Source organism: Azohydromonas aeria, assembly GCF_009760915.1.
Classification (GTDB): domain Bacteria; phylum Pseudomonadota; class Gammaproteobacteria; order Burkholderiales; family Burkholderiaceae_C; genus Azohydromonas; species Azohydromonas aeria.
In genome coordinates, this window is sequence record NZ_VIDQ01000006.1 from 1 (window position 1) to 56,564 (window position 56,564).

Below are 56,564 nucleotides of genomic sequence, written 5' to 3' on the forward strand. Positions count from 1 at the left end.
GAGCGGTCCGCGCCGGGCTTCAACCGCCCGCGCGGCGGCGGCGCGGCGCGGCGCGGCGGCGGCGGGCGCATCGCGCCCAGGCAGCGCGAGGACCGCATCGTGCAGCTGCTGCTGGCCCATGCCGAGTGGTGGGACGCCCTGTCGCCGCAGGCGCACGATCTGCTGCACGGCCTGCCCGCGCCGCACGGCGCGCTGGTGGCGTGGCTGGAGCGCGAGCTGCACGAGCACGGACCCCGGCCCTGGGCCGCGCTGCGCGTGGCGCTGGAAGCCGAGCCGCTGGCCGAGGAGGCGCGCGCTGCGCTGCCGGGCGACGAGCCCGGCGAGGACACGATGGCGGACCTGGAGCGGCTGGTGGATGCGCTGCACCTGGAGCAGGTCAAGGCCGAGCTCGACGCCCTGGCCAACGACCTGCCCAGCGATGCCGCGGCGCGCGAGCAGCACATGAACCGCATCCGCGAGCTGTCACAGCTGAGCATGGAGCTGCGCAAGCGCGCCACACCGACGGGTGCCTGAAAAGCGCCGCGTCCTGACACTTTTTCAGGCTTGACAAAGTCTTGACTTGTGACCTTCGCCCCCACATGGGGGATATAATTGAAGGTTCGTTATCAGCGGCAAGAGTGACAGCAGCGTCATTGGATACCGGATCCGGCCACCCGCGACACGGGTCAGACATCGAAGGCCATTATTCCGCCCAGGGCTGCGCTATTCCCGAAGTCCACGCGAGCTTGCCCGTCCGAGCCTTACCCGACCGCGACCACCGGCCGTGCCGTCGCGCGCGCAGCAGCAGCCGCAGTTGCAGCCGTGCGCGCGCACGCCATGTGCTCGCCCCTTGTTGACGACAAGCCGGACGTTTGACGCTTTCACCATCCGAGGAATTGCATGACCGCCAAGAAGACCGCGCCCGTCCAGGACGATCTGGAAGAGGACAAGAAGTCCACCGCCAAGGCCAAGCCCGCCGCCAAGAAGACCAAGGCCGCGGCCAAGACGGCCGCCGCGCCGGCGCCGGCGGCCGCGGCCGCGTCCGACGACAAGGCCAAGCGCGGCCGCAAGCCCAAGGCCGCCGAGAAGGAAGAGGCCGAGGAGGACTTCAGCGACATCGAGGCCGAGCTCGACGGCGAGGTGGTGGAAGCCGAGGCGGCGGACGGGGCCGAGGGCGCCGACACGGTCGAGGCCGTGGCCGACGAGGGCGTGGCCGCCGACAAGCCCAAGGCCAAGCCGCTGCGCATGAAGGTCAGCCGCGCCAAGGAGCGCGCGCTGATGCGCGAGTTCGGGCTGGACGAGACCGCGCTGACCGAAGAGGAAGTCGCCAAGCGCCGCCAGGAGCTCAAGACGCTCATCAAGATGGGCAAGACGCGCGGCTTCCTGACGCACCAGGAGATCAACGACCACCTGCCCGAGAAGCTGGTGGAGGCGGAGATCCTGGAAGCCATCGTGTCGATGCTCAACGACATGGGCATCGCCGTGTACGAGCAGGCGCCCGACGCTGCGACGCTCCTGATCGCCGGCGGCGCCACCACCACCGCCACCGAGGAAGAGGCCGAGGAAGCCGCCGAGGCCGCGCTGTCCACGGTGGACTCCGAGTTCGGCCGCACCACCGACCCGGTGCGCATGTACATGCGCGAGATGGGCACGGTGGAGCTGCTCACGCGCGAGGGCGAGATCGAGATCGCCAAGCGCATCGAGAAGGGCCTGCAGGACATGATGCTGGCCATCTCGGAGTCGCCCACGACGATCGCCGAGATCCTGGCCATGGCCGACAAGATCGCCGCGGGCGACATGGCGATCTCCGAGGCCGTGGACGGCTTCGTGGCCGAGGACGAGGCCGACGACTACGTCGCCGAGGAGGACTTCGACGAGTTCGACGAGGAAGACGACGACGACGGCCAGGGCGGCTCCAAGGCGCTGACCAAGAAGCTCGAAGAGCTCAAGCGCGCTGCGCTGGAGAAGTTCGCCAACCTGCGCACGCACTTCGAGGAGCTGCGCGCGGTGTGCGAGAAGGACGGCGCCAAGGGCTACAAGTCGCCGGCCTACGTCAAGGCGCAGCAGGCCATCAGCGCGGAGCTGATGACGATCCGCTTCACGGTCAAGACCATCGAGAAGCTGTGCGACATGCTGCGCTCGCAGGTGGACGACGTGCGCCGCTACGAGCGCGAGCTGCGCCGCATCGTGGTGGACAAGTGCGGCATGCCGCAGGAGCACTTCATCAAGACCTTCCCGCCGCGCGCGCTCGACCTGAAGTGGGCCGAGGACGAAGTCGCCGCGGGCAAGGGCTACAGCGCCGTGCTGGGCCGCAACCTGCCCGCCGTGCAGGAGCTGCAGCAGAAGCTCATCGACGTGCAGAGCCGCGCCGTGGTGCCGCTGGAAGACCTCAAGGCGATCAACAAGAAGATGAACGAGGGCGAGAAGAGCTCTCGCGACGCCAAGAAGGAGATGATCGAGGCCAACCTGCGCCTGGTGATCTCGATCGCCAAGAAGTACACCAACCGCGGGCTGCAGTTCCTGGACCTGATCCAGGAAGGCAACATCGGCCTGATGAAGGCGGTGGACAAGTTCGAATACCGCCGCGGCTACAAGTTCTCGACCTACGCCACGTGGTGGATCCGCCAGGCCATCACGCGCTCGATCGCCGACCAGGCGCGCACCATCCGCATCCCGGTGCACATGATCGAGACGATCAACAAGATGAACCGCATCTCGCGCCAGCACCTGCAGGAGTTCGGCTTCGAGCCGGACGCGCCGACGCTGGCCGAGAAGATGGAGATTCCCGAGGACAAGATCCGCAAGATCATGAAGATCGCCAAGGAGCCGATCTCCATGGAGACGCCGATCGGCGACGACGACGACTCGCACCTGGGCGACTTCATCGAGGACACCAACAACACCGCGCCGATCGAGGCGGCCATGCAGGCCGGCCTGCGCGACGTGGTCAAGGACATCCTCGACAGCCTCACCCCGCGCGAGGCCAAGGTGCTGCGCATGCGCTTCGGCATCGAGATGCAGTCGGACCACACGCTGGAGGAAGTCGGCAAGCAGTTCGACGTCACCCGCGAGCGCATCCGCCAAATCGAGGCCAAGGCCATCCGCAAGCTCAAGCACCCGACGCGCTCGGACAAGCTGCGCACGTACCTCGATAACTTGTAAACAGGACAAGCGGGTCGCCCACGGGCGACCCTTCAAGGTGGGCGCCTGCGGCGGGTGCCCATGCCAGCCCCCCAGACGGCCCCGGTGCTCCCGGGGCCGTCGCTTTTGTGCGCCGGGCCGCGCAAGGGCCCGGCTAAACTGCCGGGGCCCATGCCTCGCATCCTTGAACGCACCGTCCTGTTTGCCGACCTGCGCGGATCCACCGCGCTGTTCGAGCGCCTGGGCAACGCCGCCGCCAGCACGCTGGTCACCGGCGCCGTGGGGCTGATCGCCGACTGCGTCGAGCAGGGCGGCGGGCACGTGGTCAAGACGCTGGGCGACGGGCTGATGGCGGTGTTCGAGGAGGCCGCGCGCGCCGTGGCCGCGGCCGACGCCATGCACGCCGCGCTGGACCGCCCGCCGCGCGGCAGCGGCGCGGCCACCGCCGTGGGCGTGGCCGCCGGCGCGCTCAAGCTGCAGGTGGCGATGGCGCGCGGCGAGGTGGTGGAGATCGAGAGCGACTGCTTCGGCGACGCCGTCAACGTCGCGGCGCGGCTGCTCGACCATGCCGGCGACAACGAGACGCTGGTGACGGTGGACGTGCTCGCCGGGCTGCAGCCGGCGCAGCAGGTGCGCTTTCGCGCCCTGGACCGGCTGCAGCTGCGCGGCCGCGCCGAGCCGGTGCAGGTGCACCTGCTGCAGGGCCGCCACGCGGTGATCGACGGCGCGGCCACGCAGTTCGGCGACGCCCTGCCCCTGCCCGGCGAGCCCGAGGCGCTGCGCCTGGCCTGGCGCGGACAGGAGCGCATCTTCGCCACCGCGCAGCTGCCGCTGGTGCTGGGCCGCAGCCCGCAGGCCGGCTGCTGCATCGACGACTCGCGCGTCTCGCGCTCGCACGCGCGCATCGACTGGCACGGCGGCGCGTTCCAGTTCACCGACCTGAGCTTCAACGGCAGCTACGTCCGCTTCGCGCACGACCGCGCCGTGCTGGCGCTGCGCCGCGGCAGCTGCACGCTGCACGGCCGCGGCGAGATCGGCCTGGGCGTGCCCCCGGGCGACGCGCGCGCGCCGGTGCTGCGCTTCGAGGTGCTGCGCCTGGGCGAGGACGCCCTGCTGGGCGCCGCCGGCGCACGCTGATTCGCCCACGCGCCGGCGCGGCGCGTGCCCCGGCGCACGGAAGCGGGCCAGGGGCATCGGACACAATCCGGCGGATGACTTCCCCCGTTCCTTTCCGCCACGGCGCGCCCGAGCGCACCGCGGTGCTGCTGCTCAACCTGGGCACGCCCGACGCCCCCACGCCCGCGGCGCTGCGCCGCTACCTGGCCGAGTTCCTGGGCGACCCGCGCGTGGTGGAGATCCCGCGCGCGGCCTGGCTGCCGATCCTGCACGGCGTGATCCTGCGCACCCGCCCGGCCAAGTCCGCCGCCAAGTACGCCAGCATCTGGACGCCCGAAGGCTCGCCGCTGGCGGTGTGGACGCGGCGCCAGGCCGAGGGGCTGCAGCTGCGCCTGGGCAGCGGCGTGCTGGTGCGCCACGCCATGCGCTACGGCAATCCCGCCATCCCCGCCGTGCTCGACGAGCTCACGGCCGCCGGCGCCACGCGCGTGCTGGTGCTGCCGCTGTACCCGCAGTACGCCGCCTCCACCACCGCCACCGCCAACGACGCCGTGGCGCAGTGGCTTGCGCGCCAGCGCCGCCAGCCCGAGGTGCGCTTCGTGAACCACTATCCCGACGACGCCGGCTACGTCGGCGCGCTGGCGGCGCAGGTGCGCGCGCACTGGCAGCAGCACGGGCGCGCCGAGAAGCTGGTCATGAGCTTCCACGGCGTTCCGAAGCGCACGCTGCTGCTGGGCGATCCCTACCACTGCGAGTGCCACAAGACGGCGCGGCTGCTGGCGCAGGCGCTGGAGCTGAAGGCCGAGGAGTGGGTCGTGACCTTCCAGAGCCGCTTCGGCAAGGCCGAGTGGCTGCAGCCCTACACCGAGCCCACCCTCGTCGGGCTGGCGCGCGGGGGCATGAAGAGCGCGGACGTGATCTGCCCCGGTTTCCCGGCCGACTGCCTGGAGACGCTGGAGGAGATCAACATGGAGGTGCGCGCCGCCTTCGTCCAGGCCGGCGGGCGCGACTACCGCTACATCCCCTGCCTCAACGACACCCCGGCCTGGCTCGACGCGCTGGCCGGCCTGGCGCGGCGGCACCTGCAGGGCTGGCCGCTGGAGGCGGCGCCGGCCGCGGAGCGCGAGCTGCAGCGCGAGCGCGCGCTGGCGCTGGGCGCGGAGGCCTGAAGGCGCGAAAAAGGCCACCGCGGGAAGCCTCCCGGGGCGGCCTGGGCCTGCGCGACACGCGCCCGGCAAGGCTGCCGGGCGGCGTGGTGGCTTCGATCAGAAGCGGTGCTGCACGCCGATCATGGTGCCGGTCTGGGTGTCGCTGGAGCCCTGTGGGCTGAGGTCGCGCGACAGGCCCACGAGCTGGTCGTTCTTCGATCGGGCATGGCCGACGGTGGCGTACAGGTCGGTGCGCTTGGACAGCGAGTACTTGGCGCGCAGCACGATCAGCGTCGGATCGGCGTCCTCGACACCGGCGGGCGCGTCCTTGACGTTGAGGCGGTAGACGGCAGCCGTCAGGCCCACGGCCGGCGTGACCTGCCAGTTCACACCCGCCCAGGCGGTGTCGCCGCGCAGTTCCCCGCCCGCGGCGGTGTCGCGCTTGTAGTAGCGGTAGGCGCCCTTGAGCGCGATGGCGTTGTTGATCTGCCACGACGCGCCCAGGTGGGCCACGGTGTCGCGGTTGGCCGGCGCATCGGACGTGCCGAAGTGGTTGCGCTCGTAGGTGGCAGCCACGCCGATGGGGCCGCTGGTGTAGCCGGCGGCCACCGCGTACTTCCGGCCTGTGCTCGTCGAGCCGGCCACCTCGCCGAAGCCGTAGGAGGCCCCCACGGACACGCCGTTGCCGAAGCGCTTGGAGTACTTCAGCAGGTTGTCGGACGCGGTCGTCATGCCGAAGGCCGTGGTGTTGGCGATGGCCGAGGTGGCGTTGCTCGCCGTGGCCCACGAGTAGACCGGCGCGTAGCCCATCGGGTCGAAGGGCAGCACGAAGTCGTACGCCGTGGTGTAGGAGCGGCCGGCGATCAGGCGGCCGAAACCGCCTTCCAGGCCGACGTTGGCCTGGCGGCGGAACAGCGAGCCGGCCGAGCCATCGACGCTGCCGGTGTCGATCTGGATGCCGCTCTCCAGCTGGAAGATGGCCTTGAGCCCGCTGCCCAGGTCCTCGCTGCCGCGGATGCCCCAGCGCGAGGTGTTCATGCCGCCCGAAGTCAGCCGGGTGACGCTGTCGCCCGTGGGGCCGGCGTGGTTGACGTACTCGATGCCGGCATCGACCAAGCCGTAGAGCTGCACGCTGGACTGCGCGTGCACGGCGGCGGCCGCGGGCAGCACGGCCAGCGCGATGGCAAATTTCTTCATGGGGTCATCTCCTCGGATTGATGAACTGCTTGGGGTTTTCTCGACCGCCCCTTCCCCGGGCGGCCGTCTCGGTCGGCGCCTGCCGGCCACCGGCAAGCGCGCGATTCTTGTCAAGCCCAGGGCCCGAAATCGGGCCCTGGGGTTTTCAGTGGACAAAAGACAACGGCGTGGCGTGCCTCAGGCGTGCGGAATTGGCGCCGGCGTCTTCGGGCCCTTGCGCGCGCGGTGGCGCCAGGCCAGCAGGCGCGGCACCACCAGCACCGCCACCACCGCGGCCAGCAGCGTGGCCGAGCCCGGTCGCGTCACCAGCACGCTCCAGTGGCCTTCGCCGATGGACAGCGCGTTGCGCAGCTGCGCCTCGGCCAGCGGGCCCAGGATCATGCCCACCACCACCGGCGCGGTCGGGAAGTCGAAGCGCCGCATCACCACGCCCAGCACGCCGATGGCGTAGAGCAGCACCAGGTCGAAGGCGGACTGGCGCATGCCGTACACGCCCACCGTGGCGAAGATCAGGATGCCGGCGTAGAGCTGCGGCTTGGGCACCTTGAGCAGCTTCACCCAGAAGCCGATCAGCGGCAGGTTCAGGATCAGCAGCATCACGTTGCCGATGTAGAGCGAGGCGATCAGCGCCCACACCAGCGCGGCGTTGCTGTCGAAGAGCTGCGGCCCGGGCTGGATGCCGTAGTTCTGGAACGCGCCCAGCAGGATGGCGGCCGTGTTCGAGGTCGGGATGCCCAGCGTCAGCAGCGGGATCAGCGTGGCGGTGATGGCGGCGTTGTTGGCCGCTTCCGGCCCGGCCACACCCTCGATCGCCCCCTTGGTGCCGAACTCCTCCTTGTGCTTGCTGAACTTCTTCTCGGTGGCGTAGCTCAGGAAGGTCGGGATCTCGCTGCCGCCGGCCGGGATGGTGCCGAAGGGAAAGCCGATGAAGGTCGCGCGCAGCCACGCCGGCCAGGAACGGCGCCACTCGCCGCGCGTCATGTGCACGCGCGTGAGCTTGTTCTGCGTTTCCTGGGTTTTGCCCTCGTAGAGCACGGCGTACAGGCACTCGGCCACGGCGAACAGTCCCACGGCGATGAGCACCACCTCCAGCCCGTCCATGAGCTCGGGCGTGCCCGCGGTGTAGCGCGCCTGGCCCGTGATCTGGTCGATGCCCACCAGGCCCATGGCCAGGCCAATGAACAGCGCCGTGAGGCCGCGCACCGTGCTCTTGCCCAGCACCGCGCTGACGGTGCAGAACGCCAGCAGCATGAGCATGAAGTACTCGGGCGGCCCCAGCAGCACGGCGTACTTGGCCACCAGCGGCGCGCAGAAGGTCACCAGCACCGTGGCGATGGTGCCCGCGACGAAGGAGCCGATGGCGGCCGTGGCCAGCGCCGCGCCGGCGCGGCCGTTGCGCGCCATCTTGTTGCCTTCCATGGCCGTGACCATGGAACCGGCCTCGCCGGGCGTGTTGAGCAGGATCGACGTGGTCGAGCCGCCGTACATCGCGCCGTAGTAGATGCCGGCGAAGAAGATCATCGACGCCGTGGGCTCCACCTGCAGCGTGATGGGCAGCAGCATCGCCACGGCGGTGGCCGGGCCGATGCCCGGCAGCACGCCCACCGCGGTGCCGATGGTGCAACCCACCAGCGCCCACAGCAGGTTCACCGGCGTGGCGGCGGTGGCGAAGCCCTGCATCAGGGCATTGAGGATTTCCATTTACAGCCACCCCGTGGCGGTCAGGCCCGGCAGGTTGATCGCCAGGCCCTTGGTGAACATCCAGTACACCGGCGCGGCGATGGCCAGGCCGACGAGGAAGTCGGTGACGAAGGACCGCACCGAGCGGTCGCGCCGGCCCTGCGACGACTTGAAGCCGCGCACGGCCAGCATGAAGCACAGCGCGCAGCTCACGATGAAGCCCACGCGCTCGATCAGCGCCGCGTTGAGCAGCAGCCCGGCCGAGACCCAGGCGAAGCCGCTCCAGAAGCCGCGCTCGCCCTCCTCGGGCTCGGCCAGCTCGCGAAAGCCGCCGGTGGCGGCCTCGAACATCAGCCAGGCGCCGCACGCCACCAGTGCCAGCGTCACCACCCAGGGCAGGAAGTTGGGGCCCACGCCGGCATAGCCGGCCTCGGACGGAATGCCGCTGGCGCCCCAGGCCATCAGGCCGCCGGCGGCCAGGGCCGCCGCCCCCACGAGCATCTGCGCGGTTCGCTGGCTCATGCTCAGACCATCCCGGCCTTGACCATCACGGCGCGCAGGCTGGCGAACTCGTTGTCCACGAACTGGCCGAAGGCGTCGCCGGTGAGCAGCGCCGGGGTCCAGCCGTTGGTCTGCACCGCCTGGGTCCAGGCCGGGGCCTGCGTGGCCTTGGTGATCATGTCGATCAGCGCCTTGCGCTGCTCGGCCGAGATGCCCGGGGCGCCGTAGACGCCGCGCCAGTTGCTGATGACGACGTTGTAGCCCTGCTCCTTGAGCGTGGGCGCGTTCACGCCCTTGAGGCGCTGCTCGGAGGTGGTGGCGATGGGCGTCATCTTGCCGCCCTTGATGTACTCGCCGAACTCGGTCAGGGCGCTGGCGCCGACCGTGACGTTGCCGCCCAGGATGGCCGCCACGGCCTCGCCGCCCCCGCGGAAGGCGACGTAGTTGATCTTGGTCGGATCGACGCCCACCTCGCGCGCGAGCATGGCCACGGCGATGTGCTCGGTGGAGCCGCGCGAGCCGCCGCCCCACTTGACGCTGCCCGGGTCCTTCTTCATCTGCTCGACCACGTCCTTCATGGTCTTGAGGGGAGAATTGGCGGGCAGCACGAAGAGCTGCGGCTCGCTGAGCAGCCGCGCCAGCGGCGTGGCCTGCGTGACGTTGACCGGCGGCTTGCCGGTGATGATGCCGCCGAGCATGACGGCGCCCATGATCATCAGCGCGTCGCCGTTGCCCTTGTTGCTGTTGACGAACTGCGCCAGGCCGATGGCGCCGGCGGCGCCGCCCTTGTTGTCGTAGCTGACGGAAGACGCGACGCCGGCCTCCTGCAGCGCCTTGCCCAGGGCGCGGCCGGTGGTGTCCCAGCCACCGCCGGGGTTGGCGGGGATCATCATCTTGAGGTTGGCGGCGGCACGGGCCGACAGCGGCAGCGCGCCGGCGGCGGCCAGGGCGGCCAGCGAACGCAGGAAGGTGTCTCGACGCATGGATGTCTCCTGGTGGTCTTGGCGGGGAAGTCGGGGCATTTTTCGAGCCGGCGCTGTCGATCGGCTGTCAAACGGATCAGGGAAATTACGGAGTCATGTCAGGCATGAGACTGCTGCTGGTGGAAGACGACGCGGCCATGCAGGCGGCGCTGCAGCGGGCGCTGGAGCGCCGGGGCATCCAGGTCAGCGTCTGCGGCGACGGCGCGCGCGCGCTGGAGCGCTGGCGCGCCGCGGTGCCCGACGCGGTGGTGCTGGACCTGAGCCTGCCCGGCCAGGACGGGCTGCAGGTGCTGGCCCGGGCGCGCGCCGAGGGACTGGACGCGCCGGTGATCATCCTCACCGCGCGCGGCACGGTGGGTGACCGCATCCTGGGCCTGAACACGGGCGCGGACGATTACCTGCCCAAGCCCTTCGACCTCGACGAGCTGGAGGCGCGGGTGCGCGCGCTGGTGCGCCGCCGCGGCGGCGGCGGCGCCGGCGGCGTGAATGGCGAGGCGCCGAGCTGGTGCGGGCTGCGCGTCGATGCGGCCAGCGGCGCCGTCTACCACCTCGACAAGCCGCTGGAGCTGGCGCCGCGCGAGGCGGCGCTGCTGCGCGGCCTGCTGCTCAAGCCCGGGCACGCAGTGGCCAAGGAGCGGCTGTTCGAGAGCGTCTTCGCCGGCGACACCAGCGTGCAGCTCGAGGCCATCGAGGTGGTCGCGTATCGGCTGCGCAAGAAGCTGACACCCACCGGCGTGCAGCTGGTGACGCTGCGCGGGCTGGGCTACCTGCTGCAGGCGCCGGCGTGAGCGCCGCGCCCACGGCCGCGCGGCTGTCGCTGCGCGCGCGGCTGCTGCTGGGCATCCTGGTGCCGGTGCTGGCGCTGGTGGTGTTCAACAGCTGGGGCCTGTACCGGCAGGCGCTGCGCGCGGCCGACGTGGCCTACGACCGCACGCTGCTGGCCACGGCCAAGTCCATCGGCGAGCTGCTGTACCTGCGGCGCGAGGGCAGCCACGTGCGGCTGCACGCCACCGTGCCCTACGCGGCACTGGAGGCCTTCGAGGCCGACACGCGCAGCCGGCTCTACTACCGCGTCAACGGCTTCGACGGCGAGCTGATCTCGGGCTTCGAGGCCCTGCCGCGCTGGCAGGGCCGCATCCCGGACCGCCCGCCCTACGCGGCGCTGGTGGACTTCTACGATGGCCAGTACCAGGGCGTGCCGGTGCGCATGGCGGTGCTGCTGCAGCCGGTGGCCTCGGAGCTGGGCCGGGGCATGGCGACGATCCAGGTGGCCGAGACGCTGGACCTGCGCCGCGCGCTGGCGCGCGAGGTGCTGCTCGACACGCTGTGGCGCCAGGCGCTGCTGCTGGGCGTGATCGCGCTGGTGGTGGTGGCGGTGGTGCAGCGCGCCACCGCCCCGGTGCGCCGGCTCAGTGAGGAGCTGCAGCAGCGCGACGAGGCGGCGCTGACACCCATCCACGCCCCGGACGCGCCGCGCGAGCTGCAGCCGCTGATCGCCGCGGCCAACGGCTTCATGGCGCGGCTGGCTCATGCCGCGGCGCAGCAGCGGCGCTTCGTGCGCGACGCCTCGCACCAGCTGCGCACGCCGCTGGCGGTGCTCAAGGTGCAGGTGCAGTCGGCGCGGCGCGGCGACGTGGCGCCGCAGCAGGCGCTGCAGGAGATCGACACCACCGTGGAGCGCGCCACGCAGCTGGTGGCGCAGATGCTGGCGCTGGCCAAGGTCGAGCAGCTGCGCCGGCAGAGCGACGCGCCGGTGAGCGACTGGGCCGGGATCGTGCACGCGCTGGCGCTGGAGCTCTCCGCGCTGATCGCGCAGCGCGGCCTGGACTTCGAGCTGGACCTGGGCGGCGGTGCCGCGCCGGTGCGCGCGCACGAGTGGGCGCTGCGCGAGCTCACGCGCAACCTGCTGCACAACGCCATCCGCCACACGCGCTCGCTGCTGCGGGTGCGGCTGGAGCGCGTGGGCGGCCAGGCCGTGCTTACCATCCGCGACGACGGGCCCGGCATACCGGCCGAGCAGCGGCAGCATCTTTTCGAGCCCTTTGCCGCCTCCACCAGTGCCGGCGGCTCGGGCCTTGGGCTTGCGATTTGCCACGACATCGTCATGTCCCTGGGCGGCCGCATCGAGCTGCTGGACCGCGGCGCGGCGCCCCGCGTCGAAGGCCTGGATGCCGTCGTGCGGCTGGCGCTCGTGCCCCAGGCCGAGGCCGACACGGAAGAAAACCGCCGCCGGCAAGACTCCTGACAAGACCTCCGACAATCGCGCCCCATGATCGAACTGCCCCTTCAAGAACGCGTACGGCTGGACAAGTGGCTGTGGGCGGCCCGCTTCTTCAAGACCCGCGGCCTGGCCGCGGAGGAGATCGGCAAGAACCGCATCAGCGTCAACGGCCAGGTGGCCAAGGCCTCGCGCGAGCTCAAGGCCGGCGACCGCGTCTCCTGGCGCCAGCAGGGCGTGGTGCGCGAGGTCGAGGTGCTTGCTTTAAGCGAGATCCGCGGCCCGGCGCCGCTGGCCCAGACCCTGTACGTGGAGACGCCCGAGAGCCTGGAGGCGCGCCGCGTCGCCGCCGAGCAGCGGCGCCAGGGCATCGAGCCGGCGCAGGCGATTGCCGGCGGCCGGCCCACCAAGCGCGACCGGCGCGAGCTCGAGCGCGAGTCCCGGGGCCGCGTCGAGTGGGACCGCTGGAGCGCCAAGCTCGGCGACTAGCGCCATGGCGCTCCGGCCGCGGCGGCCCTCCTCTTCCGATGGCCCCCATGACACGCGCGGCGGCCTGCCCAAGCGGCGGGCCGCTTTTTTTCATTGACCCTCTTGAAGCCCGGGGGATAGCCCCCAGGTGCCGAGTCGATGGAGTCCACGACACCCATGAACCCTAACGACCACACCACCACGCCCGAGGCGGCCGCCGTGCCGCCGGCCGCCGACAACGCCGCCGCAACCCCTGACACCGCCGCGCCCAGCGGCGCCGCCGAGGCCTCGGCCGCGGCGCCCTCGCTGGAGCAGCGCCTGAGCGAGCTCGAAGCGCGCCACGCCGAGGTGTCCGAGGCCTACCTGCGCGCCAAGGCCGAGACCGAGAACGTGCGCCGCCGTTCCGAGGAGGAAGTGGCCAAGGCCCGCAAGTTCGCCGTCGAGGCCTTCGCCGAGAGCCTGCTGCCCGTCAAGGACAGCCTGGAGGCGGCCATCGCCAACCCCGACGCCAATCCGCAGCTGGTGCTCGAAGGCGTGCAGGCCACGCTGCGCCAGCTCAGCCAGGCGCTGGAGCGCAACAAGGTCATCGAAGTCGCCCCGCCCGCGGGCACGCGCTTCGACCCGCACCAGCACCAGGCCATCAGCATGATCCCCGCCGACCAGGACCCCAACACGGTCGTCACCGTGCTGCAGAAGGGTTACCTGATCGCCGAGCGCGTGCTGCGCCCGGCGCTCGTCACGGTGGCCGCGCCGAAGTAAAGACCTGAGCCGCCGCGCGGTCTTGAAAGCGCGCCGCGCGGCCGCAATTCCCGGACAAGCAGACAACATCTCCAACAGGAGCACCCCCATGGGCAAGATCATCGGCATTGACCTCGGCACCACGAACTCGTGCGTGGCCGTGATGGAAGGCAACACCACCCGCGTCATCGAGAACAGCGAAGGCGCGCGCACCACGCCGTCCATCGTCGCGTACCAGGAGGACGGCGAGATCCTCGTCGGCGCCTCCGCCAAGCGCCAGGCCGTCACCAACCCGAAGCACACCTTCTACGCCGTCAAGCGCCTCATCGGCCGCAAGTTCACGGAGAAGGAAGTGCAGAAGGACATCGACCTGATGCCCTTCAAGATCGTGGCCGCCGACAACGGCGACGCCTGGGTTGAAGAGCGCGGCAAGAAGCTCGCGCCGCCGCAGGTCAGCGCCGAGGTGCTGCGCAAGATGAAGAAGACCGCCGAGGACTACCTCGGCGAGGAAGTGACCGAGGCCGTGATCACGGTGCCGGCCTACTTCAACGACAGCCAGCGCCAGGCCACCAAGGACGCCGGCCGCATCGCCGGCCTGGACGTCAAGCGCATCATCAACGAGCCCACCGCCGCGGCCCTGGCCTTCGGCCTGGACAAGCACGGCAAGGGCGACCGCAAGATCGCCGTGTTCGACCTGGGCGGCGGCACCTTCGACATCTCGATCATCGAGATCGCCGACGTGGACGGCGAGAAGCAGTTCGAGGTGCTGTCCACCAACGGCGACACGTTCCTGGGCGGCGAGGACTTCGACCAGCGCATCATCGATTACATCGTCACCGAGTTCCGCAAGGAGCAAGGCGTCGATCTCACGAAGGACGTGCTGGCCCTGCAGCGCCTGAAGGAAGCCGCCGAGAAGGCCAAGATCGAGCTGTCCAACAGCACGCAGACCGACATCAACCTGCCCTACATCACGGCCGATGCCTCGGGTCCGAAGCACCTGAACATCAAGCTCACCCGCGCCAAGCTGGAGTCGCTGGTCGAGGAGCTGATCGAGCGCACCATCGAGCCCTGCCGCATCGCCATCAAGGACGCGGGCGTGAAGGTCGGTGACATCGACGACGTGATCCTGGTCGGCGGCATGACGCGCATGCCCAAGGTGCAGGAGAAGGTCAAGGAGTTCTTCGGCAAGGAGCCGCGCAAGGACGTCAACCCCGACGAGGCCGTGGCCGTCGGTGCCGCCATCCAGGGCCAGGTGCTCGGCGGCGAGCGCAAGGACGTGCTGCTGCTCGACGTCACCCCGCTGTCCCTGGGCATCGAGACCCTGGGCGGCGTGATGACGAAGATGATCAAGAAGAACACGACCATCCCGACCAAGTTCGCGCAGACCTTCTCCACCGCCGACGACAACCAGCCGGCCGTGACCATCAAGGTCTACCAGGGCGAGCGCGAGCTGGCCTCGGGCAACAAGAGCCTGGGCGAGTTCAACCTCGAAGGCATCCCGCCGGCGCCGCGCGGCGTGCCGCAGATCGAGGTCACCTTCGACATCGACGCCAACGGCATCCTGCACGTCTCGGCCAAGGACAAGGGCACCGGCAAGGAGAACAAGATCACCATCAAGGCGAACTCCGGCCTGAGCGAGGCCGAGATCGAGAAGATGGTCAAGGACGCCGAGATGAACGCCGCCGAGGACCAGCGCAAGCTGGAGCTGGTGCAGGCGCGCAACCAGGCCGACGCCATGGTCCACTCGGTGCGCAAGAGCCTGACCGAGCACGGCGACAAGCTCGACGCCGGCGAGAAGGAAAAGATCGAGGCCGCCCTGAAGGACACCGAGGAAGCGCTCAAGGGCGACGACAAGGCCACCATCGAGGCCAAGACGGAAGCCCTGGTCGCCGCCAGTCAGAAGCTCGGCGAGAAGGTCTATGCCGACGCGCAGGCCGCCGCTGGTGCTGCCGGTGCCGCCCCGGGCGGCGAGGCGCCGCAGCAGCAGGCCTCTTCCGCGGGCTCGCGTCCTGCCGACGACAACGTCGTGGACGCCGAGTTCAAGGAAGTCAAGGACAAGAAGTGACGCGCCGCTGAGCCTTCAGCCCGATCTTCCATAAACACCCCCGTGTGGGCTCCAGGCGCACACGGGGGCTTTTTGCATCGACGCAGCAATCGCCATGGCAAAGCGTGATTACTACGAGGTCCTCGGACTGGCCAAGAACGCCAGCGAGGAGGACATCAAGAAGGCCTACCGCAAGCTGGCCATGAAATACCACCCCGACCGCAATCAGGGTGAGGACGCGGACGCCAAGAAGGCCGAGGAGAAGTTCAAGGAGGCCAAGGAGGCCTACGAGATGCTCTCCGACCCGCAAAAGCGCGCCGCCTACGACCAGTACGGCCACGCGGGCGTGGACCCGAACATGGGCGCCGGCCGCGGCCCGGGCCCGGAAGGCTTCGGCGGCTTCGCCGAGGCCTTCGGCGACATCTTCGGCGACCTCTTCGGACAGGGCGGCGCCGGCGGCGGCCGCCGCGGCCCCAGTGGCCAGCAGGTCTATCGCGGCGGTGATCTCAGCTACACGATGGAGATCACGCTGGAGGAAGCGGCCAACGGCAAGGAAACGCCCATCCGCATCCCGAGCTGGGAGGGCTGCGAGACCTGCCACGGCTCCGGCGCCAAGCCCGGCACCAGCCCCAAGCCCTGCCCGTCCTGCGGCGGCTCGGGCACGGTGCACCTGCGCCAGGGCTTCTTCAGCATCCAGCAGACGTGCCCGCACTGCCACGGCAGCGGGCGCATCATTCCCGAGCCCTGCACCACCTGCAACGGCGCGGGCAAGCTGCGCAAGCAGAAGACGCTGGAGGTGAAGATTCCCGCCGGCATCAACGAGGGCATGCGCATCCGCTCCGCCGGCAACGGCGAGCCCGGCACCAACGGCGGCCCGCCGGGGGACCTCTACATCGAGATCCGCATCAAGCCGCACGAGATCTTCGAGCGCGACGGCGACGACCTGCACTGCTCCGTGCCGGTGAGCATGACGCTCGCCGCCCTGGGCGGCGCGGTGGAAGTGCCGACGCTGGGTGGCAAGGCCGAGATCGAGCTGCCCGAAGGCACCCAGCACGGCAAGACCTTCAGGCTGCGCGGCAAGGGCATCAAGGGCCTGCGCTCCAGCTATCCCGGCGACCTCTACTGCCACGTCGCGGTGGAGACGCCGGTCAAGCTCACCGAGCACCAGCGCAAGCTGCTCAAGGAACTCGACGAGTCCTTCAAGAAGTCCGGCGACCGCCACTCGCCCAACGCCAAGAGCTTCACCGACCGCATCAAGGACCTGTTCAAGTAGGCCGCCCGGGCACTGCGGGCCCGGCGCTAGGCAGCGAGCAGGGGCCCGGGGTTGCCGGGCGACGCTCGCCACAACGAAGAAGCCCCGCGGCGCCTTTGGGCGCCACGGGGCTTTTTCTTCGTCCGCCGGCGGCTTCGGGCCGGCCCGGGCGCAGGCCGCCGCAGCGCCCTCGCATGGTCAAATATTCGGATACTTTTGAAACATCCTAGATATTCGTGCGGCGGGTATTGAAAACCAATAGTGAAAAATAAACCTGCCTGTCAGGGCAGTGGTGCCGCGTCGGCGCGCAGCTGGCCCTTCCCGTAGGCGTCGGCGGCAACCTGGTAGTAGGCGATGGCCTCCTCGTGCAGCTGGCGGCTCAAGCCGTCGTCGGGCGCCTCCAGGCCGGTATCGGCATCGACCACGCGCGAGCGCGCGCCGGGCTTGAGCTCAACCACGCGGCCGCTCCCGTAGTAGCCCACCGTCTGGTAGTTGGCCAGCAGCGCGCGCTGGTGCCGCTGGCCCTCGCGCAGGATGTCCTGGCCAAAGAAGCGGCTGTGGTAGCTGAAGTTCAGCAGGCCGAGGATCGTGGGCGCGACGTCGATCTGCGAGGCAATGCTGTCCACGCGCCCCGGCGCAACGTGCTTCGGGGCGTAGATCACCATCGGGATGTGGTAGCTGGCCGGCGGCAGCTCCTGGCGGCCGCGGCCGTTATGGGTGTGGTCGGCCACGATCACGAACACCGTGTCGTCGAACCAGGCTTTCCGCCGTGCGCGCGCGATGAAGTCGCCGATGGCCCAGTCGGTGTACTTCACGCCGCCCTCGCGCCCGCTCTTCGACGGGATGTCGATGCGCCCTTCCGGGTACGTGAAGGGCCGGTGGTTGGAGGTCGTCATCACGTGCGCGAAGAACGGCCGCCCGGCGGCGGCGCGCTGGTCGAGCTCGCGCAGCGCCAGCGTGAACAGGTCCTCGTCGGCCACGCCCCAGATGTTCTCGAAGTGGATGTCCTGGGCTTTCAGCGCCGTGCGGTCCACCACGGTGTAGCCGTTGCCGCCGAAGAAGGCGTTCATGTTGTCGAAGTAGCCGTAGCCGCCGTAGATGTAGAGCGGCTCGTAGCCCTTGCTCCTGAACACCTCGCCCACCGTGAAGAGCTGGGCGTTGTCCGGGCGCTTGACGATGGAGTGGCCCGGCGTGGGCGGCACGCTCAGGGACAGCGCTTCCAGTCCGCGCACGGTGCGCGTGCCCGTGGCGTACAGCCGCGTGAACAGCAGTCCCTCCTGCGCCAGGCGGTCCAGGTTCGGCGTCAGGCCCTTCCCGTTGCCGAAGCTGCCCAGGAAGCTGGCCGAGAGGCTTTCCACCGACACCAGCACCACGTTGAGCCGCTTCTGCGGCCCGGCATGGAACACCTCGCGGTCGAAGGGGCGCGACGCATCGGGGCTCCCCAGCGCCAGCGCCAGTCCGGCCGCGGCCCTGGTGGCGGGCAGCGTGGCGTAGAAGCGGCCGTAGTCGATCTGGTTGTGCCAGAAGGCATGCCAGAAATCGAAGTAGCCGTTGCCCGCGAGCTCGTTGGCCTGCGCGTCGGTGCTGAATTCCTTGTAGCGCGCGTCCAGCCCGACACAGGCCAGCACCGGCGCGGCCGCCAGCAGCAGCGCCGCGGCGGCGCGCCGGCGCCAGCCGGCACGGCACTCGGCCCAGGCCAGCGACCCCTTCCCGAGCCGGCGCGCCAGCAGCGCCCACACCGCCAGCGCCGCCACGCCCACGCCCGAGAGCAGCAGCGGCATGTCGTAGGACTCGCGGAGGTTGCCCAGCACCTCGCTGGTGTAGACCAGGTAGTCCACCGCGATGAAGTTGAAGCGCGAGGCGAACTCGTTCCAGAAGGTGAACTCCGATGCGCCGACGAACACCATCACCACGCACAGCGGCAGCAGCAGCGCCAGCAGCAGCCAGCGCGCGCCGCGCAGCCGCCGCGAGGGCCAGGCCAGCAGCAACCAGCCCAGCGGCGCCAGGAAGAAGGTGGCCACGCCCAGGTCGAACAGCGCGCCGATGCCCAGGATGGGCAGCAGCTTCCAGGGCAGCGCCAGCGACCACTGGCCGTTGAAGGCCAGCAGCCCCAGCCGCACCAGGGCGTTGAAGATCAGGAAAGCCACCAGGAGCGGCAGCAGCAGGTGCAGGCGCCGGGGCAGCCAGCGGGCCAGGCTCGTGAACGGGGAAACGGGCGACATGGAAAGCGATGTCGGTGCAACCGCGCCTTGACTTGAGACAAGCGCGCGAATGTGCCCGGGCAATGAAGCTTCAGGAGCCGCGCACACTGCCGGACCTTGCTGAAGGCGGTATTAAGGCGCAGTTGCACGCTACGGCTTCGGCGTGTGCCCGTTTGCGGACGCAGGGTGCCCGGGACAATCCCGCCCCGATGAAATCGCGCCTGCTCTTTGCTCCTTCCAAAGCCCGGCCGTCGCGCCACGCCTGGAGCCCGCAGGGCCTGGTGCTGCTGTGCGCCCTGTGGTGCGCGGGACCCGGCAACTGGCCGCTGTGGCAGCGGCTGGCATCGCTGCCCGATCTCGATGGCCCGCGGCTGGCGCTGGTGGGCTCGGCCATGGGCCTGGGCATCGCCGGCATGCTGGCCGCGCTGCTGGCGCCGCTGGCGTGGCCGCGGCTGGTCAAGCCGCTGCTGAGCCTCGTGCTGCTGTGCACCGCGGGCGCGGCGCACTTCATCGGCAGCTACGGCGTGGTGCTGGACCCGACCATGATGGTCAACGTGCTGCAGACCGACGCGAGGGAGGTGCGGGACCTGCTGGGCGCTCCGATGGCGCTGAGTTTCGCGGGCCTGGCGCTGCTGCCGATGCTGTGGCTGTGGCGCCGGCCGCTGCGCCGCCCCGGGATGCTGCGCGGGCTGGGACGCAACGCGGCACTGGTGCTGGGCGGACTGGCCCTGGCGGCCGGCCTGGTCTACGCCACCTTCGCCGACTTCTCCTCGCTGATGCGCAACCACTCGACGCTGCGCTACATGATCAGCCCGGTCAACGGCTGGTACTCGCTGGCGCGCGCCACGCTGGGCCCCGGCGCGAAGCAGCGGAAGCTGCCGCCGGCGCCGGTCGGCCGGGACGCCGTGCTCGCCGCGCGGCCCGTCGGCGCGCCGCCGCCGCTGCTGGTGCTGGTGGTGGGCGAGACGGCGCGCGCCGACCACTTTGAGCTCAACGGCTATGGCCGCCCCACCAACCCCGGCCTGTCGGCGCTGGGCGTGGCCAGCTTCACCGACGTCACCTCCTGCGGCACCAGCACCGCGGCCTCGCTGCCGTGCATGTTCTCGCTGCTTGGGCGCGAGGGCTTCCAGGCGCTCAAGGCGCCGCAGGAGAACCTGCTGGACGTGCTGCAGCACGCCGGGCTGGCGGTGCTGTGGGTGGACAACCAGTCCGGCTGCAAGGAGCTGTGCGACCGCGTGCACCAGGCCCACGCCGAAACCCCGGCGCCGGGCGCGCCGCCGCTGCCCCCGGGCCTGTGCCGCGACGGGGGCGCGTGCTTCGACATGGCGATGCTGCACGGGCTGGACGAGCGCCTGGCGCAGTTGCCCGAGGCCGCGCGCGCGCGCGGCGTGGTGATGGTGCTGCACCAGATGGGCAGCCACGGCCCGGCCTATTCGCTGCGCTCGCCGCCCGACATGAAGCCCTTCCAGCCCGAATGCACCAGCACCGCGCTGCAGCGCTGCGATCGGCAGGCGCTGGTGAACGCCTACGACAACTCCATCGCCTACACCGACCGGCTGCTCACCGCGCTGGCCGGCTGGCTGCAGCAGCGCGCCGGTGCCTGGGCGCCGGGGCTGCTGTACGTGTCGGACCACGGCGAGTCGCTGGGCGAGAACAACCTGTACCTGCACGGCCTGCCCTACGCCGTGGCGCCCCGCGCGCAGAAGCACGTGCCCTGGATTGCCTGGTGGCCGCAGGCGACCGAGGCAGCCACGGGCAACGACCTGGGCTGCCTGCGCCGGCAGCGCCAGCAGCCGCTGTCGCACGACCACCTCTCGCACAGCGTGCTGGGCTGGCTGCAGGTGCAGACGGCCGCCTACCGGGCCGAGCTGGACGTCTTCGGCCCCTGCCGGCACCCGCAGGCCGCCCGGCCGGACTGAGCACGGGGCCGCTTTCCCGGACAGGGGCCGGGACCGCGGCGCGCCGCCGCCCGCCGCTTCGGCTCAGAACAGCTCGCCCTGCAGTCCGCGGGGCGGCAGCGCCGGGGCCGCCGTGGCGGCAGCCGCCTTGGCCGCCTGTGCCCCCTTCGATGCCCGCACGGCGCGTGCCGGCGCCTCGGGCCGGCGGAACTGAGACAGGTCCAGCGCCAGCGGCTGGCGGTTCAGGCCCAGCCGCGCGCAGGCCTTGTGCAGCCGCTGCGACAGCAGCTCGCCCCAGACGCCCTGGCCGCGCATGCGGTGGCCGAAGCGCGGGTCGTTGTCACGCCCGCCACGCAGCTCGCGCATGCGCGCCATCACGTGCGCCGCGCGCTGCGGGAAATGCTGTTGCAGCCACTGCTGGAACAGCGGGTTCACCTCCCAGGGCAGGCGCAGCGCCACGCTGAAGGCGCGGCTGGCGCCGGCGTCGCGCGCGGCTTCCAGGATGCGCTCGAGTTCCGGCTCGTTGAGCAGCGGGATCAGCGGCGAGACGCTCACGCCCACCGGCACGCCGGCGCGCGCCAGCGTCTCGATGGTGCGCAGCCGCCGCGCCGGCGCCGCGGCGCGCGGCTCCATCAGGCGCGCGAGCTTCACGTCCAGCGTGGTGATGGAGACGTACACCGCGGCGAGCCTGTCGGCGGCCATGGGCGCGATCAGGTCCAGGTCGCGCTCGATGCCGGCGGACTTGGTGACGATGCTGAAGGCATGGCGGTGCTCGGACAGCACCTCGATGACGCCGCGCGTGATGCGCAGCTGCCGCTCGGCGGGCTGGTAGGCGTCGGTGGCCGAGCCCAGGCTCAGCAGCGCCGGCTCGTAGCCGGGGCTGGCGAAGGCCTCGCGCAGCTTCTCGGCGGCGTTGGTCTTGGCGACGATGCGCGTCTCGAAATCCAGCCCGGGCGAGAAGTCGAGATAGCTGTGCGTGGGCCGCGCGAAGCAGTAGATGCAGCCGTGCTCGCAGCCGCGGTACGGGTTGATGGACAGGTCGAACGGGATGTCGGGCGAGTCGTTGCCCGACAGGATGCTGCGCACCGGCTGCTCGATGATCTCGGTGCGCGGCGCCGCGCGCTCCTGCAGCGCCGCCTGCGCCAGCGTGCCCCAGCCGTCGTCGAAGCCGTCACGCCCAAGGGCCTCGAAGCGCGAGGCGACGTTGCGCGAGGCGCCCCGCCCCTTGAGCGGCACGAAGTGCAGGGGCACGGCAGGCGTGGCGGACGCGGCGGCGATGGGGGGTGGGGCGGTACGCATACTGTTGTTTTATACAGTAGTCGTGCCGCCCTGCACAGGGCTGTTTCACCCTGGCGGCCGGTCGTGGCAACGGCGCCACGGCGGCCGCGGGCGGCGCCGGATGCCGCCCGCGAAGCCTGTCTTCAGTGCTTCAGTAATCGCCGCCGGCACTGCCGGGCGCGAGGTTGTCGAACTTGGTCAGCGGCTTGAGGAAGGTCAGCTTGACGGTGCCGACCGGCCCGTTGCGCTGCTTGCCGATGATGACTTCCGCGACGCCGGGCTCCTTGGACTCCTTGTTGTAGTACTCGTCGCGGTAGATGAACATGATCACGTCGGCGTCCTGCTCGATGGCACCTGATTCTCTTAGGTCACTCATCATCGGCCGCTTGTCCGGCCGTGTTTCCACCGAACGGTTGAGCTGCGACAGCGCGATCACCGGGCAGTGCAGCTCCTTGGCCAGCGCCTTGAGGCCGCGCGAGATCTCGCCGATGACGGTGGCGCGGTTTTCCTCGGAGCCCGCGGAGCCGCTCATGAGCTGCAGGTAGTCGATGACGATCAGCCCCAGCCGCCCGCACTGGCGCGCCTGGCGCCGGGCGCGCGCGCGCAGCTCGGCGGGGTTGAGCGCGGGTGTCTCGTCGATGAAGACGCTGGCCTTGCTGAGCCGGTCCACGGTCTCGGTGAGGCGGCTCCACTCGTCGTCGCGCAGCGCGCCGGTGCGCAGGTGCTGCTGGTCGATGCGGCCCAGCGAGCCGACCATGCGCAGCGCCAGCTGCGCCGCGCCCATTTCCATTGAGAACACCACCACCGGCAGGCCCTCGTGCACGGCGACGTGCTCGGCGATGTTCAGGGCAAAGGCGGTGTTGTGCGTGACCACGTGCTGGTCGGTGACGTAGCAGCGCGTCGGGTGGCTGACCGAGATGCACTGGCAGGCCGTGCTGCGGCTGGGCTCGATGGACTGCAGCGTCAGCCGCTTGGCGCGCTGCCAGCCTTCGGGCGCCGCCAGCTGCTTGGCCGACAGCAGGAACAGCGAGCGCGGCTGCGGATGCGAGATGTGGCACACCCAGGCCGGCTGCCCGGCGCGCACGCCGTCGCGGGCGCGGTAGCGCGTTGCCTTGCGCGTGATGGAGCACCAGCCGCCCAGCGAGCGCACCAGCTCGGCCACGTCCTGCGCCAGCTGCTCGCTGGCCGTGCTCAGGCGCACGCTGCCCCAGCGCTCGACCCAGCCGTCGGTGTCGAGCAGGCCCTGCAGCACGGCGCGGCGCACCTCGGCGCGGGCCGTCAGGTAAACCGCCGGCACGAATTTCGTGGCGCTCTCGCTGTCCCACAGTCCCAGGCTTTCGAGCGCCTGCTTGACCGGGTTGCGGCGCGTGCCGGCCGTGCCGGCGCAGTGGCCGCGGTCGGACTGGACGATGCGGTAGTCGTAGCGCTCGGCGTGCACCACCTCCATGCCGCTGCCCACGCGCTCGCGCAGCCGCTGCAGCATTTCCGCCGACGCGGTGGAAAAGCGCAACGCCGTGCCGCGCAGGCAGCCGTCGCCCAGCAGCGCGCCCAGCAGCCACGGGTCCAGCGGCAAATCGTCCGAATGCCCGAAGTGCTCCGTGGGCGTGTCGATCCACAGCCGGCCCTGGTAGCGGCGCTTGCCCAGCATGCCGACCAACTCGGCGGTGGACACGACGCGCGGCTGCGCCCAGGCGCGGTAATGCACGCGCCACAGGTGCTCGGCGCAGGCTTCGGTGGAGCGGCCGTCGGAAAAGCGCACCCGGTACACCGCGCGCTCGCCCTGCGGGTAGACGCCAGTGACGATGGAGGGCGCACCGTCGGGGGAGCACACCGCGTCGCCCACCGCCAGTTCGCCCATGGCCTTCCAGCCGCCGGGCGTGCGCACGCGCGCATCCAGCGGCTGCGCCTTGCCCATACTCGGGCGCGCGGCCAGGATGACCAGGTCCCCCGGCTGCAGCCCCGCCGTCATGCGGTCCATGTCGTAGAAGCCGGTGCGCACGCCGGTGACTTCCTCGGCGCCGTTCTCGGCCAGCTCGGTGACGCGGTCGATGAGCTGCATCACCAGGTGATCCATGCTCTGGAAGCCCTGCTTCTGGCGCGAGCCCTCCTCGCCGATCTTGAAGATCTTGCCCTCGGCCTCGTCGAGGATCTGCGACACGGCGCGGCCCTGCGGATTGAAGGCGTTGGTGGCGATCTCGTCGCTGGCCTCGATGAGCTTGCGCAGGATGGCGCGCTCGCGAACGATCTCGGCGTAGCGGCGCAGGTTGGCCGCGCTGGGCACGCTTTGCGCCAGCGCGTTGAGGTAGGCCAGCCCGCCGCATTCCTCGGCCTTGCCCAGGCTCTGCAGCTGCTCGAAGACGGTGATGACGTCGGCGGGCTTGCTGGCGCTGATGAGGGCGCCGATGGCGCCGTAGATCAGGCGGTGCTCGTAGCGGTAGAAGTCGCCCTCGGCCAGCGTGTCGCCGGCGCGGTCCCAGGCGCCGTTGTCCAGCAGCAAGCCGCCGAGCACGCTCTGCTCGGCCTCGATGGAATGCGGCGGCACGCGCAGCCGCGCGACCTCGTCGTCACGCGGGCCGGCGGCGGTGTCTCGGGAGGGAAATACAGCAGGCATCGGAAGATGATACGAGCGCGGTCGGGACCGCAGAACGGACAGGGTCGGCGCCGTTGGACGGGCGCCAAGCTTCGAAAAAATCTGCTTGCCAGGGCTGCCACCGCGCGGGCGGCGGCCCTGGCGGCGGACAGCGAGCCACCCATGGAACGCCCATGAAAAAGGGCCGGCAAGGCCGGCCCTTCTCGTTGCAGCGCAGCCCGCGTGTGCACGGGCCGCGCCGGCTTGGCGCTCGGGTGTGGAGCGCTTATTCCGCCTCGGCCACGACCTTGACGGTCAGCTCGACCACCACGTCGGTGTGGGGCGCAACGCTCACCGGGAACTCGCCCACGGTCTTGAGCGGGCCGTTGGGCATGCGCACCTGGGCCTTGACGATCTCGAAGCCCTGGGCCTTGAGCGCTTCGGCGATGTCGGCGTTGGTCACCGAGCCGAACAGGCGGCCGTCGACGCCGGCCTTCTGCGCGATTTGCACGGTCACGCCGGCCAGGCGCTCGCCCTGGGATTGCGCGGCGGCGAGCTTCTCGGCGGCGGCCTTTTCGAGCTCGGCACGGCGGGTGGCGAATTCCTGGAGCGCGGCCTCGGTGGCGCGGCGCGCCTGCTTGGTCGGGATCAGGAAGTTGCGGGCGTAGCCGTCCTTGACCTTGACGACGTCACCCAGGTTGCCCAGGTTGGCAACCTTTTCGAGCAGGATCACTTGCATGGTGCTGCTTTCCTATTCAGAGCTTGTGCTGGTCGCTGTACGGCAGCATCGCCAGGAAGCGCGCGCGCTTGATGGCGGTGGTCAGCTGACGCTGGTAGAAGGCGCGCGTGCCGGTCAGGCGGGCCGGCGTGATCTTGCCGTTCTCGCCGACGAAGTCGCGCAGCGTGTCGATGTCCTTGTAGTCGATCTGCTCGACACCGGCGACGGTGAAGCGGCAGAAGCGCTTGCGGCGGAACAGCAGCGATTGCTGGTTGCGCTTGGGCTTGCGGTCCTTCGAGAAGCGACCTTTTCCACGAGGCGGGGCCATGTGTGACTCCTTGAATCCAGATTCGAAATTGGGAACGACGGTGTGGCTCGACCGGAGCTAGGTTTCAGTCGAGCGCCGTGACATGGAAGAGCAGGCCGCGCTTGTTGCGTCCGGCACTCAGGAAGCCGGCGAATTCGCCGCTGTGTCCCAGTGCCAGCGCCCCCAGGCGCCGCGTGATGTCCCCGATCGCCACGGCCCGGATCTCCAGCGAGACCCGGCGCGGCAGGCCGTCTTCCAGGACCTGCGACTCGTGCTTGAGTTCCAGGTCCAGGGCCGGCAGCCCGGCGGGGGTGTAGCGCAGGGCACCGCGTGCGACGAGCTGGGCACTGAGCACCAGCCGGTTCACGCCCGCGGCAACCTGCGGCAGCGGCGCCAACGCGCCCGCGCTCATCAGGCAGCGCTTTCCTGCGCGGCCTTGCGGGCTTCTTCCTTCTCGACGGCCTTCATCATCACCGACGGGGTCGTCTCGGCCTTGTCCTTGGCCACGGTCAGGTGGCGCAGCACGGCGTCGTTGAAGCGGAAGCCCGTCTCCAGCTCGACCAGCGTGTCCTTGCTGCACTCGATGTTCAGGCACAGGTAGTGCGCCTTGGCCAGCTTCTGGATCAGGTAAGCCAGTTGGCGGCGGCCCCAGTCCTCGACGCGGTGCACCTTGCCACCGGCGTTGGTGACCAGGGTCTTGTAGCGCTCCAGCATGGCCGGAACCTGCTCGCTCTGATCCGGGTGGATCAGCAGCACGATCTCATAGTGACGCATGAATGATGCTCCTTGTGGATTCCAAAAACGGAAGCCGTCCCACATGCGTCAACATGCGTGGGACGGCAAGGCAAGCCCGCGATTATAGCAGCGCACGCGATCAGGGGGCCAGTGCGGCGGGATCACGCCTTGAGCCCGCCATGAAAAAGCCCGGCGGCTGCCGGGCTTTTTCACGAATGCCGCGCCCCTGCGTGGGCAGGAGGAGCGCGGCGCAGGGCGCCGTTTCAGCGCTTCAGCGCTTGGCCAGGCGCTGCCAGGTGTCGGCCACGGAGTCCGGGTTGAGCGACATCGACACGATGCCCTCCGAGGCCAGCCAGTCGGCGAAGTCCGGGTGGTCGCTGGGGCCCTGGCCGCAGATGCCCACGTACTTGCCCGTGGCGCGGCAGGCCGCGATGGCGCGCGAGATCAGCGCCTTGACGGCGGCGTCGCGCTCGTCGAAGTCGTTGGCCAGCAGCTCCAGCCCGGAGTCGCGGTCCAGCCCCAGCGTGAGCTGCGTCAGGTCGTTGGAGCCGATCGACATGCCGTCGAAATGCTCCAGGAACTGCTCGGCCAGGATGGCGTTGCTGGGCACCTCGCACATCATGATTAGCTTCAGGCCGTCCTGGCCGCGCTTGAGGCCGCGGCTGGCCAGCATCTCGCCCACGCGCTGCGCCTGCGACACGGTGCGCACGAAGGGCACCATGATCTCGACGTTGGTCAGGCCCATGTCGTTGCGCACGCGCTTGAGCGCCTCGCATTCCATGCCGAAGGCGTCGCTGAAGTCGCCGCTGATGTAGCGCGAGGCGCCGCGGAAGCCCAGCATCGGGTTCTCTTCATCGGGCTCGTAGCGGGTGCCGCCGATGAGCTTGCGGTACTCGTTGGACTTGAAGTCCGAGAGGCGCACGATCACGGGCTTGGGCCAGAACGCCGCGGCGATGGTGGCCACGCCTTCGGCAAGCTTGTCGACGTAGAAGGCGCGCGGCGAGGCGTGGCCGCGGGCCACCGACTCCACGGCCTTCTTCAGGTCGTCGTCGATGTTGGGATAGTCGAGGATCGCCTTCGGGTGGACGCCGATGTTGTTGTTGATGATGAACTCCAGCCGCGCCAGGCCCACGCCGGCGTTGGGCATCTGGGCGAAATCGAAGGCCAGCTGCGGGTTGCCCACGTTCATCATGATCTTGATCGGGCAGTACGGCATCTCGCCGCGCTGCACCTCGCTGACCTCGGTCTCCAGCAGGCCGTCGTAGATGAAGCCCGTGTCGCCCTCGGCGCAGGAGACGGTCACCAGCGCACCGTCGGGCAGCTGCTCGGTGGCGTCGCCGCAGCCCACCACGGCCGGGATGCCCAGCTCGCGCGCGATGATCGCGGCATGGCAGGTGCGCCCGCCGCGGTTGGTGACGATGGCCGAAGCCCGCTTCATCACCGGCTCCCAGTTGGGGTCGGTCATGTCGGCCACCAGCACGTCGCCGGGCTGCACGCGCTCCATCTCGGAGAGGCTGCGCACCAGCCGCACCGGGCCGGTGCCGATCTTCTGGCCGATGGCGCGGCCTTCGGTCAGCACGGTGCCCTTGCCCTTGAGCTTGTAGCGGTGCTCGACCTTGCCGGCGGCCTGGCTCTTCACCGTCTCGGGACGCGCCTGCAGGATGTAGAGCTGGCCGTCCTGGCCGTCCTTGCCCCACTCGATGTCCATCGGGCGGCCGTAGTGCTCCTCGATGATCAGCGCGAACTTCGCCAGCTCGACCACGTCGGCGTCATTGAGCGCGTAGCGGTTGCGCTGCTCGGGCGGCGTGTCCACGGTGCGCACCAGGCGGCCGCTGGCAGCCTTCTCCTCGGGGCTGGCGAACTCCATGCGGATCAGCTTGGAGCCCAGGTTGCGGCGGATCACGGGGAACTTGCCCGCCTTGAGCGCCGGCTTGTGCACGTAGAACTCGTCGGGGTTCACCGCGCCCTGCACCACCGTCTCGCCCAGGCCGTAGCTGGCGGTGATGAACACCACGTCGGGGAAGCCGCTCTCGGTGTCGATGGTGAACATCACGCCGGCAGCACCCAGGTCGGAGCGCACCATGCGCTGCACGCCCGCCGACAGCGCCACGTCGCTGTGCGCGAAGCCCTTGTGCACGCGGTAGCTGATGGCGCGGTCGTTGTAGAGCGAGGCGAAGACTTCCTTCATCTTGTGCAGCACGTCGTCGATGCCGCTGACGTTGAGGAAGGTCTCCTGCTGGCCGGCAAAGGAGGCGTCGGGCAGGTCCTCGGCCGTGGCCGAGGAGCGCACCGCGAAGCTCGCACCCGGATGGTCGGCCGTCAGGCGCACGAACTCCTCGCGCACCGCCGCCTCGAAGGCCGGCGGGAACGGCGCGTCGATGACCCAGCCGCGGATCTGCGCGCCGGCCTCGGTCAGCGCGCGCACGTCGTCCACGTCGAGCGAGGACAGCCGCGCGTTGATTTTCTCGGTCAGGTCGTTGAACTTCAGGAACTCGCGGAAGGCATGCGCCGTGGTGGCGAAGCCGCCGGGCACGCGCACGCCGGAGGCGGCGAGCTGGCTGATCATCTCGCCCAGCGAGGCGTTCTTGCCGCCGACCGACTCGACGTCGGTCATGCGCAGCTCCTCGAAAGGCAGCACCAGCGCGTTCGCGTGTTGGGGGTTGGACATGGGAAAAGCTCCTAGGGATGGAAAAACCTGGAGCCCTGCGAAGCCCGCCGGCACGCCGCAGGCGCGTGCCCGTTGTGCAATTGTTCTTGGTGTTCTTGGATTCGAGAGGCCGGAGCTTGAGCGCCGGCAGACCGCAAGGCGAATGGGGCGGATTCTACGCAGGCGCCACCTATGATCGTGGCAAGACTTCCTACTTGCCCCCAGCCATGCCCAACCGCACCGTGTTCTTCGTCTCCGACGGCACCGGCATCACCGCCGAGACCTTCGGCAATTCCATCCTGGCGCAGTTCCCCGCCAAGCACCGCCACGTGCGCCGGCCCTTCATCGACAGCGAGGAGAAGGCCGCGCAGGTTGCCGCCGAGATCGAGGCCACCGCGCTGCGCGAGGGCAAGCGCCCGATCGTCTTCATCACCCTCGTCAACGAGGCCGTGCGCCGCCTGGTCAAGGAGTCCGCGCACGGGCTGGTGCTCGACATGTTCAACACCTTCGTCGAGCCGCTCGAAGCCGAGTTCGGCGTGAAGTCCAACCACCGCGTCGGCCGCTTCTCCGACGTGGCCAAGAGCGAGGAATACAACGACCGCATCGAGGCCATCAACTTCTCGCTGGCGCACGACGACGGCCAGTCCGCGCGCAACCTGGAGAGCGCCGACGTGATCCTGGTGGGCGTGAGCCGCAGCGGCAAGACGCCCACCTCGCTCTACCTGGCCATGCAGCACGGCATCAAGGCCGCCAACTACCCGCTCATCCCCGAGGACTTCGAGCGCAACCAGATCCCGTCGTCGCTGGCGCCGCACAAGCGCAAGTGCTTCGGCCTGAGCATCGACCCCGAGCGCCTGGCGCAGATCCGCAACGAGCGCCGCCCGGGCAGCAAGTACGCCGCCCTCGAGAACTGCCGCTGGGAAGTGCGCGAGGCCGAGGCCATGATGCGCCGCGAGGGCATCGGCTGGCTCAGCTCCACGCACAAGTCGATCGAGGAGATCGCCACCACCATCCTGCGCGACATCCGCCCGGACCGGCTGATCTACTGACAGGGGCAAAGCGCCCCGGCGCCTGGCACCGGGGCTTCATGGCGGCGGCGCTGCGTGCCGAGCCCCGGATTGCCGCCGAATTTTTGTTCGGCATCAATTGACACAGACTGGTGATTTATTCACCAGCGTGTCAAAGGCATTGGTAAAAAAACTCAGCCGGTGCGCCGGCGTGCCGATTCGTGCAGGCAGATCGCCGCCGCCGCGGCGACGTTGAGCGACTCCTCGCCGCCGGGCTGCGCGATGCGCACGGTCAGCGCGCAGCGCTGCAGCAACTCTTCGCGCACGCCCTGCCCCTCGTGGCCCAGCACCCAGGCGCAGGGCCAGGGCAGCTCTGCCGCGTGCACCGCCTGCGCGGCATGCGAGCTGGTGGCCACCAGCGGCAGCTGCAGCGCCGCCAGCGCTTCGGGCTCCACGCCCTCGGCCAGCCGCAAATTGAAATGCGCCCCCATGCCGGCGCGCACCACCTTGGGCGACCACAGCGCCGCGCTGCCCTTGAGCGCGATGACCTGCCCGAAGCCCAGCGCCGAGGCGCTGCGCAGGATGCTGCCGAGGTTGCCCGCGTCCTGCACCCGGTCCAGCACCACGCTGGCCAGGCCAGGAGACAGCCCGGCCTCGGCCGGCGGCACCCAGGTGAAGCCGATGCGCGCCGGCGACTCCAGCGCGCTGATGCCGGCAAAGAGCGCATCCGGCACCACCGCGGCCTTCGGCGCCGCGGCGGCGAGCTCGCGCAGTGCCGGCTGCAGCCAGCCCGACTCGCTCACCACCGCTTGCGCCGGGCGCTGCCCGCGTGCGAGCAGCGCGCGGCACAGGTGGTCGCCCTCCAGCCACACCAGGCCCAGCTTGCGGTAGGCGCCCGGGTCCTGCGTGAGCTTGCGCAGTTTCACGAGCAACGGGTTGTCGCGCGAGGAGATGCGCTGCGGCTCGCCCATGCCGGCATTCGCGCCCGGGTTCATGCCCTGGCTCATGCCGGCTCTCCCGCGGTCAGCCGCGCCGCCAGCGCCTCGCGCACCGGGCGGAAGCTGCGCCGGTGCGCGCTGCTGGCGCCATGCTCGCGCAGCGCGGCCAGGTGCGCTGGGGTCGGGTAGCCCTTGTGCACGTCGAAGCCGTAGTGCGGATGCGCGGCATGCAGCTCGCGGCACAGCCGGTCGCGGTGCACCTTGGCCAGGATCGAGGCGGCGGAGATGGCCGGCACCAGCGCGTCGCCGCGCACGACGGCCTCGGCCGGAATGCGCAGCGGCGGCAGCCGGTTGCCGTCCACCAGCGCCTTGGCCGGCTTGAGGCGCAAGCCCTCCACGGCCCGCTTCATCGCCAGCATCGTGGCGTGCAGGATGTTGAGCCGGTCGATCTCCTCGACGCTGGCCTCGGCGATGCAGAAGGCCAGCGCCCGCGCGCGGATCTGGTCGAACAGCAGCTCGCGCCGCCGCGCCGTGAGCGCCTTGGAATCGGCCACGCCCTCGACCGGGTTCGCGTCGTCCAGGATCACCGCCGCCGCCACCACCGGGCCGGCCAGCGGGCCGCGCCCGGCCTCGTCCACCCCGGCCACGAGTCCGGGCACGTCGAAACACAACGCCATCTGTTCAGGTCCCATCCAGCACCCGCGCGATCGCCTCCGTCGCGGTGCGCGCCGTGTCGCGCCGCAGGAGGTGGTGCAAATCCAGGAAACGCTGCTCCAGCGCCGCCGCGCGCTGCGGCGCGTCGAGCCACTGCAGCACCGCGTCGGCCAGCGCGCGCGGCGTGGCGTCGTGCTGCAGCAGCTCCGGCACCACGAAGTCGCGGCACAGGATGTTGGGCAGCCCGATCCAGGGCTGGTAGCGCATGCGCTTCATGATCTGCCAGCTCAAGCCCGCCATGCGGTAGGCAATCACCATCGGGCGCTTGAACAACGCCGCCTCCAGCGTGGCGGTGCCGCTGGCAATGAGCGTGGCGTCGCAGGCAGCCAGCGCGGCATGCGACTGGCCGTCGAGCAGTTGCAGCGGCAGCCCGGCGCCGTGCGCTGCGATCAGGGTGTCGATCAGGCCCCGCACTCCCGGCGCCACCGGCAGCACGAAGCGCAGGTCGGGCCGCGCCGCGTGCAGCAGCCGCACCGCGCCCAGGAACGATGGCAGCAGGTGCGTGATCTCGCCGCGGCGGCTGCCCGGCATCACCGCCAGCACGGCGTCGTCGGGGCCGAGCCCCAGCGCCTCGCGCGACGCGGCGCGCGGCACCTGCAGCGGGATCGCGTCGGCCAGCGGGTGCCCGACGTAGCTGGCCTCGATGCCGTGGCCACGCAGCAGCTCCGGCTCGAAGGGGAAGAGACACAGCACGTGGTCGGCGCTGCGGGACAGGCGCTTGGCCCGCCCGCCGCGCCAGGCCCAGATCGACGGACACACGAAGTGCACGGTACGGATGCCGGCGGCCTTCAGCCGCGCCTCCAGCCCCAGGTTGAAGTCGGGCGCGTCCACGCCGATGAAGAGCTGCGGCCGCTCGCGCAGCAGCCTCTGCAGCAGCGCCTCGCGGATCCCCGAGATCTCGCGGTAGTGGCGCAGCGCCTCGGCATAGCCATGAACGGCCAGCTTGTCGCTGGGCCACCAGGGCGTGAAGCCCTGGGCCACCATCTTCGGCCCGCCGATGCCGCCGGCGGCCAGCTGCGGCCAGCGCGCCTTGAGCCCGCCGAGCAGCAAGGAAGCCAGGAGGTCGCCGGACGCTTCGCCGGCGACCATCGAGAAGCGAGGATCGCCTGCGATGGGTGCCATGGTTGTCAGCGCACGATGCCGCGCTTGGCCTGGTCCAGGAACTGCAGCATCAGCGCCAGGTCCGCGTCGCCATCGGCGTCGGTGCCGCCGCGCAGCGCCTCGATGCCGGCCTTGGCCTGCTCCAGCGTCAGGCCCTCGCGGTAGAGCAGCTTGTGGATCTGCTTGACTTGCGCGATGCGCTCGCGGCTGAAGCCGCGCCGGCGCAGGCCCTCGACGTTGAAGCCGCGCGCCGCGGCCGGGTTGCCGTCGACCATCATGAACGGCGGCGCGTCCTGAGACAGCGCGGTGGCGAAGCCGATCATGGCGTGCGCGCCGATGCGCACGAACTGGTGCACCCCGGTGAGCCCGCCCACGATGGCCCAGTCGCCCACGTGCACGTGGCCGGCGAGCGTGGCGTTGTTGGCCAGGATCGTCCTGTTGGCCAGCTGCACGTCGTGCGCGATGTGCACGTAGGCCATGATCCAGTTGTCGTCGCCCACGCGCGTGACGCCCGCGTCCTGCGCCGTGCCGCGGTTGAAGGTGCAGAACTCGCGGATGGTGTTGCGGTCGCCGATGTGCAGCTCGGTGGGCTCGCCGGCGTACTTCTTGTCCTGCGGCGCCGCGCCCAGCGAGGAGAACTGGAAGATCTGGTTGTCGCGCCCGATGCGGGTGCGGCCCTCGATCACGCAGTGCGGCCCGACGCGGGTGCCGGCGCCGATGGTGACCTCCGGCCCGATGAGCGTGTAGGCGCCGACGACCACGTCGTCGGCCAGCTGCGCGGCCGGGTCCACCAGCGCGGTGGGATGGATCTGGGCCATGCGCGCGTCAGGCGATCTTGCGGATCGTGCACATGAGCTGCGCCTCGGCGGCGAGCTCGCCGTCGACCAGCGCGCGCGCGCTGAACTTGGCGATGCCGGCCTTCATGCGCTCCAGCGTCACGTCCAGGTGCAGCTGGTCGCCGGGCTCGACCGGGCGCTTGAAGCGCGCGCCGTCGATGCCGACGAAGTAGTAGACCGTGTTGGCGTCGGGCTCGGTGTCGTCGGTGGCGAAGGCCAGCAGCGCCGAGGCCTGGGCCAGCGCTTCCATGATCAGCACGCCCGGCATCACCGGCCGGTGCGGGAAGTGGCCGACGAAGAAGGGCTCGTTGATGGTGACGTTCTTGAGCGCGACGATGCGCTTGCCCTTCTCGACCTCCAGCACCCGGTCCACGAGCAGGATCGGGTAGCGGTGGGGCAGCTTCTTGAGGATCTGGTGGATGTCCATCATGGTTCTTTGTGTTCGGGGGTCTGGGGGCTCTCGGCCGCGGCGCTGGGGGTGGTGCCCGGCACGGGGTCCGGCCTCTTTGCCAGCGCCTTCTCAAGAGCCTTCACGCGCTCGCGCAGCGGGTGCAGCTGGCGCAGCGTGGCCGCGTTCTTTTCCCAGCTGGCATTGTCGTCGAAGGGAAAGGAGCCGCTGTAGCGGCCCGGCTGGCGCACCGAGCGCGTGACCAGCGTGCAGGCCGAGATGTGCACGTGGTCCACCAGCTCGATGTGGCCCACGAGGCTGGAGGCGCCGGCAATCGTGCAGTGGCGCCCGATGCGCGTGCTGCCGGCAATGGCCACGCAGCCGGCGATGGCCGTGTGCGCGCCGATGTGCACGTTGTGCGCGACCTGGATCAGGTTGTCGAGCTTGACGCCGTCCTCGATGACGGTGTCGCCCAGGGCGCCGCGGTCGATGCAGGTGTTGGCGCCGATCTCGACGTCGTCGCCGATGCGCACGGCGCCGAGCTGCTCGATCTTTTCCCAGCGGCCCTGGTGCGGCGCGAAGCCGAAGCCGTCGGCGCCGATGACCGCGCCGCCGTGCACGATGCCGCGCGCGCCCAGCGTGCAGCCGTCGCCCAGCACCGCGCGCGGCGCCAGGCGCGAGCCGGCGCCCACGCGCGCGCCGCGGCCGACGCAGGCCTGCGCGCCGATCACGGCACCCGCTTCCACCACCGCGCCGGCGCCCACGAAGGCCAGCGCCTCCACGCGCGCGCTCGGGTCGATGTGCGCCCCCTCCTCCACCACCGCGGCCGGGTGCACGCCGGCGGGCAAAGCCGGGCGCGTGCGCGCCGCCCACCACTGCGTCAGCCGCGCGAAGTAGAGGTACGGGTCGGGCGTGACCAGCGCCGCGCCGCGCGCGGCGGCGGCCTCGCCCAAGGCCGGCGCCACGATCACGCAGCCCGCGCGCGTGCTCTGCAGCTGCGCGCGGTAGCGCGGATTGGCCAGGAAGCTGATGTGCGCGGGCGTCGCGTCCTCGAGCGGCGCGATGGCCTCGATGCGGATGGCCGCATCGCCCAGCAGCTCGCCGCCGAGCGCGGCCGCGATGTCCGAGAGCGTGACGCTGCTCATGGTTGAGGGCTCATCCATGCGGTTTGAAATGGCAGCGGCCGCCCTGCAAGGGGCGGCCGCGGGAGTCGATGCCGGTGCCGCGAGGCGCCGGCGGCCTCAAGCGTTACTTGCCGGCGTTGAGCGCGTCGATCACCTTCTTGGTGATGTCCACGCGCGGACCGGCGAAGACGACCTCCTGCAGGATCAGGTCGTACTTTTCCTGGTCGAAGATCTGCTTGATGACCTTGTTGGCGCGCTCGACGACGGAGGCCAGCTCCTCGTTCTTGCGCTGGTTCAGGTCTTCCTGGAACTCGCGGCGCCGGCGCTGGAAGTCGCGGTCCTGCTCGACCAGATCGCGCTGGCGCCGCGTGCGCTCGGCCTCGGCCAGCGTCGGGGCGTCCTTCTCCAGCCGGTCGGAGGCCGCCTTCAGCCGCGCGGCCATGTCGGAGAGCTCCTTCTCGCGCTTGCCGAACTCGGCTTCGAGCTTGCTCTGCGCCGCCTTGGCCGGCGTCGCCTCGCGCAGCACGCGCTCGCTGTTGACGTAGCCGATCTTCAATTCCTGGGCCTGCGCAGCCACGCCGGCAGCCGCCAGCGCCGCGGCCAGGACCAGCGACTTCAATCCACCCTTGTTCATCAAAACGCAGTCCCGATCTGGAATTGGAAACGCTGGATTCTATCCGCCGGCTGCTTGCGCACCGGCGTGCCCACGCTGAGCTTGAGCGGGCCCACCGGCGACAGCCAGCTCAGGCCGATGCCCACGGAGGCACGCAGGTCGTCGACCGTCATCTTCTCGTCCTCGCCCCAGACGTTGCCCGCGTCCATGAAGCCGAACAGCCGCAGCGTCTTGTCGTTGCCCGAGCCGGGCACCGGCACGTAGAGCTCGGCGTTGAGGTTGAGCTTGCGGTTGCCGCCCAGGTACGCGCCGGTGGGGTCCACCACGCCCAGCGAGCTCTGGTCGAAGCCGCGCACCGAGCCCAGGCCGCCGCCGTAGAAGTTCTTGAACACCGGGTACAGCCGCCCGCCCAGGCCCTTGCCCCAGCCGAGCTCGCCGTTGAGGCCCAGCGTGAAGCGCGTGCCCAGGGCCACGTACTGCTGCAGCTGGAAGTTGCTGCGCACGTAGCGCGCGTCGCCGCCGGGCGAGACCTCGACGTTGATGCGCTGGTAGCGCCCGCGCGTGGGCACCAGCGCGCTGTCGCGCTGGTCGCGCGCCCAGCCCACCGTCAGCGGGATCGACACGGCCGTGTCGCCGAAGCGCTCGCGGTACACGAAGTAGGCGTTGGGCAGCGCGCTGCCGCGGATCTCGGTGCGCTCGGCGCCGATGCCGAAGAACACCGTGTCGTACTCGGAGAACGGCACGCCGAAGCGGATCGCGGCGCCGGGCGTGATGAGCTTGTAGTCCTCGCCCTGGCTGTTGATGGGACGGCTGGTGCGGTAGTACACGTCCAACGCGCGCGAGATGCCATCGATGGTGAAGTACGGATCCACCGTGGACAGCACCATTTGGCGGTTGTAGCGGCTGGTGTTGAGCTCCACGCCCAGGTAGTTGCCGCTGCCGAACACGTTTTCCTGGCGCACGGAGCCCGACAGCGTGAGCTTCTCGGCGCTGGAGAAGCCCGCGCCCAGCATCAGGTTGCCGGTGGGCTTCTCGGCCACGTTGACGGTGAGGTCCACCTGGTCGAGCGCGCCGGGCACCTCCTCGGTGTCCACCGCCACTTCCTTGAAGTAGCCCAGCCGGTCCACGCGGTCGCGCGAGAGCTTGATGCGCTGCCCGTCGTACCACGAGGACTCGAACTGCCGGAACTCGCGCCGGATCACCTCGTCGCGCGTGCGCGTGTTGCCCGCGACGTTGATGCGGCGCACGTAGACGCGGCGCTGCGGCTCGGCCGCCAGCACCACCGCCACCTGGCCGTTGGCGCGGTCGATCTCGGGGCGCGACTCCACGCGCGCGAAGGCATAGCCGTAGAAGCCGAAGCGCTCGGTGAACTGGCGCACCGTCTCGGCCACGTCCTCGCTGCGGTAGGGCTCGCCGGGCTTGATCCTGACCAGCGAGCGGAATTCGTCTTCCTTGCCCAGCAGGTCGCCCTCCAGCCGCACGCCGGTGACGGTGTAGGGCTGGCCCTCGCGGATGTTGATCGTGATCGAGATCTCCTGCTTGTCCGGCGAGATCGTGACCTGCGTGGACTCGACGTTGAACTCGAGGTAGCCGCGGTTGGTGTAGTAGGCGCGCAGCGTCTCCAGGTCGGCGTTGAGCTTGGCGCGCGAGTAGCGGTCGGTCTTGGTGTACCAGGTCAGCCAGCCGCTGGTGGTCTGCTCCAGCAACCCGCGCAGCGTGCCCTCGGAGAAGGCCCGGGCGCCGACGATGCGGATGTCCTTGATGCGCGCCGTCTCGCCCTCGACGATGGTGAAGGTGACGTTGACACGGTTGCGCTCCTGCGGCGTGATCGTCGTGACGACCTCGGCGCCGTAGAGGCTGCGCGAGAGGTACTGGCGCTTGATCTCCTGCTCGGCGCGGTCCACCGTGGCGCGGTCGAAGGGCAGGCCCTCGCCGATGCCCGCGGATTTCAGCGACTTCGTCAGCGTGTCCTGGTCGAACTCCTTGAGGCCCACGAAGTTGACATTGGCAATGATCGAGCGCTCATCGACCACGACCACCACCACGTCGCCATCGACCTCGATGCGCACGTCGCGGAACAGCCCGGTGGCGAAGAGCGCGCGCAGCGCCGCGGCGCCCTTCTCGTCGCTGTAGGTGTCACCGATGCGAAAGGGCAGCGCTGCGAACACCGTGCCCGGATCGGTGCGCTGCAGGCCCTCGATGCGGATGTCCTTCAGCACGAAAGGCTCGGCCGCCAGCGCGGGCAAGGCGCAGGCAGCGGCCACCACCGCCACGCTGGCCGCCACGGGGCGCAGCGGGCTCACAGAAAAGGGAAACAGCATCGAATGCGCGCGTCATTGCTGGCCCAGCAGGCGGGCCAGATCGTTGGACAGGGCAAGGGACATCAGCAGCAGCAGGATCAGCGCGCCGCCACGCTGCAGCCATTTCAGCCACAGCTCGGAGACCGGGCGTCCGGTCAATCCCTCGAAAAGATAATACATGAGGTGTCCGCCATCGAGCATCGGCAGCGGCAGGAGGTTGAGCACCCCCAGGCTCACGCTCACCAGCGCCAGGAAGCCCAGGTAGTAGGTCAGACCCTGGTGCACGGACTGGCCGGCAAAGTCGGCAATCGTCAACGGCCCGGAAATGTTCTTGAGCGAGGCCTCGCCGATGAGCATCTTGCCCATCATCTGCAGCGTCAGCGCCGACACCTCCCAGGTGCGCTGCAGGCCCTGCGCCAGCCCGTCGAGCGGGCCGCGGCGCACCAGCACCGTCTCGGGCGCGCCGCCGACGAAGGCATCGACGCGGCCGATGGCGCGCTGCCCTTCGCCGAAGAGGCGCGGCTGCACCACGAGCTCCAGCGCCTGGCCGCGGCGCTCCACCTGCCAGCGCATGGGCTGCGGCTGCTGGCCGCCGCGTCCGCTGGCGGCGATGCGCTCGCGCAGCGTGGCCGCGTCCGCCACCGGCACGCCGTCCACGCGCAGCACCCGGTCGCCGGCCTGCAGCCCGGCGCGCGCCGCCGGGCCGCCGCTCCTGACCTCGCCCAGCACCGGCTCGCTGTACGGCGCGCCCAGGCCGATGCGCTGCATCAGCGCCGCATCGACCTCCTGCCCGGACAGGCCCTGCAGCTCCAGCACCAGTGTGCGCGAGCCATGGCCCCGGGCATCGCTGGCCATGAGCTGCAACCGCTCGCTTGCAAGCACCGCCTGCGTGACCTGCCAGCGCAGATCGGTGATCGACTCGACGTCCTGCCACTCGGTGCCGTCGCGCGAGACGGCGCGCACCCAGTCGCCCGCGCGCATGCCCGCGCGCTCGGCCAGGCTGCCCGCCGCCGGCGCGCCCAGCACCGGCTTGGCCTCCTGCGTGCCGATCCAGCTGGCCGCGGCATACAGCAGCACCGCCAGCAGCAGGTTGGCCGCGGGGCCGGCTGCCACGATGGCCGAGCGCTGCCACAGCGGCTTGGTGTTGAAGGCCTGATGGCGCTCGTGCGGCGCCACCGGCGTCTCGCGCTCGTCGAGCATGCGCACGTAGCCGCCCAGCGGCAGCAGCGACACGGCGAACTCGGTGTCGCCCTTCTGGCGCCGCCACAGCACCTTGCCGAAGCCCACCGAGAAGCGCAGCACCTTGACGCCGCAGGCACGCGCCACGCGGTAGTGCCCCCACTCGTGCACCACCACCAGCACGCCCAGCGTCAGCAGGAACGACAGCAGCGTGCTCATCGCGCCAGCCCCGCCACGAACTGCCGCGCCTGCGCGCGGGCGCGCTCGTCGAGCGCCAGCAGCTCGTCCAGCGCCGGCTGCGCGCCCAGCTGCGGCAGCACGCGCTCGATCGTGGCGGCATTGACGCGGTGGATGTCCATGAAGCCGATGCGCCCGTCGAGGAAGGCGGCCACCGCTTCCTCGTTGGCGGCGTTGAGCACGGCGGTGGCGCCCTGCGGCCCGGCCAGCGCCTCCCAGGCCAGCTGCAGTCCGGGAAAGCGCCGCGCGTCGGGCGGCTCGAAGGTCAGCGCCGACAGCTGCGTGAAGTCCAGCAGCTCGGCGCCCGACTCGATGCGCTGCGGATGCGCCAGCCCCACGGCGATGGGCACGCGCATGTCGGGCGTGCCCAGTTGCGCCAGCACCGAGCGGTCGCGGCACACGACCATCGAGTGGATGATGCTCTGCGGGTGGATGACGACGCGGATCTGCTCGGGCGCCAGGTCGAACAGCCAGCGTGCCTCGATCACTTCCAGCGCCTTGTTCATCATGGTCGCGGAGTCCACCGAGATCTTGCGCCCCATGACCCAGTTCGGATGCGCGCAGGCCTGCTCCGGCGTGACGGCCGCCAGCGTGGCCGGGTCGCGGTGCCGGAACGGCCCGCCGGAAGCCGTGAGCACGATGTGGTCGATGCGCGCGGCCCACTCGGCGCGGTCGTCGGGCAGGCACTGGAAGATGGCCGAGTGCTCGCTGTCGATGGGCAGCAGCGTGGCGCCGCCGGCGCGCACCGCGTCCATGAACAGCTGCCCGCCCACCACCAGCGCCTCCTTGTTGGCCAGCAGCAACCGCTTGCCCGCGCGCGCCGCGGCCAGGCACGGCGCCAGGCCTGCGGCGCCGACGATGGCGGCCATCACCGCGTCCACCTCGGGATGCGCGGCCAGCTCGCACAGCGCCGCAGGGCCGCTGAGCACCTCGGTGGCGCTGCCGGCCTCGCCCAGCAGCGCGCGCAGCCGGCGCGCCCCGGCCTCGTCGGCCACCGCGGCAAAGCGCGGGCGCCAGCGCAGGCACTGCGCCGTGAGTTCTTCGATGCGCTGGTGCGCGCTCAGCGCGAACACCTCGTAGCGATCGGGATGGCGCGCCACCACGTCCAGGGTGCTGGTGCCGATGGAGCCGGTGGCGCCCAGGATCGTGAGCCGCTGCTTGGTGCAAGTCATGGGGATGAGTTTCCGGGGAAGCCAGCGCGCGTGCGTACGGTGCGCCCTGTTCAGAGCGCGGCCAGGGCCAGCGCGATGGGGAACACCGGCAGCAGCGCGTCGATGCGGTCGAGCACGCCGCCGTGGCCGGGCAGCAGCGCACTGCTGTCCTTGGCGCCGGCCGCACGCTTGACCAGCGACTCGAACAGATCGCCCACCACGCTCATGGCCACCAGCAGCAGCACGCCCGCCACCAGCAGCGCCGGGCCGTGCGCGGCCACCAGCCGGCCGTAGAGGCTGCTGCGCTCGGTGTCGAGCGCCAGCCACACCAGCGCCAGCACCAGCACGCCGATCAGGCCGCTGACGGCACCTTCCCAGCTCTTGCCCGGGCTGATCGCCGGCGCCAGCTTGCGCCGGCCGAAACGACGGCCGCCGAAGTAGGCCGCGCTGTCGGCCATCCACACCAGGCAGAAGACCGAGAGGATGAAGTTCAGGCCCAGCGCACGCGCCTGCGCCAGCGCCAGCCAGGCCAGCCACAGCAGCACCAGGCCCAGCACGCCGCGCAGCGCGCGCGGCAGGCGCGGCCAGCCGGCCACGCCGGCGCGCAGCGCCAGCGCGCCGCCCAGCACCCAGGCCAGGGCCGCGAGCGCCCAGCCGGCCGTGGGCGGACGCTGCGTCCAGCCGGCGGCCAGCGCCGCGCCGCAGGCCGCGGCCAGCGCCACGCCCAGCGCCACGGCCGGGCCGCCGGCAGTGCCGTTCAGGCGCATCCACTCCCAGCCCGCGGCGCCGATGAAGGCCAGCGTCAGCAGCGCGAACCAGCGCGCGTCGCTCGCCAGCAGCGCCGGGATCAACAGGCCCAGCAGGACCAGCGCCGTGATCACGCGCTGCTTGAGCATGGCAAGCCTTTCCTCAGGCGCGCAGCGCCTGCGGCGCCGCGTCGGGCACGCCGCCGAAGCGGCGCTCACGCGCCGCATAGGCCTGCAGCGCGGCATCGAGCTCGGCCTCGCCGAACTCCGGCCACAGGCAGTCGCTGAACACCAGCTCCGAGTAGGCCGCCTGCCACAGCAGGAAGTTGCTGATGCGCATCTCGCCGCCGGTGCGGATGAACAGGTCGGGATCGGGCGCATGGCTCAGCGCCATGAGCTGGTTGAGCCGGGCCTCGTCGAGTTCCTCGGGGTGCAAGCCCAGCGCCAGCGCGCGGCGGCAGGCCTGCACGATGTCCCAGCGCCCGCCGTAGTTAAAGGCCACCGACAGCGTGATGCGCCGGTTGTGGGCCGTGGCCGTCTCCACCTGCTGCCAGGCCGCGCGCACGCGCTCGGAGACGGCCGTGCGGTCCCCCACGATGTGGATGCGCACGCCTTCCTTCTGCAGCTTGGCCAGGTACTTGGACACCGCCACCAGCACCAGGTTCATCAGCCCGGAAACCTCGTCGCTGGGACGCTTCCAGTTTTCCGAGGAGAAGGCGAAGACGGTGAGGTACTCGATGCCGCGGTCGGCGCAGGCCTGCACCACGCGCACCAGCGCGTCCACGCCGTGCTTGTGGCCGAAGATGCGCGGCATGAAACGGCGCTTGGCCCAGCGGCCGTTGCCGTCCATGACGATGGCGACGTGGCGCGGCAATCGCGCGCCGCCCTGGCTGTGGTGCTCGCTCGCAGGCTGCATCGGCGGGACGCGGCTGCGCGCGCTCAGACCGCGAGGATCTCGGCTTCCTTGGCCGCGACAAGCTTGTCGATCTCGGCCACGGTGCGGTCGGTGAGCTTCTGCATCTCGTCGAGGCTGCGGCGCTCCTCGTCCTCGGTGATGGCCTTGTCCTTGAGCAGCCGCTTGGCGTGCTCGTTGGCGTCGCGGCGCAGGTTGCGCACGGCCACCTTGGCGTCCTCGCCGGCGTGGCGCACCACCTTGGTCAGCTCCTTGCGGCGCTCCTCGGTCAGCGCGGGCATGGGCACGCGCAGCAGGTCGCCCTGCGAGGACGGGTTGAGGCCCAGGTCCGATTCGCGGATGGCCTTCTCGATCTTGCTGCCCATGCCCTTTTCCCAGGGCTGGACGCTGATGGTGCGCGCGTCGAGCAGGCTGACGTTGGCCACCTGGCTCAGCGGCACCATCGAGCCGTAGTACTCGACGTGCACCTGGTCGAGCAGGCCCGGGTGGGCGCGGCCCGTGCGCACCTTCTGCAGATCCTGCTTGAAGGCGTCGATGGTCTTGGCCATTTTCTGTTCGGCCGTCTTGCGGATGTCGGCGATGCTCATCGATAGCTCCTCTTACACATGCACCAGCGTGCCCTCGTCCTCGCCCTGCACCACGCGCTTGAGCGCGCCGGGCTTGAAGATCGAGAACACCTTGATCGGCAGCTTCTGGTCGCGGCACAGCGCGAAAGCGGTGGCGTCGAGCACCTGCAGGTTGCGCATGATGGCCTCGTCGAAGCTGATCTGCGCGTAGCGCGTGGCGTCGGGGTCCTTCTTCGGGTCGGCGCTGTAGACGCCGTCGACCTTGGTGGCCTTGAGCATCACCTCGGCACCGATCTCCGCGCCGCGCAGTGCGGCGGCCGTGTCGGTGGTGAAGAAGGGGTTGCCCGTGCCGGCGGCGAACACCACCACCTTGCCCTCTTCGAGGTACTGCAGCGCTTTCGGGCGCACGTAGGGCTCGACCACCTGCTCGATGTTGATGGCCGACATCACGCGCGCGGTCATGCCTTCCTGGCGCATCGTGTCGGCCAGGGCCAGGGAGTTCATCACGGTGGCGAGCATGCCCATGTAGTCGGCCGTGGCACGGTCCATGCCCACGCTGCCGCCGGCCACGCCGCGGAAGATGTTGCCTCCGCCTATGACCACCGCCACCTCGCAGCCCAGCTGCGTCACCTCCTGGATTTCGCGCACCATGCGCACGATGGTGGCGCGGTTGATGCCGTAGGCGTCGTCGCCCATCAGGGCTTCGCCCGAAAGTTTCAGCAGGATGCGCTTGTAGGCCGGCATGCGGCGGTTCTCCCTGGGGAAATGAAGTCGGGGTGAGTTTTGCGGGGCCACCCCGAAAGCAGCCCCGGCACCCACCGGTGCGTTGACCTCAACGCGCGGCGGGTGCGGCGGGCCGACTTACTGGCCCTTGGCAGCGGCGACCTGCGCGGCCACCTCGGCGGCGAAGTCGTCGGCCTTCTTCTCGATGCCCTCGCCCACGACGTACAGCGTGAAGCCCTTCACCGTGGTCTGCTTGTCCTTGAGCATCGCGCCCACGGTCTGCTTGCCGTCAGCGGCCTTGACGAAGACCTGGTCGAGCAGCGAGACCTCCTTGAGGAACTTCTGCACCGAGCCTTCGACCATCTTGGCCACGATCTCGGCCGGCTTGCCGCTCTCGGCGGCCTTCTCGGCGGCGATCTTGCGCTCCTTCTCGACCAGCTCGGCCGAGACCTCGGCGCCGGACAGCGCCGCGGGCTTCATGGCCGCAACGTGCATGGCCACGTCCTTGGCCGCCACGTCGTCGCCCTCGAACTCGACGATCACGCCGATGCGCGTGCCGTGCAGGTACGAGGCCAGCTTGCCGCCGTTTTCGTAGCGCTTGAAGCGGCGGATCGACATGTTCTCGCCGATCTTGCCGATCAGGCCCTTGCGCACGTCTTCCACCGTCGGGCCGAAGCCGTCCTGCTCCAGCGGCAGCGCGCCGATGGCGTCCACGTCGGCCGGGTTGTGCTGGGCGATCAGCTCGGCAATGCTCTTGGCCAGGGCCAGGAACGAGTCGTTCTTGGTGACGAAGTCGGTCTCGCAGTTGACTTCAACCAGCGCGCCCGTGGTGCCGTTGACGGCCGCGGCCACGACACCCTCGGCGGTGATGCGCGAGGCGGCCTTGCCGGCCTTGTTGCCGAGCTTGACGCGCAGGATCTCCTCAGCGCGGTCCAGGTCGCCGTCGGCCTCGGTCAGGGCCTTCTTGCACTCCATCATCGGCGCGTCGGTCTTGGCACGCAGCGCGGCGACCATGCTTGCGGTAATTGCGGGCATTTGAATCTCCGTTTGGGTGTGAAAAGGGGGCTGAAAGCAGCCCCCTTCGTCAGGCCGGTCTCATCCGGCGCTTGACGGGTCAGGCCTCGGCCTGGACCTCGACGAATTCGCCGTCGGCGCCGGACACGGCCTGCACCAGATCGTTGGTGGCGTTGGCCTTGCCTTCGAGCACCGCATCAGCCACGGCACGGGCGTACAGCGCCACGGCCTTGGCCGAGTCGTCATTGCCCGGGATGACGTAGTCGATGCCGTCGGGCGAGTGGTTCGTGTCCACCACGCCCACCACCGGGATGCCCAGCTTCTTGGCCTCGGCGATGGCGATCTTGTGATAGCCCACGTCGATCACGAACAGCGCGTCGGGCAGCGCCGTCAGATCGCCGATGCCGCCGATGTCCTTTTCCAGCTTGGCGATCTCGCGCTGGAACATCAGCGCTTCCTTCTTGATCGAGGGCTGGGTGCCGGCCTCGACCTGGGCCTGCATGTCCTTGAGCTTCTTCAGCGAGCCCTTGACCGTCTTGAAGTTGGTCAGCATGCCGCCGAGCCAGCGCTGGTCGACGAAGGGCATGCCGCAACGCTCGGCTTCCTGCGCGACGATGTCGCGGGCCTGGCGCTTGGTGCCGACCATCAGGATCGTGCCGCGCTTGGACGACAGGTTGCGCACGAACTTCATCGCTTCCTCGAACAGCGGCTGCGTCTTCTCGAGGTTGATGATGTGGATCTTGTTGCGATGGCCGTAGATGTACGGGGCCATCTTGGGGTTCCAGAAGCGCGTTTGGTGGCCGAAGTGGACACCGGCTTCCAGCATTTCACGCATGCTGACAGACATGGAATAGCTCCAGAAGGTTGGGTCTTGAGGCCGGCGTGAATCCCTGCACAGGTGCTTCAAGACCTGGAGGAACACCTTGGACCGCCGGCATCGCGAGTCGCTTTTCACCGCCGCGCCGGCCACCATGGCCGGCTGGGGAAAAACCCGAAGATTGTAGCACCCCCCGCCGCCCCGCCCCGCCGTTGCCCCCCTGTGCGGCTTGGGCTAGCCTGCGCCGCGCCATGCAGCCCATCACCCTCCCCGACCAGAACCTTCCCCTGCACGACCTCGGCGCAACGCGGCGCCTGGAGCAGCGTGCCCTCGCAGCCGTGCCGCCAGGCACGTTGGTGGCGCGCGCCGGCCTGGCCACGGCGCGGCTGGCGCTGGCGCTGGCGCCGCACGCCCACGGCTGCTGGGTGCTGGCCGGTCCGGGCCACAACGGCGCCGACGCGCTGGAGGCCGCCGCGCACCTGGCACGCGCCGGCCGCGCCGTGACGGCCAGCGTCTTCGCCGCGGATGCGACCCGGCTGGTGGCGGCGGCCGCGCAGTCGCTGCAGCGCGCGCGTGACGCCGGTGCCGACATCTGCTGGAACGACCCGTCGCCGCCGCCGGGCTGCGCGCTGGCGCTCGACGGCCTGCTGGGCATCGGCGCCGCCCGCGCCATCGAAGGCGTCATGGCCCAGGCAGTGCACGCCTTCAACGCGGTCCGGGGGGTACGGCTGGCGGTGGACGTGCCCTCGGGCCTGGACGCCGGTACCGGCGCCATCGCGGGCAGCGCCGTGGCGCAAGCCACCGACACGCTGACCATGCTCAACCTCAAGACCGGCCTGTTCACCGGCGCCGGCCGTGCCCATTGCGGCCGGCTCTGGCTGGCACCGTTGGAGGTGCAGGATGACGAGGCCCCGCAGGCCTGGCTGGCTGGTCGTGCATTGAGGGATGCCGCCCGCGCGCCGCGCGGCCATGCCCAGCACAAGGGCAGCTACGGCGACGTGCTGGTCATCGGCGGCGCGCCGGGCATGCACGGTGCGGCGCTGCTGGCTGCGCGCGCCGCCCTGTCCGCCGGCGCCGGGCGCGTCTACCTGGGCCTGCTCGACGACGTGCCGCTGCTGGATGCGACCCGGCCCGAGCTCATGCAGCGCCAGGCGCTGTGGCTGGCCGGCGCCGAGCGCCTGGGCAGCGCCACGGTGCTGTGTGGCTGTGGTGGCGGCCAGGCCGTGGCGGCGGCAACGCCGCCGCTGCTGGAACAGGCCGCGCGCCTGGTGCTCGACGCCGATGGCCTCAACGCCGTGGCGGCCGATGACACCCTGGCGCAGGCGCTGCGCGCGCGGGCAGGCCGTGGCCAGGCCACGGTGCTGACACCGCATCCGCTGGAGGCGGCGCGGCTGCTGGGCTGCACCGCGGCGCAGGTACAGGCCGACCGCCTTGCGGCTGCGCAGCGCCTGGCCGAAGCCTTCGGCGCCGTCGTCGTCCTCAAGGGCTCGGGCAGCGTGGTCGCAGCTCCCGGCGCGCTGCCGTTGGTGAACTTCACCGGCAATGCGGCGCTGGCGAGCCCCGGCACCGGTGACGTGCTCGCCGGCTGGCTTGCCGGCCAGTGGAGCACGCAGGCCGGCAGCGAAACGCCGCTGCAGGCGCTGGCGGCCGCCGGCGTCCAACTGCACGGCGCCGCGGCCGATGCCCATGTGCTGAACGGACCGCTGCTGGCGCTGGACCTGGTCGAGGTCATGCGCCGGCTGGCCTGACACGGCACAGCGCTGCGTCCGCCGGACCCTCCGGCCAAGGAACGCTGCCAAGCATGGCGCAGCGGCTCATGGCCCGTTTCAGACCATTGGGCGGTACAGCTCAGCCCCGCGCCTTGCTTTTGCGGGCAGTGCCCGTCTTCTTGGCGGCCGACTTGGCGGCCGCGCTCTTGCGCGCCGCACTCTTGCGGGCGCCGGTCTTGCGCGCGGTGCGCGCCGCGGCCTTGTGGGCGCGGCTTTCCTCCTGCAGCGCCTGGAGCTGCTCCACGGCCGAGACGGGCTCGTCGCCCGCCTCGGACGCCGCGCCTTCGACCTGCGGCACGGCCCGGCCGGAACCGGGCGGCAGGCCGGCATGCGGCCGGTCCACCGGCGGCGTGTCTGCCGAAGGCATGTCGGCTTCGCCCGGGCCGGCAAACGTGGCCGCCCCGGCGCCGCGCGCGGCCTCGCCGCCCTTGCGGCCACGGCGCCCGCCGCGCTGGCGCGGCTCGTTCTCTACCGCCTTGCCCTGCACGCCGCGGCGGCCCGTCACGCGCAGCTCGGCGCCCTCCTGCACCAGGCGGAAGTCGATGCGGCGGCCGTCCAGGTCCACGCGGCTGACCTGCACCCGCACGCGCGAGCCCACCACGTAGCGCACACCGGTGCGCTCGCCGCGCAGTTCCTGACGCGCCTCGTCGTAGCGGTAGTACTCGCCGCCAAGCTCGGTGATGTGCACCAGCCCTTCGACGTAGAGTGCGTCCAGCGTCACGAACAGCCCGAAGCTGGTGACGGCAGTGACGGCGCCGCTGAATTCCTCGCCCAGGCGGTCGCGCATGTAGCGGCACTTGAGCCAGGCCTCGACATCGCGCGAGGCCTCGTCGGCGCGACGTTCGTTGGCGCTGCAATGCGCACCGGCGCCTTCCCAAAGCTCCAGCTCCTGCGATGCCGACGGCGCCCGGGCCTGCTTGCCGCCCGCACGGCCCTTGGACACCTCCTCCAGCGCGCCGCTGGCGAACCGGTAGCGCTTGCCGGCCAGCAGCGCCTTGATGACGCGGTGTACCAGCAGGTCCGGATAGCGCCGGATCGGGCTGGTGAAGTGGGTATAGGCCTCGTAGGCCAGGCCGAAGTGGCCGGAATTGGTGGCGGTGTAGATGGCCTGCTGCATCGAGCGCAGCAGCATGGTGTGGATCTGCTGCGCGTCGGGCCGGTCCTTGGTGGCGGCGGCGATGGCGGCAAACTCGCCGGGCGTGGGCTCGTCGCTGACGCTGAGCCCGAGCCCCATGGCGCGCAGGTAGTTCTGCAGCGTCACGCGCTTCTCCGGCGTGGGGCCTTCGTGCACCCGGTACAGCGCCGGGTGCTTGTGCTCGCCGATGAAGCCGGCGGCGCAGACGTTGGCTGCCAGCATCGCTTCCTCGATCAGCCGGTGCGCCTCGGTGCGCACGCGCGGCACGATCTTCTCGATGCGCCCCTGGGCGTCGCAGACGATCTGCGTCTCGGTGGTGTCGAAGTCCACCGCGCCGCGGTTGCCGCGGTGCTTGAGCAGCGCTCGGTACACCTCGTGCAGATGCAGCAGGTACGGCACCAGTTCGGCACGGCGCGCCGCCTCGGGCCCGCGCGTGTTGGACAAGATCGCCGCCACCTCGGTGTAGGTCAGCCGCGCATGCGAGCAGATCACGGCCGGGAAGAACTGGTAGGCGTGCACCTCGCCGTCCTCGCGCACGAGCATGTCGCACACCATGGACAGCCGCTCCTGCAGCGGGTTGAGCGAGCACAGGCCGTTGGAGAGCTTCTCCGGCAGCATCGGGATGACGCGCCTCGGGAAGTACACCGACGTGGCGCGCTCGTAGGCATCGTCATCGAGCGCGTCGCCGGGCTTGACGTAGTGGCTTACGTCGGCGATGGCCACCACCAGGCGCCAGCCCTTGAAGGCGCTCTTGCCGCAGCCGCTGGCATGCGGCTCGCAGTACACCGCGTCGTCGAAGTCGCGCGCGTCCTCGCCGTCGATGGTCACCAGCGGCACGTCGGTGAGGTCGATGCGGTGGCGACGATCAGCCGGGCGCAGCTTGTCGGGCAGCGCCGCGGCCTGCGCCAGCGTCTCGGGCGAGAAGCGGTGCGGCACCTCGTACTTGCGCACCGCGATCTCTATTTCCATGCCCGGGTCGTCGATCTCGCCCAGCACCTCGGTCACGCGCCCCACGGGCTGCGAGTACATCGAGGGCTCCTCGGTGAGCTCGATGGCCACGACCTGCCCGGCCGTGGCGCTGCCCGTGGCGTTCTTGGGGATCAGGATGTCGTGCCCGTAGCGCTTGTCCTCGGGAGCCACCAGCCACACGCCGTTCTCATGCAGCAACCGCCCGATGATGGGCGTGCGCCGGCGCTCCAGGATCTCCAGCACCCGCCCTTCGGGCCGCCCCTTGCGGTCGTAGCGCACGATGCGCACGCGCACCCGGTCGCGGTGCAACACCGAGCGCATCTCCTGCGGCGAGAGATACACGTCGCCATCGCCCTCGCGCAGCACGAAGCCGTGCCCGTCGCGATGGCCCTGCACGATGCCCTCGACTTCGCTCATGAGCGCTGCGCCGGGAGCAGAGTTTGCGTTCTGTTTTGTTTTGATGATAGAATTTCCAGCTGTTTTCGAAGACGGAAACAAAGCCCAGGTGGCGGAATTGGTAGACGCACTAGTTTCAGGTACTAGCGGGTAACTCCGTGGAGGTTCGAGTCCTCTCCTGGGCACCAAACTCATCATAAAGGCCGGCGCGATGCGCCGGCCTTTTTCATTGGCGGATCGTGCCTTGATCGAGCATGGGTTGATCGTTGACGGTCAGGGCATCGCGACAGCAATGCCGACGCACCTGCGGCTTCGCTTGCCCAACCCGGCAACAGCGCCCATAAATGCCGAAAGTGCAAGCTGCAAGCTGCAAGCTGCAGTTGCCCGCGCAACCGCAGCAATCGACGTGCCCTGCCACCCGCCCCGAAGCCGCCGCTGAACCTGCTGCGCCACACGTACAAAAGGCCTGCAATGCAGGCCTTTTTTGCAGATGTGGCTGCGCGCGGGCAGCACGGGCGCTGGGCGCCTTGCGGCCTTAAACCGCGAACTTGCGCGCCAGTCCGTCCGGGCGCAGGTTGTCGTACTCCTCGAAGGGCTGGTGGATCCACGGACTCGTGGGCAGCAACTCGACGTAATAGTCCGGCGTGTAGCAGGACACGCCCTTGGTCCAGATCACGGCCGAGCGCAGTTCCTTGATCGCCGGGATGCCGCGCAGCCGCTCCACCACGGCCTGCAGCGTCACGCCGGAGTCCGCCAAATCGTCCACCAGCAGCACGCGGCCGGCGAGCTCGCCCTTGGGCATGGTGATGTACTTGGCCATGTCGAGCCGGCCTTGCAGCGTGCCGCCCTCGTCGCGGTAGGAGCTGGTGGACATGATGGCCAGCGGCTTGTCGAACACGCGCGAGAGCACGTCGCCCGGGCGCAGGCCGCCGCGCGCCAGGCACAGGATCTGGTCGAACTCCCAGTTCGACGCCGCCACCTTCAGCGCCAGGCGCTCGGTGAGCAGGTGGTATTCGTCCCAGGAGACGTAGAGGTGCTTGCCGTCGTCGGTGAGCATGTCGGTCCTTGATTGCGGTACTGCTTCGGGATTCAGCGCTGGTATGGATGGCGCAGCACGATGGTGTGCTCGCGGTCCGGGCCGGTGGAGACCATGTCGATGGGCGCGCCAATGAGCGCCTCCACGCGCTGCAGGTACGCGCGGGCGTTCTCCGGCAGCTTGTCCCAGGCGGTCACGCCAAAGGTCGTCTCGCTCCAGCCGGGGAAGCTCTCGTACACCGGCACGCAGGCGGCGATGTCGTCGGCGTCCAGCGGCAGGATGTCCACGCGCTGGCCATGCAGCTCGTAGCCGGTGCAGACCTTGATTTCCTGCAGCCCGTCGAGCACGTCGAGCTTGGTCACGCACAGGCCCGAGATGCCGTTGATGATCACCGAGCGCTTGAGCGCCGCCGCGTCGAGCCAGCCGCAGCGCCGTGCTCGGCCCGTGACCGTGCCGCGCTCCTGGCCCACGGTGGAGAGGTGGTGGCCGACGCTGCCTTCCTCGTCGATGGGCAGCTCGGTCGGGAACGGGCCCGAGCCCACGCGCGTGGTGTAGGCCTTGGTGATGCCGAGGATGTAATGCAGCTGGTCCGGCCCGACGCCCGCACCCGCGGCGGCGTTGCCGGCCACGCAGTTGCTGGAGGTGACATACGGATAGGTGCCGTGGTCGATGTCCAGCAGCGTGCCCTGCGCGCCTTCGAACAGGATGTTGGCGCCCGCGGCATTGGCGGCGTGCACGCGGTAGCCCACGTCGGCCATCATGGGCTTGAGCACCTCGGCCAGCTTCATGGCCTGGTCGAAGATGGGCTGGAACTCCAGCGTCTGACCCTTCAGGTGGCCGGCCAGCGCCTCGTTGTGCAGCGCCAGCAACTCGCGCAGCTTCTTCTCGAAGCGCTCGGGATGCTTGAGGTCCTGCACGCGCAGGGCGCGGCGCGCGACCTTGTCCTCGTAAGCCGGGCCGATGCCCTTGCCAGTGGTGCCGATCTTGCCACTGCCGCTGCTTTCGCGCCGTGCCTCGCGGGCACGGTCCACCTCGACGTGGAAAGGCAGGATCAGCGGGCAGGACTCGCTGATGTACAGCCGCGAGCGCACGTCCAGCCCTGCCTTCTCCAGCCGCTCGATCTCCGACAGCAGGTGCGCCGGATCGACCACCACGCCGTTGCCGATGTAGCAGGCCACGCCGTCTCGCATGATCCCGGACGGGATCAGCTGCAGCGCCGTCTTCACGCCCTTGATCACCAGCGTGTGGCCGGCGTTGTGCCCGCCCTGGAAGCGCACCACGCCTTGCGCATGGTCGGTGAGCCAGTCCACGACCTTGCCCTTGCCTTCGTCGCCCCACTGGGTGCCGACCACGACCACGTTGCGCCCGCGCACGGCGGAAGGATTCACTTGTGCCATCTTGACTTGCGTTGATTGGTGCGCGCGGCCCTCACAGGACCCGCAGCACCCATTGACCATCGACCTCGACCAGTTCGCGGTCGCAATCGAACTCCTGCCCCTCGTGCTCGTGCCCCGGCAGTACGCACAGCACGGTCTCGCCCTGGCGGCGCAGGCTGCGCACCGCGTCGCGCAGCGCCTGGCCCTCGCCCCACGGCGCGCGCACGGCGCACCGCGCCGGCGCCGGCGCGATGCGCTCGGCCAACGCCTTGAGGTCCAGGCTGAAACCCACGGCGGGACGGTTGCGGCCAAACACCGCGCCGACCTCGTCATAGCGGCCGCCGCGCACCAGCGCGTCGCTGGCGCCAGCGCCGTAGATGGCGAAGCGCGCGCCGCTGTAGTAGGCATGCGCACCGGTGTCGCCCAGGTCAAAGCCCAGCCGTACCTGCTCATGCGTGCGCTGCACGTGATGCGCCAGCCAAGCCAGGTCCTCCAGCGCGGCACGGATGCCGGGCAGGTCGGGCAGCTGCCTGCGCGCCGCTTCCAGCACTTCGGCGCCGCCGTAGAGATGCGCCAGCGCGCGCAGTCCGCGCGCAGCGGACTCCGGCAGGCCGCCGGTGAGCGCAGCCAGCGCCGCGGTGTCCTTGCGCGCCAGCGCGGCAGCAACGTCTTCGTGGCGCGAGCGCTCCACCCCCTGCAGCAGCGCGCGCAGGATGCGCGCGTCACCCAGGTCCAGCACGGGCGCGTCGACGCCGGCGGCACGCAGCCCGTCCAGCGCCAACTCCACAACTTCCAGGTCGGCTTCAAGCCCAGCGTGGCCGTAGATCTCGGCGCCGAACTGCAGCGGCTCGCGCGTGGCGCGCGGGCCCGCCGGGCGGGTGTGCAGCACCGGGCCGCAGTAGCACAGGCGCGTCACGCCGGCGCGGTTGAGCAGGTGGGCGTCGATGCGCGCAACTTGCGGCGTGGTGTCGGCGCGCACGCCCAGCGTGCGACCGCTGAGCTGGTCGATGAGCTTGAAGGTCTGCAGGTCCAGCGCATGGCCGGTGCCCGAGAGCAGCGACTCCAGGTACTCCAGCAGTGGCGGCATCACGAGCTCGAAGCCGTAGCTGCGCGCCATGTCCAGCAGACCCCGACGCAGCTCCTCGATGCGCCGCGCCTCGGAAGGCAGCACATCGGCGATGTGCTCAGGCAGCAGCCAGGCAGAGGACATGGAAAACGAGCGGGGGATTAAAAACGGGATTGTACCCAGCGCCGCGCGCGCGCCTGCCGCTTGCCTCTTCGGCGCCAGGACAAGGCGGCCGGACATGCCGGCCGCCGCCCTTCATCGCCGCAGCGGTTTCAACGCCATCAGCGGCGCGCGGGGGCAGCCGCCGCCGGCGCGGCGGTCGCGCCGCCGGAGCCGCGCAGCGCGCGGAAGAAGTCGCTGGACGGGTCCAGCACCATCACGTCGCTCTTTTGCCGGAAGCTGGCACGGTACGCCTCCAGGCTGCGGTAGAACTGCGCGAACTGCGGATCGCGTCCGAAGGCATCGGCGTACAGCGCCGAGGCTTGAGCATCGCCCTCGCCCTTGATCTTCTGGGCGTCGCGGTAGGCCTCGGCCACGATCACTTCGCGCTGCCGGTCGGCGTCGGCGCGGATGCGCTCGCCCTCGGCCGCGCCGGTGGAGCGCAGCTCGTTGGCCACCTGCTTGCGCTCGGACTCCATGCGCCGGTAGACCGCGTCGGTGATGTCGGCCACGAAGTCCACGCGCTTGACGCGAACGTCCACGATCTCCACGCCGAAAGCCTTGGCGTCGTCGGTAAGGCGCTGGCGCACGTCGTTCATCACGCGCTCGCGCTCGGTGGCCAGCACGCCGCTGACGCTGCGCCGCGTCACTTCCTCGTTGAAGGCCGCCTGCACCACGGGTGCGAGGCGGTTTTCGAGGTTGCGCAGGTCGGTGCCGTTGTTGCGGATGAACTGGCGCGGCTCGGAAATGCGCCACTTCACCAGCCAGTCGATCACAAGGCTCTTCTTCTCGGCGGTGAAGATGGGCCTCGATTCCGGACTGTCCAGCGTCTGGATGCGCCGGTCCAGGAACACGACGTTCTGGAACGGCGGCGGCAATTTCACCTTCAGTCCAGGCGTGGTGATGACTTCCTTGATCTCACCCAGCGCGTACACCACCGCCACTTGGCGCTGGTCGACGATGAACAGGGTCGAGGCCGCCAGCATCAGCGCGATGAGCGCGCTGGCCACGATGAGTCCAATGCGGTTCATTGTGTTGTCGTCTCTTTCCTGCCGCCGTCAGCGGCTTTCGCGTTCGCGGCCGCGGGCGTTTTCGCGCGAGCGCACATCGGCCACGTTGCCCGCGGGGCTGGCGCCTTCCGGGGTGGGGGTATTCGAGGCTGCCGGCGGCGACACTGCGGTGGGCGCGCCGGAGCCAGTCTGCTGCACCAGCTTGTCCAGCGGCAGGTACAGCAGGTTCGAGCCGTTGCGGCTGTCCACGAGCACCTTGCTGACGTTGTTGAACACCTGCTGCATGGTTTCGATGTAGAGGCGGTCGCGCGTGACGCCGGGCGCCTTCTGGTACTCGGTCAGCACCGAGCGGAAGCGCTGCGCATCGCCCTCGGCCTGCGCCACGACGCGCGCGCGATAGGCCTCGGCCTCCTGGCGCAGCCGCGCCGACGTGCCTTGCGCTTTCGGGATCACGTCGCTGGCGTAGGCCTGGCCCTCGTTCTTGAAGCGGTCACGGTCGGCGCCAGCCTTGACCGCGTCGTTGAACGCCGCCTGCACCTGCTCGGGCACCTGCACGCTGCCCATGTTGACGTTGGCCACGACGATGCCGGCGTTGAGCCGGTCGAGCTGGCCCTGGATCGACTTCACCAGGTCCTGGGCCACCGCGTCGCGCTGCTCGTACAGCACCGAATCGACCTTGCTGCGCCCCACGATCTCGCGCACCGCCGACTCCGCCGCCTGCACCACCGCCTCGTCAGGATTGCGGTTCTCGAACAGGTAGGCGCGCGCGTCCTTGAGCCGGTACTGCACCGTGAAGCGGATGTCCACGATGTTCTCGTCCTGCGTGAGCATTGACGAGTCGCGCAGCCCCGTGGCCTGCACCACGGTGTTGCGCCCGACCTCCACCGAGCGCAGCTGCGTCACCGGCACCGTCTCGTGCGCCTGGAACGGGTACGGAAAGCGCCACTGGATGCCGGCGTCGGCCGTGTAGGCGTAGCGCCCGAAAGAGGTCACCACTGCCTGGTGGCCTTCCTGCACGATGAACACACCGCTGCCCAGCCAGATCAGCAGCACCACGCCGGCAATGAGCCCGGCGCCGATGCCCGCACTTTTCATGTCGGGCTGGAACGACGGGCCGCCGCCACCGTCGCCGCCGCCACTGGGCCCCGGGCGGCCCGGCTTGCCGCCAAACAGGTTGGAGAGCTTGCGGTTGAAGTCGCGCCAGAGCTCGTCGAGATCGGGCGGCCCGTCGTTGCGGCCATTGCTCATCAGAAGCGGCCGCGCCAGGCGCCGCAGCAGCGCCTGCGCGGCGCCGGCCACCGCGCGCAGCGGCGAAGGCTCTGGCGCCAGGGGTGCGGCCAAGGCCGGGGAAGAGTCGGGGTGGATGCTCATGCTTGCATCGATCGAGGAGGGAAATCGTCGTCGCGGGCCTCGGCCCCCGGCGTCGAAGACAGTGGAGCGTCGTGCGCGACGCCATCGTCCTGCTCGGCGGTGTCGGCGCCATCGGCAGCCGCCTCGGCGCCCGCAGCGGCCTGCGCGATGAGATCGCGCAGCGCGTCCAGCCCCTGCCCCTGCAGCGCGCTGACGAACACCCGCGGCGTGCGCACGCCGGGCACGCGCTCCAGCGCGTCCACGGCCTGGCGCGGCTGCTGCGACTCGGGCAGCGCATCGACCTTGTTGTAGACCAGCAGCTGCGGAATGCCGGCAGCGCCAATCTCGGCCAGCACGCGGTCCACCTCTTCCATCTGTTCCTGCAACACCGGGCTGGCGGCATCGACCACATGCAGCAGCAGGTCGGCGTCGGCCGCCTCCTGCAGCGTGGCCTCGAAAGCCTCGACCAGCTTGTGCGGCAGGTCGCGGATGAAGCCCACGGTGTCGGAGAGCGACACCGCGCGCCCGGCCTGCTCCAGGAACATCGAGCGCGTGGTGGTGTCCAGCGTCGCGAAAAGCTGGTTGGCCGCGTAGGCACGCGCCTTGACCAGCGCATTGAACAGCGTGGACTTGCCGGCGTTGGTGTAGCCCACCAGCGAGACGCGGAAGGTGCCGCTGCGCGCGCGCGCTCGGCGCTGCGTGCCGCGCTGGCGCTTGACCTTGTCGAGGCGGACCTTGAGCGCCTTGATGCGCTCGCCGATCATGCGCCGATCGAGCTCGATCTGCGCCTCGCCCGGGCCGCCGCGGGTGCCGATGCCCCCGCGCTGGCGCTCCAGGTGGCTCCAGCGCCGGACCAGCCGCGTGGACAGGTACTGCAACCGCGCCAGCTCGACCTGCAGCTTGCCTTCGTGGCTCTGCGCGCGTTGCGCGAAGATTTCCAGGATCAGCGCGGTGCGGTCGGCCACCGCCACGCCCAGGTGGCGCTCCAGGTTGCGCTGCTGCGCAGGGCTGAGCGCCTGGTCGAAGATCACGCCCTGCGCCTGGTGCATGTCCACCAGCAGCTTGATCTCGTCGGCCTTGCCCGAGCCGACGAACAGGGCGGCGTCGGGCGCC

47 protein-coding genes, 1 tRNA gene and 1 pseudogene (1 of these 49 running past the window's edge) are annotated in these 56,564 nt (G+C 70.3%); 14 read left to right on the plus strand and 35 right to left on the minus strand.

What is annotated here, in order from left to right; genetic code table 11:
* The 4 genes and pseudogenes from FJ694_RS05395 to hemH all read left to right on the plus strand — a co-directional run.
* A pseudogene (locus FJ694_RS05395) lies at nucleotides 1-513 on the plus strand (hypothetical protein); the annotation flags it as partial.
* A gap of 366 nt (nucleotides 514-879) precedes the next feature.
* Entirely contained in the window at nucleotides 880-3,141 is a 2,262-nt protein-coding gene (gene rpoD / locus FJ694_RS05400) for an RNA polymerase sigma factor RpoD (protein WP_157265000.1), read from the plus strand.
* A 150-nt stretch (nucleotides 3,142-3,291) separates the two neighbouring features.
* Complete coding sequence (locus FJ694_RS05405) at nucleotides 3,292-4,257, plus strand: adenylate/guanylate cyclase domain-containing protein (RefSeq protein WP_157265002.1); 966 nt, start codon at nucleotides 3,292-3,294, stop codon at nucleotides 4,255-4,257.
* Nucleotides 4,258-4,331: 74 nt separating this feature from the next.
* Nucleotides 4,332-5,405: a ferrochelatase gene (hemH, locus tag FJ694_RS05410; RefSeq protein ID WP_157265004.1), complete on the plus strand. Its 1,074-nt coding sequence runs from the start codon at nucleotides 4,332-4,334 to the stop codon at nucleotides 5,403-5,405.
* Between the two features lie 96 nt (nucleotides 5,406-5,501).
* Here hemH and FJ694_RS05415 read toward each other — a convergent pair whose 3' ends face one another.
* From FJ694_RS05415 to FJ694_RS05430, 4 genes are all read right to left on the minus strand, one after another.
* Nucleotides 5,502-6,581 (minus strand): porin, encoded by a 1,080-nt coding sequence (locus FJ694_RS05415; protein ID WP_157265006.1) that lies wholly within the window; start codon nucleotides 6,579-6,581, stop codon nucleotides 5,502-5,504.
* A gap of 177 nt (nucleotides 6,582-6,758) precedes the next feature.
* A complete protein-coding gene (locus FJ694_RS05420; RefSeq protein WP_157265008.1) occupies nucleotides 6,759-8,282 on the minus strand; it encodes a tripartite tricarboxylate transporter permease in 1,524 nt (507 codons plus the stop codon).
* Nucleotides 8,283-8,783 (minus strand): tripartite tricarboxylate transporter TctB family protein, encoded by a 501-nt coding sequence (locus FJ694_RS05425; RefSeq protein WP_157265010.1) that lies wholly within the window; start codon nucleotides 8,781-8,783, stop codon nucleotides 8,283-8,285.
* A gap of 2 nt (nucleotides 8,784-8,785) precedes the next feature.
* Complete coding sequence (locus tag FJ694_RS05430; protein ID WP_157265012.1) at nucleotides 8,786-9,745, minus strand: Bug family tripartite tricarboxylate transporter substrate binding protein; 960 nt, start codon at nucleotides 9,743-9,745, stop codon at nucleotides 8,786-8,788.
* Nucleotides 9,746-9,849: 104 nt separating this feature from the next.
* On the opposite strand from FJ694_RS05430, the gene FJ694_RS05435 reads away from it, so the two are divergent.
* The 6 genes from FJ694_RS05435 (at nucleotide 9,850) to dnaJ (ending at nucleotide 16,486) form a co-directional block, all read left to right on the plus strand.
* Nucleotides 9,850-10,533 carry a response regulator transcription factor gene (locus tag FJ694_RS05435; protein WP_157265014.1) on the plus strand — a complete coding sequence of 228 codons (684 nt, stop codon included), beginning with the start codon at nucleotides 9,850-9,852 and terminating at the stop codon, nucleotides 10,531-10,533.
* Complete coding sequence (locus FJ694_RS05440) at nucleotides 10,530-11,990, plus strand: sensor histidine kinase (protein WP_198320726.1); 1,461 nt, start codon at nucleotides 10,530-10,532, stop codon at nucleotides 11,988-11,990. The genes FJ694_RS05435 and FJ694_RS05440 overlap by 4 nt, the downstream gene beginning before the upstream one ends.
* A 24-nt stretch (nucleotides 11,991-12,014) precedes the next feature.
* Nucleotides 12,015-12,452 carry an Hsp15 family ribosome-associated heat shock protein gene (locus tag FJ694_RS05445; protein WP_157265016.1) on the plus strand — a complete coding sequence of 146 codons (438 nt, stop codon included), beginning with the start codon at nucleotides 12,015-12,017 and terminating at the stop codon, nucleotides 12,450-12,452.
* Between the two features lie 138 nt (nucleotides 12,453-12,590).
* Nucleotides 12,591-13,190, plus strand: a complete 600-nt coding sequence (gene grpE, locus FJ694_RS05450) for a nucleotide exchange factor GrpE (RefSeq protein ID WP_375140200.1) — start codon at nucleotides 12,591-12,593, stop codon at nucleotides 13,188-13,190.
* 88 nt (nucleotides 13,191-13,278) lie between these two features.
* A complete protein-coding gene (gene dnaK / locus FJ694_RS05455; protein WP_157265020.1) occupies nucleotides 13,279-15,234 on the plus strand; it encodes a molecular chaperone DnaK in 1,956 nt (651 codons plus the stop codon).
* Nucleotides 15,235-15,328: 94 nt separating this feature from the next.
* Nucleotides 15,329-16,486, plus strand: coding sequence for a molecular chaperone DnaJ (dnaJ, locus tag FJ694_RS05460; protein WP_157265022.1), 1,158 nt, complete (start codon nucleotides 15,329-15,331; stop codon nucleotides 16,484-16,486).
* Between the two features lie 260 nt (nucleotides 16,487-16,746).
* Here the strand turns inward: dnaJ and FJ694_RS05465 are convergent, their stop codons facing one another.
* A complete protein-coding gene (locus FJ694_RS05465) occupies nucleotides 16,747-18,687 on the minus strand; it encodes an LTA synthase family protein (protein WP_157265024.1) in 1,941 nt (646 codons plus the stop codon).
* 188 nt (nucleotides 18,688-18,875) lie between these two features.
* On the opposite strand from FJ694_RS05465, the gene FJ694_RS05470 reads away from it, so the two are divergent.
* Nucleotides 18,876-20,585 carry a phosphoethanolamine transferase gene (locus FJ694_RS05470; protein ID WP_198320727.1) on the plus strand — a complete coding sequence of 570 codons (1,710 nt, stop codon included), beginning with the start codon at nucleotides 18,876-18,878 and terminating at the stop codon, nucleotides 20,583-20,585.
* 63 nt (nucleotides 20,586-20,648) lie between these two features.
* On the opposite strand, the gene FJ694_RS05475 is transcribed toward FJ694_RS05470, so the two are convergent.
* From FJ694_RS05475 to ppsA, 7 genes are all read right to left on the minus strand, one after another.
* Nucleotides 20,649-21,863, minus strand: coding sequence for a PA0069 family radical SAM protein (locus FJ694_RS05475; protein WP_157265028.1), 1,215 nt, complete (start codon nucleotides 21,861-21,863; stop codon nucleotides 20,649-20,651).
* 130 nt (nucleotides 21,864-21,993) lie between these two features.
* Nucleotides 21,994-24,453, minus strand: coding sequence for a replicative DNA helicase (gene dnaB, locus FJ694_RS05480; RefSeq protein WP_157265030.1), 2,460 nt, complete (start codon nucleotides 24,451-24,453; stop codon nucleotides 21,994-21,996).
* A 244-nt stretch (nucleotides 24,454-24,697) separates the two neighbouring features.
* Entirely contained in the window at nucleotides 24,698-25,150 is a 453-nt protein-coding gene (gene rplI / locus FJ694_RS05485) for a 50S ribosomal protein L9 (protein ID WP_157265032.1), read from the minus strand.
* A 16-nt stretch (nucleotides 25,151-25,166) separates the two neighbouring features.
* Nucleotides 25,167-25,457 (minus strand): 30S ribosomal protein S18, encoded by a 291-nt coding sequence (gene rpsR, locus FJ694_RS05490; protein WP_157265034.1) that lies wholly within the window; start codon nucleotides 25,455-25,457, stop codon nucleotides 25,167-25,169.
* 64 nt (nucleotides 25,458-25,521) lie between these two features.
* On the minus strand, nucleotides 25,522-25,848 hold the full coding sequence (gene priB, locus FJ694_RS05495; protein ID WP_157265036.1) for a primosomal replication protein N: 327 nt from the start codon (nucleotides 25,846-25,848) through the stop codon (nucleotides 25,522-25,524).
* Nucleotides 25,848-26,210, minus strand: a complete 363-nt coding sequence (rpsF, locus tag FJ694_RS05500; RefSeq protein WP_157265038.1) for a 30S ribosomal protein S6 — start codon at nucleotides 26,208-26,210, stop codon at nucleotides 25,848-25,850. The genes priB and rpsF overlap by 1 nt, the downstream gene beginning before the upstream one ends.
* A 232-nt stretch (nucleotides 26,211-26,442) precedes the next feature.
* A complete protein-coding gene (gene ppsA / locus FJ694_RS05505) occupies nucleotides 26,443-28,839 on the minus strand; it encodes a phosphoenolpyruvate synthase (protein ID WP_157265040.1) in 2,397 nt (798 codons plus the stop codon).
* A gap of 206 nt (nucleotides 28,840-29,045) precedes the next feature.
* Between ppsA and ppsR the strand changes: the two genes are divergently transcribed.
* Nucleotides 29,046-29,867, plus strand: coding sequence for a posphoenolpyruvate synthetase regulatory kinase/phosphorylase PpsR (ppsR, locus tag FJ694_RS05510; protein ID WP_157265042.1), 822 nt, complete (start codon nucleotides 29,046-29,048; stop codon nucleotides 29,865-29,867).
* 152 nt (nucleotides 29,868-30,019) lie between these two features.
* Here ppsR and FJ694_RS05515 read toward each other — a convergent pair whose 3' ends face one another.
* From FJ694_RS05515 to rpsB, 16 genes are all read right to left on the minus strand, one after another.
* A complete protein-coding gene (locus FJ694_RS05515) occupies nucleotides 30,020-30,832 on the minus strand; it encodes a TrmH family RNA methyltransferase (protein WP_157265044.1) in 813 nt (270 codons plus the stop codon).
* Complete coding sequence (gene rnhB / locus FJ694_RS05520; protein WP_157265046.1) at nucleotides 30,829-31,455, minus strand: ribonuclease HII; 627 nt, start codon at nucleotides 31,453-31,455, stop codon at nucleotides 30,829-30,831. Before rnhB ends, FJ694_RS05515 begins: the two co-directional genes overlap by 4 nt.
* Nucleotides 31,445-32,599 (minus strand): lipid-A-disaccharide synthase, encoded by a 1,155-nt coding sequence (lpxB, locus tag FJ694_RS05525; protein WP_232539909.1) that lies wholly within the window; start codon nucleotides 32,597-32,599, stop codon nucleotides 31,445-31,447. Before lpxB ends, rnhB begins: the two co-directional genes overlap by 11 nt.
* Before the next feature lie 5 nt (nucleotides 32,600-32,604).
* Nucleotides 32,605-33,396 carry an acyl-ACP--UDP-N-acetylglucosamine O-acyltransferase gene (lpxA, locus tag FJ694_RS05530; protein WP_157265048.1) on the minus strand — a complete coding sequence of 264 codons (792 nt, stop codon included), beginning with the start codon at nucleotides 33,394-33,396 and terminating at the stop codon, nucleotides 32,605-32,607.
* 7 nt (nucleotides 33,397-33,403) lie between these two features.
* Nucleotides 33,404-33,844, minus strand: a complete 441-nt coding sequence (gene fabZ, locus FJ694_RS05535; RefSeq protein ID WP_157265050.1) for a 3-hydroxyacyl-ACP dehydratase FabZ — start codon at nucleotides 33,842-33,844, stop codon at nucleotides 33,404-33,406.
* Nucleotides 33,841-34,947 carry a UDP-3-O-(3-hydroxymyristoyl)glucosamine N-acyltransferase gene (lpxD, locus tag FJ694_RS05540; RefSeq protein WP_157265052.1) on the minus strand — a complete coding sequence of 369 codons (1,107 nt, stop codon included), beginning with the start codon at nucleotides 34,945-34,947 and terminating at the stop codon, nucleotides 33,841-33,843. The genes fabZ and lpxD overlap by 4 nt, the downstream gene beginning before the upstream one ends.
* A gap of 103 nt (nucleotides 34,948-35,050) precedes the next feature.
* Complete coding sequence (locus FJ694_RS05545) at nucleotides 35,051-35,560, minus strand: OmpH/Skp family outer membrane protein (protein WP_157265054.1); 510 nt, start codon at nucleotides 35,558-35,560, stop codon at nucleotides 35,051-35,053.
* Nucleotides 35,560-37,860, minus strand: coding sequence for an outer membrane protein assembly factor BamA (gene bamA, locus FJ694_RS05550; protein WP_157265056.1), 2,301 nt, complete (start codon nucleotides 37,858-37,860; stop codon nucleotides 35,560-35,562). The genes FJ694_RS05545 and bamA overlap by 1 nt, the downstream gene beginning before the upstream one ends.
* A gap of 12 nt (nucleotides 37,861-37,872) precedes the next feature.
* Nucleotides 37,873-39,237: an RIP metalloprotease RseP gene (gene rseP / locus FJ694_RS05555; protein WP_157265058.1), complete on the minus strand. Its 1,365-nt coding sequence runs from the start codon at nucleotides 39,235-39,237 to the stop codon at nucleotides 37,873-37,875.
* A complete protein-coding gene (ispC, locus tag FJ694_RS05560; RefSeq protein ID WP_157265060.1) occupies nucleotides 39,234-40,427 on the minus strand; it encodes a 1-deoxy-D-xylulose-5-phosphate reductoisomerase in 1,194 nt (397 codons plus the stop codon). The genes rseP and ispC overlap by 4 nt, the downstream gene beginning before the upstream one ends.
* Nucleotides 40,428-40,477: 50 nt before the next feature.
* Nucleotides 40,478-41,302, minus strand: a complete 825-nt coding sequence (locus FJ694_RS05565; RefSeq protein ID WP_157265062.1) for a phosphatidate cytidylyltransferase — start codon at nucleotides 41,300-41,302, stop codon at nucleotides 40,478-40,480.
* 13 nt (nucleotides 41,303-41,315) lie between these two features.
* Nucleotides 41,316-42,068, minus strand: coding sequence for a polyprenyl diphosphate synthase (gene uppS / locus FJ694_RS05570; protein ID WP_157265064.1), 753 nt, complete (start codon nucleotides 42,066-42,068; stop codon nucleotides 41,316-41,318).
* Between the two features lie 23 nt (nucleotides 42,069-42,091).
* Nucleotides 42,092-42,652, minus strand: coding sequence for a ribosome recycling factor (gene frr / locus FJ694_RS05575; RefSeq protein WP_157265066.1), 561 nt, complete (start codon nucleotides 42,650-42,652; stop codon nucleotides 42,092-42,094).
* Between the two features lie 12 nt (nucleotides 42,653-42,664).
* Nucleotides 42,665-43,375, minus strand: a complete 711-nt coding sequence (pyrH, locus tag FJ694_RS05580; RefSeq protein ID WP_157265068.1) for a UMP kinase — start codon at nucleotides 43,373-43,375, stop codon at nucleotides 42,665-42,667.
* A gap of 117 nt (nucleotides 43,376-43,492) precedes the next feature.
* Nucleotides 43,493-44,389, minus strand: coding sequence for a translation elongation factor Ts (gene tsf, locus FJ694_RS05585; RefSeq protein ID WP_157265070.1), 897 nt, complete (start codon nucleotides 44,387-44,389; stop codon nucleotides 43,493-43,495).
* Between the two features lie 79 nt (nucleotides 44,390-44,468).
* The gene (gene rpsB, locus FJ694_RS05590) at nucleotides 44,469-45,215 is read right to left on the minus strand and encodes a 30S ribosomal protein S2 (RefSeq protein ID WP_157265072.1); all 747 of its coding nucleotides are present in this window, start codon (nucleotides 45,213-45,215) and stop codon (nucleotides 44,469-44,471) included.
* 221 nt (nucleotides 45,216-45,436) lie between these two features.
* On the opposite strand from rpsB, the gene FJ694_RS05595 reads away from it, so the two are divergent.
* Nucleotides 45,437-46,933, plus strand: a complete 1,497-nt coding sequence (locus tag FJ694_RS05595; RefSeq protein ID WP_157265074.1) for an NAD(P)H-hydrate dehydratase — start codon at nucleotides 45,437-45,439, stop codon at nucleotides 46,931-46,933.
* Nucleotides 46,934-47,033: 100 nt separating this feature from the next.
* Here the strand turns inward: FJ694_RS05595 and rnr are convergent, their stop codons facing one another.
* A complete protein-coding gene (gene rnr, locus FJ694_RS05600) occupies nucleotides 47,034-49,475 on the minus strand; it encodes a ribonuclease R (protein WP_157265076.1) in 2,442 nt (813 codons plus the stop codon).
* 82 nt (nucleotides 49,476-49,557) lie between these two features.
* On the opposite strand from rnr, the gene FJ694_RS05605 reads away from it, so the two are divergent.
* Nucleotides 49,558-49,642: transfer RNA gene (locus FJ694_RS05605), tRNA-Leu, on the plus strand.
* A gap of 347 nt (nucleotides 49,643-49,989) precedes the next feature.
* Here FJ694_RS05605 and FJ694_RS05610 read toward each other — a convergent pair.
* The 6 genes from FJ694_RS05610 to hflX all read right to left on the minus strand — a co-directional run.
* Complete coding sequence (locus tag FJ694_RS05610) at nucleotides 49,990-50,511, minus strand: phosphoribosyltransferase (RefSeq protein ID WP_157265078.1); 522 nt, start codon at nucleotides 50,509-50,511, stop codon at nucleotides 49,990-49,992.
* Between the two features lie 32 nt (nucleotides 50,512-50,543).
* Nucleotides 50,544-51,878: an adenylosuccinate synthase gene (locus tag FJ694_RS05615; protein WP_232539910.1), complete on the minus strand. Its 1,335-nt coding sequence runs from the start codon at nucleotides 51,876-51,878 to the stop codon at nucleotides 50,544-50,546.
* A gap of 40 nt (nucleotides 51,879-51,918) precedes the next feature.
* A complete protein-coding gene (locus FJ694_RS05620; RefSeq protein ID WP_157265082.1) occupies nucleotides 51,919-53,076 on the minus strand; it encodes an ATP phosphoribosyltransferase regulatory subunit in 1,158 nt (385 codons plus the stop codon).
* Between the two features lie 137 nt (nucleotides 53,077-53,213).
* Nucleotides 53,214-54,122, minus strand: a complete 909-nt coding sequence (hflC, locus tag FJ694_RS05625) for a protease modulator HflC (RefSeq protein WP_157265084.1) — start codon at nucleotides 54,120-54,122, stop codon at nucleotides 53,214-53,216.
* A 27-nt stretch (nucleotides 54,123-54,149) separates the two neighbouring features.
* Nucleotides 54,150-55,349, minus strand: a complete 1,200-nt coding sequence (gene hflK / locus FJ694_RS05630) for an FtsH protease activity modulator HflK (RefSeq protein WP_232539914.1) — start codon at nucleotides 55,347-55,349, stop codon at nucleotides 54,150-54,152.
* 119 nt (nucleotides 55,350-55,468) lie between these two features.
* On the minus strand, nucleotides 55,469-56,564 hold the 3' portion of the coding sequence (gene hflX, locus FJ694_RS05635; RefSeq protein WP_157265215.1) for a GTPase HflX. It continues 137 nt past the right edge of the window; only the last 1,096 of its 1,233 coding nucleotides appear in the window; its start codon lies beyond the right edge, outside the window — the gene reads right to left on this strand; it ends in the stop codon at nucleotides 55,469-55,471.

Coding starts and splice junctions, on each gene's coding strand:
- ispC (WP_157265060.1), bottom strand. CDS start 40,427: ATGACTTGCACCAAGCAGCGGCTCACGATCCTGGGCGCCACCGGCTCC.
- rnhB (WP_157265046.1), bottom strand. CDS start 31,455: ATGGGACCTGAACAGATGGCGTTGTGTTTCGACGTGCCCGGACTCGTG.
- FJ694_RS05620 (WP_157265082.1), bottom strand. CDS start 53,076: ATGTCCTCTGCCTGGCTGCTGCCTGAGCACATCGCCGATGTGCTGCCT.
- FJ694_RS05445 (WP_157265016.1), top strand. CDS start 12,015: ATGATCGAACTGCCCCTTCAAGAACGCGTACGGCTGGACAAGTGGCTG.
- hemH (WP_157265004.1), top strand. CDS start 4,332: ATGACTTCCCCCGTTCCTTTCCGCCACGGCGCGCCCGAGCGCACCGCG.
- FJ694_RS05545 (WP_157265054.1), bottom strand. CDS start 35,560: ATGAACAAGGGTGGATTGAAGTCGCTGGTCCTGGCCGCGGCGCTGGCG.
- rpsR (WP_157265034.1), bottom strand. CDS start 25,457: ATGGCCCCGCCTCGTGGAAAAGGTCGCTTCTCGAAGGACCGCAAGCCC.
- bamA (WP_157265056.1), bottom strand. CDS start 37,860: ATGCTGTTTCCCTTTTCTGTGAGCCCGCTGCGCCCCGTGGCGGCCAGC.
- FJ694_RS05435 (WP_157265014.1), top strand. CDS start 9,850: ATGAGACTGCTGCTGGTGGAAGACGACGCGGCCATGCAGGCGGCGCTG.
- dnaJ (WP_157265022.1), top strand. CDS start 15,329: ATGGCAAAGCGTGATTACTACGAGGTCCTCGGACTGGCCAAGAACGCC.
- rpoD (WP_157265000.1), top strand. CDS start 880: ATGACCGCCAAGAAGACCGCGCCCGTCCAGGACGATCTGGAAGAGGAC.
- FJ694_RS05465 (WP_157265024.1), bottom strand. CDS start 18,687: ATGTCGCCCGTTTCCCCGTTCACGAGCCTGGCCCGCTGGCTGCCCCGG.
- FJ694_RS05420 (WP_157265008.1), bottom strand. CDS start 8,282: ATGGAAATCCTCAATGCCCTGATGCAGGGCTTCGCCACCGCCGCCACG.
- uppS (WP_157265064.1), bottom strand. CDS start 42,068: ATGCAGCCTGCGAGCGAGCACCACAGCCAGGGCGGCGCGCGATTGCCG.
- fabZ (WP_157265050.1), bottom strand. CDS start 33,844: ATGATGGACATCCACCAGATCCTCAAGAAGCTGCCCCACCGCTACCCG.
- FJ694_RS05475 (WP_157265028.1), bottom strand. CDS start 21,863: ATGCGTACCGCCCCACCCCCCATCGCCGCCGCGTCCGCCACGCCTGCC.
- pyrH (WP_157265068.1), bottom strand. CDS start 43,375: ATGCCGGCCTACAAGCGCATCCTGCTGAAACTTTCGGGCGAAGCCCTG.
- FJ694_RS05595 (WP_157265074.1), top strand. CDS start 45,437: ATGCAGCCCATCACCCTCCCCGACCAGAACCTTCCCCTGCACGACCTC.
- tsf (WP_157265070.1), bottom strand. CDS start 44,389: ATGCCCGCAATTACCGCAAGCATGGTCGCCGCGCTGCGTGCCAAGACC.
- grpE (WP_375140200.1), top strand. CDS start 12,591: ATGGAGTCCACGACACCCATGAACCCTAACGACCACACCACCACGCCC.
- rpsF (WP_157265038.1), bottom strand. CDS start 26,210: ATGCGTCACTATGAGATCGTGCTGCTGATCCACCCGGATCAGAGCGAG.
- FJ694_RS05515 (WP_157265044.1), bottom strand. CDS start 30,832: ATGAGCCAGGGCATGAACCCGGGCGCGAATGCCGGCATGGGCGAGCCG.
- rpsB (WP_157265072.1), bottom strand. CDS start 45,215: ATGTCTGTCAGCATGCGTGAAATGCTGGAAGCCGGTGTCCACTTCGGC.
- hflK (WP_232539914.1), bottom strand. CDS start 55,349: ATGAGCAATGGCCGCAACGACGGGCCGCCCGATCTCGACGAGCTCTGG.
- ppsA (WP_157265040.1), bottom strand. CDS start 28,839: ATGTCCAACCCCCAACACGCGAACGCGCTGGTGCTGCCTTTCGAGGAG.
- FJ694_RS05470 (WP_198320727.1), top strand. CDS start 18,876: ATGAAATCGCGCCTGCTCTTTGCTCCTTCCAAAGCCCGGCCGTCGCGC.
- FJ694_RS05415 (WP_157265006.1), bottom strand. CDS start 6,581: ATGAAGAAATTTGCCATCGCGCTGGCCGTGCTGCCCGCGGCCGCCGCC.
- dnaB (WP_157265030.1), bottom strand. CDS start 24,453: ATGCCTGCTGTATTTCCCTCCCGAGACACCGCCGCCGGCCCGCGTGAC.
- FJ694_RS05430 (WP_157265012.1), bottom strand. CDS start 9,745: ATGCGTCGAGACACCTTCCTGCGTTCGCTGGCCGCCCTGGCCGCCGCC.
- FJ694_RS05405 (WP_157265002.1), top strand. CDS start 3,292: ATGCCTCGCATCCTTGAACGCACCGTCCTGTTTGCCGACCTGCGCGGA.
- rnr (WP_157265076.1), bottom strand. CDS start 49,475: ATGAGCGAAGTCGAGGGCATCGTGCAGGGCCATCGCGACGGGCACGGC.
- lpxA (WP_157265048.1), bottom strand. CDS start 33,396: ATGGCCCAGATCCATCCCACCGCGCTGGTGGACCCGGCCGCGCAGCTG.
- priB (WP_157265036.1), bottom strand. CDS start 25,848: ATGAGCGCGGGCGCGTTGGCGCCGCTGCCGCAGGTTGCCGCGGGCGTG.
- lpxB (WP_232539909.1), bottom strand. CDS start 32,599: ATGGCACCCATCGCAGGCGATCCTCGCTTCTCGATGGTCGCCGGCGAA.
- hflC (WP_157265084.1), bottom strand. CDS start 54,122: ATGAACCGCATTGGACTCATCGTGGCCAGCGCGCTCATCGCGCTGATG.
- FJ694_RS05425 (WP_157265010.1), bottom strand. CDS start 8,783: ATGAGCCAGCGAACCGCGCAGATGCTCGTGGGGGCGGCGGCCCTGGCC.
- ppsR (WP_157265042.1), top strand. CDS start 29,046: ATGCCCAACCGCACCGTGTTCTTCGTCTCCGACGGCACCGGCATCACC.
- lpxD (WP_157265052.1), bottom strand. CDS start 34,947: ATGAGCAGCGTCACGCTCTCGGACATCGCGGCCGCGCTCGGCGGCGAG.
- rseP (WP_157265058.1), bottom strand. CDS start 39,237: ATGAGCACGCTGCTGTCGTTCCTGCTGACGCTGGGCGTGCTGGTGGTG.
- frr (WP_157265066.1), bottom strand. CDS start 42,652: ATGAGCATCGCCGACATCCGCAAGACGGCCGAACAGAAAATGGCCAAG.
- rplI (WP_157265032.1), bottom strand. CDS start 25,150: ATGCAAGTGATCCTGCTCGAAAAGGTTGCCAACCTGGGCAACCTGGGT.
- FJ694_RS05565 (WP_157265062.1), bottom strand. CDS start 41,302: ATGCTCAAGCAGCGCGTGATCACGGCGCTGGTCCTGCTGGGCCTGTTG.
- dnaK (WP_157265020.1), top strand. CDS start 13,279: ATGGGCAAGATCATCGGCATTGACCTCGGCACCACGAACTCGTGCGTG.
- FJ694_RS05610 (WP_157265078.1), bottom strand. CDS start 50,511: ATGCTCACCGACGACGGCAAGCACCTCTACGTCTCCTGGGACGAATAC.